The 56308-nt window shown below is 63.6% G+C and carries 55 protein-coding genes and 1 tRNA gene (1 of these 56 cut by a window edge); 40 read left to right on the top strand and 16 right to left on the bottom strand.

Annotated features, from left to right (window positions below; all coding sequences use genetic code 11):
* From HY57_RS01675 to HY57_RS01665, 3 genes are all read left to right on the top strand, one after another.
* Window positions 1-369 carry the 3' portion of a lysoplasmalogenase gene (locus tag HY57_RS01675; protein ID WP_100218239.1) on the top strand. The gene continues 342 nt to the left of window position 1, outside the view, so 369 of the gene's 711 nt are visible here — the last part of the coding sequence; its start codon lies beyond the left edge, outside the window; the stop codon is at window positions 367-369.
* Between the two features lie 6 nt (window positions 370-375).
* Window positions 376-1656, top strand: coding sequence for a sterol desaturase family protein (locus HY57_RS01670; RefSeq protein ID WP_019466042.1), 1281 nt, complete (start codon window positions 376-378; stop codon window positions 1654-1656).
* 186 nt (window positions 1657-1842) lie between these two features.
* Complete coding sequence (locus HY57_RS01665) at window positions 1843-3279, top strand: amino acid permease (protein ID WP_019466043.1); 1437 nt, start codon at window positions 1843-1845, stop codon at window positions 3277-3279.
* Between the two features lie 208 nt (window positions 3280-3487).
* On the opposite strand, the gene HY57_RS01660 is transcribed toward HY57_RS01665, so the two are convergent.
* Window positions 3488-4069: an outer membrane beta-barrel protein gene (locus HY57_RS01660; RefSeq protein ID WP_019466044.1), complete on the bottom strand. Its 582-nt coding sequence runs from the start codon at window positions 4067-4069 to the stop codon at window positions 3488-3490.
* Window positions 4070-4329: 260 nt separating this feature from the next.
* Between HY57_RS01660 and HY57_RS01655 the strand changes: the two genes are divergently transcribed.
* The 6 genes from HY57_RS01655 to HY57_RS01630 all read left to right on the top strand — a co-directional run bounded on the left by HY57_RS01655 (window position 4330) and on the right by HY57_RS01630 (window position 8851).
* A complete protein-coding gene (locus HY57_RS01655; RefSeq protein WP_026034060.1) occupies window positions 4330-6228 on the top strand; it encodes a M61 family metallopeptidase in 1899 nt (632 codons plus the stop codon).
* Window positions 6229-6497: 269 nt separating this feature from the next.
* Window positions 6498-6574 (top strand) — tRNA-Arg (locus HY57_RS01650).
* A gap of 159 nt (window positions 6575-6733) precedes the next feature.
* Window positions 6734-7159 carry a YeeE/YedE family protein gene (locus HY57_RS01645; RefSeq protein ID WP_019466046.1) on the top strand — a complete coding sequence of 142 codons (426 nt, stop codon included), beginning with the start codon at window positions 6734-6736 and terminating at the stop codon, window positions 7157-7159.
* Window positions 7156-7611, top strand: coding sequence for a DUF6691 family protein (locus HY57_RS01640; protein WP_050997942.1), 456 nt, complete (start codon window positions 7156-7158; stop codon window positions 7609-7611). The genes HY57_RS01645 and HY57_RS01640 overlap by 4 nt, the downstream gene beginning before the upstream one ends.
* Window positions 7592-8464 carry an MBL fold metallo-hydrolase gene (locus HY57_RS01635; RefSeq protein WP_019466048.1) on the top strand — a complete coding sequence of 291 codons (873 nt, stop codon included), beginning with the start codon at window positions 7592-7594 and terminating at the stop codon, window positions 8462-8464. The genes HY57_RS01640 and HY57_RS01635 overlap by 20 nt, the downstream gene beginning before the upstream one ends.
* Before the next feature lie 42 nt (window positions 8465-8506).
* Complete coding sequence (locus HY57_RS01630) at window positions 8507-8851, top strand: ArsR/SmtB family transcription factor (protein WP_200873898.1); 345 nt, start codon at window positions 8507-8509, stop codon at window positions 8849-8851.
* A gap of 66 nt (window positions 8852-8917) precedes the next feature.
* On the opposite strand, the gene HY57_RS01625 is transcribed toward HY57_RS01630, so the two are convergent.
* Complete coding sequence (locus HY57_RS01625; RefSeq protein ID WP_019466050.1) at window positions 8918-9124, bottom strand: CsbD family protein; 207 nt, start codon at window positions 9122-9124, stop codon at window positions 8918-8920.
* 298 nt (window positions 9125-9422) lie between these two features.
* Here HY57_RS01625 and HY57_RS01620 point away from each other — a divergent pair, with 298 nt between their 5' ends.
* Window positions 9423-9974 carry an HdeD family acid-resistance protein gene (locus tag HY57_RS01620; RefSeq protein WP_019466051.1) on the top strand — a complete coding sequence of 184 codons (552 nt, stop codon included), beginning with the start codon at window positions 9423-9425 and terminating at the stop codon, window positions 9972-9974.
* Between the two features lie 72 nt (window positions 9975-10046).
* On the opposite strand, the gene HY57_RS01615 is transcribed toward HY57_RS01620, so the two are convergent.
* Together HY57_RS01615 and queF are read right to left on the bottom strand one after the other, a co-directional pair.
* Window positions 10047-10637: a hypothetical protein gene (locus HY57_RS01615; RefSeq protein WP_050997943.1), complete on the bottom strand. Its 591-nt coding sequence runs from the start codon at window positions 10635-10637 to the stop codon at window positions 10047-10049.
* Between the two features lie 148 nt (window positions 10638-10785).
* Window positions 10786-11610, bottom strand: coding sequence for an NADPH-dependent 7-cyano-7-deazaguanine reductase QueF (gene queF / locus HY57_RS01610; RefSeq protein WP_019466053.1), 825 nt, complete (start codon window positions 11608-11610; stop codon window positions 10786-10788).
* 147 nt (window positions 11611-11757) lie between these two features.
* Between queF and HY57_RS01605 the strand changes: the two genes are divergently transcribed.
* From HY57_RS01605 to HY57_RS01585, 5 genes are all read left to right on the top strand, one after another.
* A complete protein-coding gene (locus HY57_RS01605) occupies window positions 11758-13725 on the top strand; it encodes a M1 family metallopeptidase (protein ID WP_019466054.1) in 1968 nt (655 codons plus the stop codon).
* Between the two features lie 257 nt (window positions 13726-13982).
* A complete protein-coding gene (locus HY57_RS01600; protein ID WP_019466055.1) occupies window positions 13983-16175 on the top strand; it encodes a penicillin acylase family protein in 2193 nt (730 codons plus the stop codon).
* Between the two features lie 450 nt (window positions 16176-16625).
* A complete protein-coding gene (locus HY57_RS01595) occupies window positions 16626-18230 on the top strand; it encodes a S8 family serine peptidase (RefSeq protein ID WP_019466056.1) in 1605 nt (534 codons plus the stop codon).
* A 171-nt stretch (window positions 18231-18401) separates the two neighbouring features.
* Entirely contained in the window at window positions 18402-18683 is a 282-nt protein-coding gene (locus HY57_RS01590; protein ID WP_019466057.1) for a hypothetical protein, read from the top strand.
* Window positions 18684-18850: 167 nt separating this feature from the next.
* Entirely contained in the window at window positions 18851-20179 is a 1329-nt protein-coding gene (locus tag HY57_RS01585; RefSeq protein ID WP_019466058.1) for a metal-dependent hydrolase family protein, read from the top strand.
* 165 nt (window positions 20180-20344) lie between these two features.
* Here HY57_RS01585 and HY57_RS01580 read toward each other — a convergent pair whose 3' ends face one another.
* Window positions 20345-20956, bottom strand: coding sequence for a LysE family translocator (locus HY57_RS01580; RefSeq protein ID WP_019466059.1), 612 nt, complete (start codon window positions 20954-20956; stop codon window positions 20345-20347).
* Between the two features lie 104 nt (window positions 20957-21060).
* Between HY57_RS01580 and HY57_RS01575 the strand changes: the two genes are divergently transcribed.
* The 3 genes from HY57_RS01575 (at window position 21061) to HY57_RS01565 (ending at window position 22573) form a co-directional block, all read left to right on the top strand.
* Window positions 21061-21528 carry an Lrp/AsnC family transcriptional regulator gene (locus HY57_RS01575; protein ID WP_019466060.1) on the top strand — a complete coding sequence of 156 codons (468 nt, stop codon included), beginning with the start codon at window positions 21061-21063 and terminating at the stop codon, window positions 21526-21528.
* A gap of 166 nt (window positions 21529-21694) precedes the next feature.
* Window positions 21695-22162 (top strand): DUF1348 family protein, encoded by a 468-nt coding sequence (locus HY57_RS01570; RefSeq protein ID WP_019466061.1) that lies wholly within the window; start codon window positions 21695-21697, stop codon window positions 22160-22162.
* A 60-nt stretch (window positions 22163-22222) separates the two neighbouring features.
* Complete coding sequence (locus HY57_RS01565) at window positions 22223-22573, top strand: UBP-type zinc finger domain-containing protein (protein WP_019466062.1); 351 nt, start codon at window positions 22223-22225, stop codon at window positions 22571-22573.
* Window positions 22574-22771: 198 nt separating this feature from the next.
* Here the strand turns inward: HY57_RS01565 and HY57_RS01560 are convergent, their stop codons facing one another.
* Both HY57_RS01560 and HY57_RS20705 read right to left on the bottom strand, forming a co-directional pair.
* Window positions 22772-23998, bottom strand: coding sequence for an MFS transporter (locus HY57_RS01560; protein ID WP_038579207.1), 1227 nt, complete (start codon window positions 23996-23998; stop codon window positions 22772-22774).
* Between the two features lie 214 nt (window positions 23999-24212).
* Window positions 24213-24770, bottom strand: a complete 558-nt coding sequence (locus HY57_RS20705; protein ID WP_019466064.1) for a methyltransferase family protein — start codon at window positions 24768-24770, stop codon at window positions 24213-24215.
* Between the two features lie 174 nt (window positions 24771-24944).
* On the opposite strand from HY57_RS20705, the gene HY57_RS01550 reads away from it, so the two are divergent.
* Complete coding sequence (locus HY57_RS01550) at window positions 24945-26699, top strand: aspartyl protease family protein (RefSeq protein WP_100218240.1); 1755 nt, start codon at window positions 24945-24947, stop codon at window positions 26697-26699.
* A gap of 213 nt (window positions 26700-26912) precedes the next feature.
* Here the strand turns inward: HY57_RS01550 and HY57_RS01545 are convergent, their stop codons facing one another.
* The gene (locus HY57_RS01545; protein WP_019466066.1) at window positions 26913-27860 is read right to left on the bottom strand and encodes a CPBP family intramembrane glutamic endopeptidase; all 948 of its coding nucleotides are present in this window, start codon (window positions 27858-27860) and stop codon (window positions 26913-26915) included.
* Window positions 27861-28101: 241 nt separating this feature from the next.
* Between HY57_RS01545 and HY57_RS01540 the strand changes: the two genes are divergently transcribed.
* The 5 genes from HY57_RS01540 (at window position 28102) to HY57_RS01520 (ending at window position 30917) form a co-directional block, all read left to right on the top strand.
* On the top strand, window positions 28102-28590 hold the full coding sequence (locus tag HY57_RS01540) for a DUF6882 domain-containing protein (protein WP_019466067.1): 489 nt from the start codon (window positions 28102-28104) through the stop codon (window positions 28588-28590).
* A 73-nt stretch (window positions 28591-28663) separates the two neighbouring features.
* The gene (locus HY57_RS01535; RefSeq protein WP_019466068.1) at window positions 28664-29434 is read left to right on the top strand and encodes a TIGR00266 family protein; all 771 of its coding nucleotides are present in this window, start codon (window positions 28664-28666) and stop codon (window positions 29432-29434) included.
* Window positions 29435-29635: 201 nt separating this feature from the next.
* The gene (locus HY57_RS01530; RefSeq protein ID WP_026034062.1) at window positions 29636-29851 is read left to right on the top strand and encodes a DUF3820 family protein; all 216 of its coding nucleotides are present in this window, start codon (window positions 29636-29638) and stop codon (window positions 29849-29851) included.
* A gap of 77 nt (window positions 29852-29928) precedes the next feature.
* On the top strand, window positions 29929-30300 hold the full coding sequence (locus HY57_RS20700) for an antibiotic biosynthesis monooxygenase family protein (RefSeq protein ID WP_019466070.1): 372 nt from the start codon (window positions 29929-29931) through the stop codon (window positions 30298-30300).
* A 62-nt stretch (window positions 30301-30362) separates the two neighbouring features.
* On the top strand, window positions 30363-30917 hold the full coding sequence (locus tag HY57_RS01520; RefSeq protein WP_019466071.1) for a sugar O-acetyltransferase: 555 nt from the start codon (window positions 30363-30365) through the stop codon (window positions 30915-30917).
* 146 nt (window positions 30918-31063) lie between these two features.
* Here HY57_RS01520 and HY57_RS01515 read toward each other — a convergent pair whose 3' ends face one another.
* Complete coding sequence (locus HY57_RS01515) at window positions 31064-32089, bottom strand: hypothetical protein (protein WP_019466072.1); 1026 nt, start codon at window positions 32087-32089, stop codon at window positions 31064-31066.
* A gap of 789 nt (window positions 32090-32878) precedes the next feature.
* Between HY57_RS01515 and HY57_RS20695 the strand changes: the two genes are divergently transcribed.
* The 6 genes from HY57_RS20695 (at window position 32879) to HY57_RS01490 (ending at window position 36711) form a co-directional block, all read left to right on the top strand.
* Complete coding sequence (locus tag HY57_RS20695; RefSeq protein WP_081500687.1) at window positions 32879-33343, top strand: SRPBCC family protein; 465 nt, start codon at window positions 32879-32881, stop codon at window positions 33341-33343.
* Between the two features lie 124 nt (window positions 33344-33467).
* Complete coding sequence (locus tag HY57_RS01505; protein ID WP_026034064.1) at window positions 33468-33851, top strand: cupin domain-containing protein; 384 nt, start codon at window positions 33468-33470, stop codon at window positions 33849-33851.
* A 44-nt stretch (window positions 33852-33895) separates the two neighbouring features.
* Complete coding sequence (locus HY57_RS21420) at window positions 33896-34102, top strand: hypothetical protein (protein ID WP_144240744.1); 207 nt, start codon at window positions 33896-33898, stop codon at window positions 34100-34102.
* 148 nt (window positions 34103-34250) lie between these two features.
* Window positions 34251-34874 (top strand): uracil-DNA glycosylase, encoded by a 624-nt coding sequence (locus HY57_RS01500; protein WP_019466075.1) that lies wholly within the window; start codon window positions 34251-34253, stop codon window positions 34872-34874.
* Window positions 34875-35091: 217 nt separating this feature from the next.
* The gene (locus HY57_RS01495) at window positions 35092-35688 is read left to right on the top strand and encodes a hypothetical protein (protein WP_026034066.1); all 597 of its coding nucleotides are present in this window, start codon (window positions 35092-35094) and stop codon (window positions 35686-35688) included.
* Window positions 35689-35922: 234 nt separating this feature from the next.
* Window positions 35923-36711, top strand: a complete 789-nt coding sequence (locus HY57_RS01490) for a hypothetical protein (protein WP_235186600.1) — start codon at window positions 35923-35925, stop codon at window positions 36709-36711.
* Between the two features lie 596 nt (window positions 36712-37307).
* Here the strand turns inward: HY57_RS01490 and HY57_RS01485 are convergent.
* Window positions 37308-37751 carry a cupin domain-containing protein gene (locus tag HY57_RS01485; RefSeq protein WP_019466078.1) on the bottom strand — a complete coding sequence of 148 codons (444 nt, stop codon included), beginning with the start codon at window positions 37749-37751 and terminating at the stop codon, window positions 37308-37310.
* Between the two features lie 642 nt (window positions 37752-38393).
* Here HY57_RS01485 and HY57_RS01480 point away from each other — a divergent pair.
* Window positions 38394-38915 carry a DUF3291 domain-containing protein gene (locus HY57_RS01480; RefSeq protein ID WP_019466080.1) on the top strand — a complete coding sequence of 174 codons (522 nt, stop codon included), beginning with the start codon at window positions 38394-38396 and terminating at the stop codon, window positions 38913-38915.
* Between the two features lie 34 nt (window positions 38916-38949).
* Here the strand turns inward: HY57_RS01480 and HY57_RS21790 are convergent, their stop codons facing one another.
* Window positions 38950-39111 carry a hypothetical protein gene (locus HY57_RS21790; RefSeq protein ID WP_157786194.1) on the bottom strand — a complete coding sequence of 54 codons (162 nt, stop codon included), beginning with the start codon at window positions 39109-39111 and terminating at the stop codon, window positions 38950-38952.
* 479 nt (window positions 39112-39590) lie between these two features.
* On the opposite strand from HY57_RS21790, the gene HY57_RS01475 reads away from it, so the two are divergent.
* Window positions 39591-42434, top strand: a complete 2844-nt coding sequence (locus HY57_RS01475; protein ID WP_019466081.1) for a TonB-dependent receptor plug domain-containing protein — start codon at window positions 39591-39593, stop codon at window positions 42432-42434.
* A gap of 847 nt (window positions 42435-43281) precedes the next feature.
* Window positions 43282-45423, top strand: a complete 2142-nt coding sequence (locus tag HY57_RS01470; protein ID WP_200873897.1) for an alpha-N-acetylglucosaminidase — start codon at window positions 43282-43284, stop codon at window positions 45421-45423.
* A 201-nt stretch (window positions 45424-45624) separates the two neighbouring features.
* Here the strand turns inward: HY57_RS01470 and HY57_RS01465 are convergent, their stop codons facing one another.
* The gene (locus HY57_RS01465; protein WP_019466083.1) at window positions 45625-46170 is read right to left on the bottom strand and encodes a lipocalin-like domain-containing protein; all 546 of its coding nucleotides are present in this window, start codon (window positions 46168-46170) and stop codon (window positions 45625-45627) included.
* 138 nt (window positions 46171-46308) lie between these two features.
* Between HY57_RS01465 and HY57_RS01460 the strand changes: the two genes are divergently transcribed.
* From HY57_RS01460 to HY57_RS01450, 3 genes are all read left to right on the top strand, one after another.
* The gene (locus tag HY57_RS01460; protein WP_019466084.1) at window positions 46309-47238 is read left to right on the top strand and encodes a LysR family transcriptional regulator; all 930 of its coding nucleotides are present in this window, start codon (window positions 46309-46311) and stop codon (window positions 47236-47238) included.
* 134 nt (window positions 47239-47372) lie between these two features.
* A complete protein-coding gene (locus HY57_RS01455) occupies window positions 47373-47633 on the top strand; it encodes a hypothetical protein (protein WP_144240743.1) in 261 nt (86 codons plus the stop codon).
* Between the two features lie 77 nt (window positions 47634-47710).
* Window positions 47711-48649 (top strand): leucine-rich repeat domain-containing protein, encoded by a 939-nt coding sequence (locus tag HY57_RS01450; protein WP_144240742.1) that lies wholly within the window; start codon window positions 47711-47713, stop codon window positions 48647-48649.
* A gap of 9 nt (window positions 48650-48658) precedes the next feature.
* On the opposite strand, the gene HY57_RS01445 is transcribed toward HY57_RS01450, so the two are convergent.
* The 3 genes from HY57_RS01445 to HY57_RS01435 form a co-directional block, all read right to left on the bottom strand.
* Window positions 48659-48895, bottom strand: a complete 237-nt coding sequence (locus HY57_RS01445; protein ID WP_019466087.1) for a hypothetical protein — start codon at window positions 48893-48895, stop codon at window positions 48659-48661.
* 81 nt (window positions 48896-48976) lie between these two features.
* Window positions 48977-50500, bottom strand: a complete 1524-nt coding sequence (locus tag HY57_RS01440; protein WP_019466088.1) for a glycosyltransferase family 39 protein — start codon at window positions 50498-50500, stop codon at window positions 48977-48979.
* A 199-nt stretch (window positions 50501-50699) separates the two neighbouring features.
* Complete coding sequence (locus HY57_RS01435; RefSeq protein WP_019466089.1) at window positions 50700-51479, bottom strand: alpha/beta hydrolase; 780 nt, start codon at window positions 51477-51479, stop codon at window positions 50700-50702.
* A 175-nt stretch (window positions 51480-51654) separates the two neighbouring features.
* On the opposite strand from HY57_RS01435, the gene HY57_RS01430 reads away from it, so the two are divergent.
* The 4 genes from HY57_RS01430 (at window position 51655) to HY57_RS01420 (ending at window position 55693) form a co-directional block, all read left to right on the top strand.
* On the top strand, window positions 51655-53133 hold the full coding sequence (locus tag HY57_RS01430) for an HD domain-containing phosphohydrolase (RefSeq protein ID WP_026034070.1): 1479 nt from the start codon (window positions 51655-51657) through the stop codon (window positions 53131-53133).
* A gap of 340 nt (window positions 53134-53473) precedes the next feature.
* Window positions 53474-53992 (top strand): GNAT family N-acetyltransferase, encoded by a 519-nt coding sequence (locus tag HY57_RS01425; protein ID WP_019466091.1) that lies wholly within the window; start codon window positions 53474-53476, stop codon window positions 53990-53992.
* A gap of 622 nt (window positions 53993-54614) precedes the next feature.
* Window positions 54615-55085, top strand: coding sequence for a hypothetical protein (locus tag HY57_RS21410; protein ID WP_039732430.1), 471 nt, complete (start codon window positions 54615-54617; stop codon window positions 55083-55085).
* A 293-nt stretch (window positions 55086-55378) separates the two neighbouring features.
* A complete protein-coding gene (locus HY57_RS01420) occupies window positions 55379-55693 on the top strand; it encodes a hypothetical protein (RefSeq protein WP_019466092.1) in 315 nt (104 codons plus the stop codon).
* Window positions 55694-55751: 58 nt separating this feature from the next.
* On the opposite strand, the gene HY57_RS01415 is transcribed toward HY57_RS01420, so the two are convergent.
* Complete coding sequence (locus tag HY57_RS01415; RefSeq protein WP_019466093.1) at window positions 55752-56306, bottom strand: YaeQ family protein; 555 nt, start codon at window positions 56304-56306, stop codon at window positions 55752-55754.
* Between the last annotated feature and the right edge of the window lie 2 nt (window positions 56307-56308).

Genomic DNA, 56308 nt, shown 5'->3' with positions numbered 1-56308 from the left:
TTGCTGGATGACAGCCGGTTCGCCGAGCGCCCCGTGGGCATGCTGGCCTGCGTCGCCTACGGCGCGTTCAACCTGTGGGCGCTGTGGCCGTCGTTGCCGGATGCGCTGCACCTGCCCGTGGTGGTCTATGTGCTGGTGCTGGCCAGCATGGGCGGGCAGGCCGTGGTGCGCGCGCGCCGGCACGCCACGGATGCGCTGGCCGCTTCCGCGCAGTGGTCCATGGCTGGCGCGCTGATCTTCATGCTCAGCGATACACTGCTGGCCTGGGACCGCTTCCGCTTCGCCATCCCGATGTCGGGGCTGTGGGTGCTGGCCACCTACTACACGGCGCTGTGGTGCCTGGCGCGTTCGGTTCGCGGGAGTCATTGAGCCACGATGAATACGCAGGAAGTCATCATCACCTGGGCCACGCCGGTGTTTTTCGCGCTGATTGCACTGGAGCTGCTGGTGGCGAAGCTGCGCGGGCGCAGCGTGTATCACAGCACCGATGCCATCAACAGCCTGGGGCTGGGCGTGATCTCGCAGATCGTCGCGGTGTTCAGCAAGCTGCTCACGCTGGGCATTTATGCGTGGTGCGTGCAGCGCTTCGCCCTCTTCGCCTTGCCGGCCAACAGCGTGTGGGTGTGGATCACCGCGCTGCTGTGCTACGACTTCTTCTACTACTGGCTGCATCGCGCGGGCCATGAGGTGAACATCCTCTGGGCCGCGCACGTGGTGCATCACCAGAGCGAGGACTACAACCTGTCCACCGCGCTGCGCCAGACCGGCAGCGGCGTACTGCTGGGCTGGCTGTTCTACCTGCCGATGGCCATCGTCGGCTTTCCGCTGGAAGTGTTCGTGGTGGTGGCGCTGATCGACCTGCTGTACCAGTTCTGGGTGCATACCGAACTGGTCGGCCGGCTGGGCTGGTTCGACCGCGTGTTCTGCTCGCCGTCCAACCATCGCGCGCACCACGCGGTGAACGACAAGTACCTGGACCGCAACTACGGCGGCATCCTGATCGTATGGGACCGCCTGTTCGGCACCTTCGTCGAAGAAGACGACACCGATCCGCCGGTGTACGGCACGCGTGCGCCGCTGCGTAGCTGGAACCCGCTGTGGGCCAATGCCGAGGTGTACTGGGCGACAGCGAAGGATGCGTGGCATGCGCGCCACTGGAGCGACAAGCTGCGGGTGTGGCTGAAGCCGCCGGGCTGGCGTCCGGCCGACGTGGCGGAGCGTTTTCCCAAGCCGGCGTTCGACATCGAACGCGAGCGTTACTTGCCGGCACTGTCGCGTGGCCTGACGATCTACAGCCTGGTGCAGTTCGCACTGCTGCTGGGCATGGCGGTGCAGTTCCTTGATCTCGCCAAGCATCTGGCAGCGGTGGAGCTGCTGGGTTACGCCGTGTTCCTGGTGCTCAGCCTCACCGCGCTGGGCGCGTTGACCGAGGGGCGCCGCATCGGTGTCGGGCTGGAACTCGCCCGCCTGCTGGCAACGGCGGCGGTGCCGCTGCTCACCGGCGGCTGGTTCGGCGTGCCACGGTTGCCGGCAGGCACCATTGGCGCGGGGGCCGCCGTCCTCGCAGTCAGCGCGGCGGTCGTGCTTTGGCTGACCGCCTCCACGACGGGCCAGATCGGTTCCGACAAAGCCGTTTCGGGTCGGCCATCGCCCTAGCTCGTCATCCCAGCGAAGGCTGGGATCCAGCGCCGTTACACCCCGCAAAAGACACGGGATTCCAGCTTCCGCTGGAATGATGGCCTGTCAACGGCGGTCTGCCCGCTCGTACAGCCGCGCAGTTGCAGCGTGGCAGCGGCGGGCCCATTCGCTATGATCGCGGCTCGTTTTCCCGGGGATGAGCTGATGGGTTTCTTCGAAAAGTTGTTGCGCCACAAGCCCGTGGAGGTGCTGCAGGCCGAGGCCGGCAAGCGTGGCGATTTCCGCCGCGTGCTGGGTCTGTGGCAGCTCACCGCCATCGGCATCGGCGGCATCATCGGCGTGGGCGTGTTCGTGCTGGCGGGCAAGCAGGCTGCCATCAACGCTGGCCCCGCCGTGGCCATTTCCTTCCTGATCGCCGGCATCGCCAGCGCGGCGGCGGCACTGTGCTACGCCGAGTTCGCCGGCATGATCCCCGTGACCGGCAGCGCCTATACCTACGGCTACGCCGTACTCGGCGAACTGGCGGCATGGCTGATAGGCTGGGACCTGCTGCTCGAGTACGCCTTGATCGTCGCGGTGGTGGCGATCGGTTGGTCCGGCTACGTGCAGTCGGCGCTCACCAGCATGGGTATCCACATACCCGTGTGGGCGCAGGGTGCCATCGGTACCGGCGAAGGGCATGTGTTCAACATCATCGCCGCGCTGGTGACGCTGGGCGTGGCGGCGCTGCTGATCTTCCGCACAGAATGGGGCGCACGCTTCAACACGCTGGTGGTGGCGATCAAGGTGGCCGCCGTGGCGCTGGTGATCGGCATTGGTGCGTTCTACGTGAAGCCGTCCAACTGGGTGCCGTTCATCCCTGCCCATGTGATCGGGCCCGATGGCGTCGGCCACTTCGGTTTCCAGGGCGTCGCCGCGGCAGCCGCGGTGGTGTTCTTCGCGGTGTTCGGCTACGACACGCTGACCACGGCGGCGGAGGAATCGAAGAACCCGCAGCGCGACCTGCCGCGCGCCGTGCTGTTGTCGCTGGGCATCTCGATGGCGATGTACCTCGCCGTATCGATGGTGCTCACCGGCATTGCCCATTACTCCACGCTCAACACCGACGCTCCCGTGGCCGATGCCTTCAAGGGCCTGGGCCTGCACTGGGTGGCGCTGACGGTGTCGGTGTCGGCGGTGTTCGGCCTGATCAGCGTGCTGTTCGCCTTCATGCTGGGCGCCACGCGCATCTGGTACGCACTGTCCCGCGACGGCCTGTTGCCAGGCTGGTTCGCCCACGTGCATCCGCGCTACGGCACGCCGCATCGCCCCACGGTGGTGCTGGGTGTGTTCACCGCGCTGGTGGCGGGCCTGCTGCCGATCGAGGAAGTGGCCAAGCTGGTGAACATCGGCGTGCTCTCGGCCTTCATCGTGATCTGCACCTCGGTGATCATCCTGCGCAAGCGCAAGCCGGACCTGCATCGTTCCTTCCGCACGCCGCTGGTGCCGCTGGTGCCGTTGATCGGCATTGCGTTCTCCATCTGGCTGCTGGCGGAGCTGCCGCTGATCACCTGGAAGGTGTTTCTGATCTGGGTGAGCATCGGCATGGTGATCTACGTGCTCTACGGCATGCATCACAGCAAGCTGGAGAAGCAGGGGTAACCCGACGCCAGTCGTGAAGCAAAAAGGCCGCGAAAGCGGCCTTTTTGTTGTGTGGCAGGCTGCCATGTCCCTGTGGGAGCGCACCCTGTGCGCGACTGCGGAGCCATGCCGATACCGCTTCGTCAGGCTGTCGCGCACAGGGTGCGCTCCCACAAAAAAAACGGCCGCTTGCGCGGCCGTTTTCCTTTTACTGCACCAAGCGTATCGCTTAGAAGCGGTATTCCACCGAAGCGGAGTAGGCAGCGATGTTGGCGTGGTCCTGCGGCTGGCTGGTGTCGCGGCCGTACTTGACGTGGTAGTTGTCGTAGTTCAGCGCCAGGCTGACGTTCTGGGTGACGTCGTAGCCCACGCCGGCACCGGCGTACCAGCCGTTGTTCCAGCTCTTCTGCGACACCGACATGTCGCCCACGGTGACGCCGGCGGTGGTGCGCGAACGCAGGTAGCCGCCGTGACCGGTGACGTACCAGTTGTTGTAGAAGTTGTACTTGGCGGTCACGCCGACCTGGGCGGCGCGTGCCTTGGCCCAGGTGCTGGTGAAGTCGGCGACGTTCTTGCCCTTGCCCAGATCGGCGTAGCCGACTTCAGCGCCGACGATGCCGTTCCAGCGCCAGCCGAAACGCAGGTTGTAGTAGCCGTCGGTCTTGTCCGAAAGGCCACCGACGCGGTAGTTGCTCTGGCCCAGGTTGCCGGCCACGAAGAAATTGTTGAGCTGGTTGTTTTCGTCAGCCTTGGCAGCGAAAGGCGCGACAGCGACGACGGCCAAAGCGGCCGCAAGGAGGGTCTTGTTCATGGAGTACTCCATCTCTTTTTTGTGATCCGCAGCGACAACAAGGGGGAATGTCGCCGGGGGCCGCGCGGGGATCGCGGTAAGAAAAGGATACGGGTTTTTAACAGGTGTAAAACCCTTGACATGAATTGTGGATAGGCGAAGTTCAGACACTCCCATGACCAATGGCAGGGGGTGCGACCTGTCAACGCCCACTAGCATCGGAGGTTCACGTTTCGTGCAGCTGACGTCTGCGCACGGAATGAAGTCCACAGGAGAACCTCTTGAAAGTTACGCGTCTCGCTTCCGCCATGTTCGCCACGGCCCTCGGCCTCGGCAGCTTCGCGGCACTCGCCGATGTTCCTGCGCCGCAGGACGTTCCGTTCAACGGCACGCTGAAGATCAACGTCGACGCGACCGACATCGCGCATCGCGTGTTCCGTGTGCACGAGACGGTGCCGGCGCAGGCGGGACCGCTGACGCTGCTGTATCCGCAGTGGCTGCCGGGCAACCATTCGCCCACCGGCTCGATCGACAAGCTGGCCGGCCTGGTGGTGAAGGCGAACGGCAAGGTGATCCCGTGGAAGCGCGATCCGCTCAACGTGTTCGCCTTCCATGTGGACGTGCCGCAGGGCGCGAGCGCCGTGGACGTGGAGTTCCAGTTCCTCTCCGCGCAGGACACCCGCCAGGGCCGCGTGGTGGTGACGCCGGAAATGCTCAACCTGCAGTGGAACTCCGTGTCGGTCTACCCGGCGGGCTATTTCGCGCGCCAGATCAAGGCGGAAACCAGCGTGACCTTCCCGGCCGGCTGGCAGTTCGGCAGTGCGCTGGAAGTGGCCTCGCGCAGCGGTGACACGGTGGCCTTCAAGCCAATCGACTACGAAAACCTGGTCGACTCGCCGATCTACGCGGGCAAGTACTTCAAGCGCGTGGACCTGGACCCGGGCGCGAAGACGCCGGTGTTCCTCAACATCGTGGCGGACGACGCGAAGTACCTGGAGATCAAGCCGGAGCAGCTGAAGGTGCACCAGAACCTGGTGCAACAGATGTACAAGCTGTACGGCGCACACCACTACGATCACTACGACTTCCTGTTCTCGCTCAGCGACAAGATGTCCGGCAACGGCCTGGAGCACCACCGTTCCAGCGAGAACGGCGTGGGCGTCGGTTACTTCACCGAGTGGGACAAGAGCGTGATCATGCGCGACCTGCTCTCGCATGAGTTCAACCACTCCTGGGACGGCAAGTACCGCCGCGGCGCGGATCTGTCCACGCCGAACTTCAACGTGCCCATGCAGGACAGCCTGCTGTGGGTGTACGAAGGCCAGACCCAGTTCTGGGGCTACGTGATGGCCGCGCGCTCGGGCCTGTGGAAGCAGGATCAGGCGCTGGACATGCTGGCCAACGTGGCCGCCACCTACGACCGTGGCCGCCCCGGCCTGCAGCAGTGGCGCAATATCCAGGACACCACCAACGACCCGATCATCGCGATGCGCCGCCCGCTGCCGTATCGCAATTACCAGATGAGCGAGGACTACTACTCCGGTGGCCAGATGATCTGGCTGGACGTGGACGGCAAGCTGCGTGACCTCACCAGCGACAAGCGTTCCATTGACGATTTCGCCAAGGCCTTCTTCGGCGTGAAGAACGGCGAGTGGGACGTCAACACCTATACCTTCGAAGACGTGGTGAAGACGCTCAACGACATCGCGCCGTACGACTGGACCACCTACCTGCGCGAGCGCCTTGACGGCCACGGCCCGCTGATCGGCGGTTTCGAGGCCAACGGCTGGAAGCTGGTCTACAACGACAAGCCGTCGGACGTGGCCAAGGCCGTGGAAACCCGCATGGGCGGCGCCAACCTGACGTACTCGCTGGGCGTGTCGATGGGCAAGGGCGGCGACATCGTCGACGTACTGTGGGACGGCCCCGCCTTCAAGGCTGGCCTGTCGCCGGGCATGAAGGTGATTGCGGTGAACGGCAAGGAGTATTCCAGCGACGCCATCAAGGACGCCGTAACCGCCGCCGCCAAGGACAAGAACCAGCCGGTGGAGCTGCTGGTGAAGAACTTCGATGAGTACAAGACGCTGCGCATCGACTACCACGACGGCCTGAAGTACCCGCACCTGGAGCGCATCGCGGGCAAGCCCGATCGCCTGTCGGAGTTGCTCAAGGCGCGTTGATGGCGTTTTGACGGTGGCCCGAAGCGGGGCTGTGGGACAGCGGATGGGGCGGGGCTTGCGGAAGCCTCGCCCTTTCTTTTTGGGAGGGGGCATCCCACGCGGCAACCGGGCGGAGCGGTGGCCTGCGAAGGGGACGGTCGCGCACAGGGAGCGCTCCCACCGGGGGAAATCCGACTCCGGGGGCGCATGGGCGCGAGGCCCCATCTCCGCTATACTGCCGGTCCGCCGTGCGCCGAACCCCATGGTTCCGCCCACGTGCCATCGCTCATGCGCCCGTAGCTCAGCCGGATAGAGTAGTGGCTTCCGAAGCCATTGGTCGGGGGTTCGAATCCCTCCGGGCGCGCCATTTTTCCGTCGAATCGTCCTGCCTGTACGATGTCTCGTGCCCCGCTCCAGAAACCGGGGACACACCTGCGACACCCGGCCATCCCACGTTGCCCTTGTGATCGGATTGGTCTCGGCTATATATTAGAAATATCGAATATATGAATATTTCGGAGTAATTATGCACCCTTGGGTACTTTCCCTGCTGGGCGGCGTCCTGATCGGCCTGGCGGCCGTGTGGCTGATGGCGACGCTGGGCCGCATCGCCGGTATCAGTGGCATCGCCAGCGGCGTGTTGACCGGTGTGCGCGACTGGCATTGGCGCGCGGCTTTCGTCGCAGGACTGGTGATCTCCCCCCTGTGCCTGTGGCTTGTCCGGGGTGACAGCGGCCTCGGCGCACCGCAAGTGGCGTGGCCGTGGATGGCGCTAGCGGGCCTGCTGGTGGGTATCGGCACCAGGCTGGGCAGCGGTTGTACCAGTGGGCACGGTGTTTGTGGCATCGCACGCCTGTCGCCGCGCTCCTTCGTCGCCACCGTGGCTTTCATGGTGCTGGGCATGGGCACGGTCGCCCTGATCCGTCACTGGATCGGAGGGCTGCCGGCATGAAATCGTTGATGGCCCTGTTCGCGGGCGTGTTGTTCGGCGTGGGACTGGGCCTTGCCGGCATGACGCAGCCGGCGGTGGTGCTCGGCTTCCTCGACGTGGGCGGCGCTTGGGATCCCCGCCTGTTGTTCGTCATGGCCGGCGCCGTGTCGACCACCGCCATCGGCTACCGGTTGGTATGGCGTGCCCGCCGGCCACGCTACGAGACGTCGTTCGATGTGCCATCCATGCAACACATCGACACGCGCCTGTTGATCGGCGCGGCGGTATTCGGCATCGGCTGGGGTATCGCCGGCTATTGCCCGGGGCCGGCGCTGGCTTCGCTGGCGGGTGGCGTGGGCTCCGTGTGGCTGCTGGTCGCCATGATGGCGCTGGGCTGGTGGCTGGCATCGCGCTGGCCGATGCGTTTCAATCAGAAATCTTCGACGCGAGGCGATGGCCGTGCAACGACCTGAGGTAAAGGCCTTCTTCGATGAGGCCACCAACACGTTCAGCTATGTCGTGTGGGATCCGGCCACGCGCAAGGCGGCCGTCATCGACAGCGTGCTGGACTACGATCCGGCGTCGGGCCGCACGCGGCGCGACTCGGCGAACGCGCTGATCGACGCGGTGAAGTCGCAGGGGCTGGAGGTGGAATGGATCATCGACACCCATGTGCACGCGGACCATCTTTCCGCCGCGCCCTACGTGCAGTCCGTGCTTGGCGGCAAGCTCGCCATCGGCGAACACATCCGCGAAGTGCAGCAGGCATTTGGCAAGGTGTTCAACGCCGGCAGCGAGTTTCCTCGCGATGGCAGCCAGTTCGATCACCTGTTCAAGGATGGCGAACGCTATCGCCTGGGCAGCATCGAGGCGTTTGCCATGCACACGCCGGGGCACACCCCGGCCTGCATGACGCATGTCATCGGCGACGCGGCCTTCGTGGGCGATACCTTGTTCATGCCTGACTACGGCACCGCGCGCTGCGATTTCCCGGGCGGTGACGCACGTACCCTTTACCGATCCATCCAGCGCATCTTCGAGCTGCCGGACGAGACCCGCGTGTTCCTGTGCCACGACTACAAGGCGCCGGGGCGCGACCGGTTCGTGCATGAAACCAGCGTGGGCGACGAGCGGCGTTCCAACATCCACGTGCACGAAGGCAGCGTGGAGGACGACTTCGTGAGCATGCGCAACACGCGCGATGCCACGCTGGCCGTGCCGCGCCTGCTGCTGCCTTCCGTGCAGGTGAACATGCGTGGCGGGAAAATGCCGCCTGTGGAAGACAACGGCACGTCCTATCTCAAGATTCCGCTCGATGTGCTGTGATGCCGGCATGCGCCGCGACGCGGACGGGATGGAGCGGCTGCCATGAGCCGTAGCAAAGCCACCAGCACAGCACGCCGGGGGAAGACCCTCAGCCCGGAGGCGATGCAGCGCCACGCCGACGAAGCCGTGAGCGTGCTCAAGGCCCTGGGTAGCAGCAATCGACTGATGCTGGTGTGCCAGCTGCTCGATGGCGAGCGAGCGGTGGGCGAACTTGCGGAAGCCCTCGGGCTGGCGCAGAGCGTGGTCTCCCAGCACCTCTCGCTGCTGCGCCGCGACGGGTTGGTCACGGGGCGGCGCGACGGACAATCCATCTACTACGCGATCAGCGACGATCGCGTGCACGCCCTGATGGCGCGTCTGTTCGAGCTGTATTGCACGGACGACTGATTCGGCCAGCCACGCATCGAAGGCGCGCCCGCTCCGGCGGAACAGGCGCGCCCTGCCGCTAAACGATCAGTGGTGACGCATCTCTTTCTCGAACGCCTTGACCTGCTTCATGGCTTCGTCGCGCGCCATGCCATAGCGTTCCTGCAGTTTGCCTGACAGATACTCGGCGTTGCCTTCGGCGACCTTCAGGTCGTCATCGGTGAGTTTGCCCCAGTGCTCTTTGATCTGGCCGCTGAGCTGTTTCCAATGCCCCTGGATGGTGTCTTGGTTCATGACTGATCCTCATGGGTTGTCGGACGAATGCAATGCGCATTGCAAGCGGCGATTCGACCAGCCTGTAAGTTAAGCGCACGTGCCCTGCGCGTCGTGGCAAGTCGGCAGGGTTCACGGGCGTATGTCCTTGATTGAGACGGCGTTCGCGTGGCCTCGACATGGAAGGTGCGTCGATGGTGTCTCGGCGTGATGCGCGACAGAGGGGCGGGCGACGCAGGCAACTCGAACCGATGGTGTCTACTCGTGGTGACCGCGGGCCGCATGGGCTCGCCTTTCAACATCAAGGAGTATCACGACAATGAGTACCCTCCTGCAGCGTAGCGTCAGCCGGTCCGGCTGGCTGCTGGTGATCTATGGCGTCATCTCCATCCTGTTCGGCATCAGCGCCATCCTGTGGCCCGGCAGCACGGCCATCGCGCTGGCTTGGGCATTCGGCGTCATGGCGCTGGCCGAGGGCATCACCAGCGTGTTCGCGCTGTTCAACCGTCACGTTGCCATGTCACGCGGCTGGCTGGCGCTCTATGCGCTCGCCTCGATCGTGTTCGGCCTGATGGCCATCTGGCATCCGCTGGCGGTGGTCAACGTGCTGCTGATCTTCCTGGCGGCATGGCTGATCGTCGCGGGCGTTTACCGCATCGTGTTCGCCATTCGCGTGCGCAAGGAGATCGAGGGTGAGTGGATGATCGCCTTGAGTGGCGTGCTGGCGATCGTGCTTGGCGCGTTGCTGGCCGCCTATCCCGTGGCCGGGGTGCTCACGGTGACTCTGTGGATCGGCGCGGCGGCGTTGGTCTACGGTGTGCTGCAGGTCGTGGCGGGCGTGCGCGTGCATCGCTGGAAACGGGTATTGTAACCGGCACGCTCTTCCGGCAAGAAAAAAAGGCGCCCGCGAGGCGCCTTTTTTCTGAGGAAGCGGCCGGCGTGATCAGCCGTGCACCTCGAAGCCTTCGGACGCTACCGCTTTGCCATTGAGCGAGATCACCACCTTGTACTTGCCCTTGGGCCATGCGTTCGGGTTCTGCACCTTGAACGTGGTGATGGCCGGGCCGTCGGTGGCAATGGACTCGGTGGTGCTGGTGAAGGTTTCATCCTGGCCGTCGATGTAGCTCCACTTCGCGTTCAGCGTGGCATGGTCGGTGGTGCCGGTGGTGGCGACGCTGGCGTAGATGTCCTTGTCCTCCGGCGCAAACTGGCGTTGCTCCTTGCTGATCGCATGGGCGGCATTCACCTGGCTGCCGATGGTGACGGCAGCGACCTTGATCTCACCACCATTGACGCTGGCGGACTTGCCCGTGGTTTGTGCCGGTGCGGGCGCCGTGCTGGTCGGCGCGGGAGCGCTGCCTGCCGGCGCTGGCGCCGTCCTGGCCGGTACCGGGGCGGCGGTGGCCGGCGCGCTGGAGGTGGGCGCGGTAGGCGTGGTGTTGGAGGCTTGCTCGTTCTTGCCGCAAGCGCTCAGCACAAGCAGTCCGGCAAGGGTCGCGCAGTACAAAGCCGTTTTATGTGCCTGGATATTCATGACTGACCCCGTGGCTGGTGGCTGACGCACACCCGGCCGGCCCTGTCGCGGTGCCGGGCGCCTCGTCTGGATGAGGCTAGCCGTGTCGATATGAAGCTGCGATTACTGCGGGCCGCTGCATCGACGCCGGTTTAACGGCCAGGTCGCGTTACTGACGCGCGCCACGCGGATTGCCGGGCCGCTCGAGGCCGGTGCTGCGGTACGGGTTGATGTCCAGCCCGCCGCGTCGCGTATAGCGCGCATACACGCTGAGCTGTTCCGGCCGGCAGCGCTGCATCACGTCGACGAAGATGCGCTCCACGCATTGCTCGTGGAATTCGTTGTGGTTGCGGAACGAAACGAGGTAGCGCAGCAGCCCGGCCGGGTCGATGGGCGCGCCGCGATAGCGGATCTGCACGCTGCCCCAGTCCGGCTGGCCGGTGACGGGACAGTTGGAACGCAGCAGGTTGGACACCAGCGTCTGCTCGACCACGGGTTTGGCGTCATCAACCGCGAGGTAGTCCGCGCGCGGCGGGCCGTAATCGTCGATATCGACCGGCAGTTCGTCGACCAGCGTACCGTCCAGGTCGATCACCGCATGCCCTTGCGCCTGCGGGTCGCTCAGCAGGACGTCCACCGGCGCCCCGGCGGCAGCGGAAAGATCCCGCGCCAGTGTGGCGACCAAGGCGCCACGGTCCGCCATGCGCTCCTGCGAAAAGCCATTCAGATACAGCTTGAACGACTTCGACTCGATGATGTTGGGCGAGGTCGCCGGCACGCGGAACTCCGCCAGCGCCACCACCGGCTTGCCACGTGCATCCAGCCAGGACAGCTCATAGGCGTTCCAGACGTCCTCGCCATGGAACGGCAGCGGGGCCGCCACCCCGATCTCATCGCGCTTGGCCTGGCGTGGAATGGGAAACAGCAGGGACGGGTCGTAGCGGTCGGCGTAGGCGGTGGTCTTGCCGAGCGGGGAGTGTTCGGGAGTGCTCATGCGGCCATTGTACCGCCTCGGGGCGCCGCGCCCGCCCGGGTTCGCATGAAGTTGCGGGGACGCCCATGACCACTGGCCCGGTTCACCCGGTCACCCGCTGCCTATAGTGTCCGGTGAAAACCCGGGGAGCCTTGAGGAAATCGCCTGATGAAGAAACTCGTCCTGGCCTGCGCGGTAGCGGCAGGCCTGCTTGCGGCTGGCGCACCGAGCGCACCGGCCTTCGCCGACGGCACGGACGCCGCTTTCGATCCCCAGGCACTGTTCGCGCCGCTTTCGCTGCCCGATGCGCCCAACGCCTTCCGCGACGGCGCCGGCAAGCCGGGCCCGCAGTTCTGGCAGAACCGCGTGGATTACGCCATCCAGGCCACCATCGACCCCGCCACGCACGCGCTGCGCGGTGACGAAACCATCACCTACACCAACCGCAGTCCGGACGCGCTCGATGTGCTGTGGGTGCAGCTGGACCAGAACATCTATCGCCGCGACTCGCGCGCCACGCTCGGCTCGCCGCGCCCGCGCAACGATGTCACCGAGGGCTACCAGATCGAGGCAGTGGAGGTGGACGGCAAGCCCGTGCACTTCCTCGTCGACGACACGCGCATGCGTGTGGACCTGCCGCAGGCGCTGGCCGGCAACGGCAAGCTGGCCAAGCTGCGCATCCGCTATCACTACACCGTGCCGGGCACCTGGGGTGGCCGCACTGCGGTGACGCCGACGAAGAACGGCGACATCTATGAGATCGCCCAGTGGTTCCCGCGCATGGCCGTGTACGACGACCTGCGGGGATGGGACACGCAGCCTTACCTCGGCTCGGAGTTCTACCTTGAATACGGCGACATCGACTACGCCGTCACCGTGCCGTGGAACTACATCGTCGCCGGCTCCGGCGCGCTCGCCAACGGCAGTGAGGTACTTACCGCCACGCAGCAGAAGCGCCTCGCGCAGGCCGCGCAGAGCGACGCCACGGTGATGATCCGCACGCCGGAGGAGGTGAACGACCCGGCCAGCCATCCCAAGCAGGGCGGCACGCAAACCTGGCACTTCCACATGGAGCACACGCGCGACGTCGCCTTCGCCGCGTCGCCCGCTTTCGTGTGGGACGCGGCGCGCATCAACCTGCCCGAGGGCAAGCACGCGCTGGCCATGTCGGTGTATCCGGTGGAAGGCGTGGGCAAGGACGCGTGGAACCGTTCCACCGAATACGTGAAGGGCGCCATCGAGCACTTCTCCGGCAAGTGGTACACCTACCCGTGGCCCGTCGCGGTGAACCTGGGCGGACACGGCGCTGGCATGGAATACCCCGGCATCGTGTTCGACGGCTACGACGACAAGGGCCCGATGCTGTTCTGGATCACCGCGCACGAACTCGGCCATGGCTGGTTCCCGATGATCGTGGGCTCCAACGAGCGCCGTCACGCGTTCATGGACGAAGGCTTCAACACCTTCATCGACGTGTATGCCTCCGACGCCTTCAACAAGGGTGAGTTCGCGCCCAAGCGCGACAGCGAATATGCGCCCAAGGGTGGCAATCCGGTGGATGAGATCCTGCCGGTGCTGGCCGACGCCAACGCCCCCACGCTGATGGCCCATGCCGATACGGTGTCGGAGAAGTACCGCCACTCCGTGAGCTACTTCAAGGGCGCGCTGGGCCTGGTGCTGCTGCGCGAACAGATCCTGGGGCCCGAGCGCTTCGATCCGGCGTTCCGCAAATACATCGCCACCTGGGCCTACCACCATCCCACGCCGTCGGACTTCTTCCGTTTCATGAGCAGTGAAGCGGGCGAGGATCTCTCGTGGTGGTGGCGCGGCTGGTACCTCAACAACTGGCAGCTCGACATGGGCGTGACCGGGGCGAGCTACGTGGACAACGATCCGTCCAAGGGCGTGCAGGTCACGCTCGCCAGCAGGCAAAAGCTGGTGATGTCGGCCACGTTGCGCATCGACTACACCGACGGCAGCCACGAGGACGTGCGCGTGCCGGTGGAGGCGTGGCGCCAGAGTGCGACGCCGAGGCTGGCGCTGCATACGGGCAAGAAGATCAGCAGGATCGAGCTGGATCCAGAGCACAAGCTGCCGGATGCGGACCGGGCGAACAACAGCTATTCGATGCCTTGACGTAAGCCTCCATCTCCCCACCCGTCATTCCGGCGTAGGCCGGAATCCAGTGTCGCCGGTGATCGGTTTTTGCGTTGGCCTTCCTAAGAGCCTGTTCAAAATCTTCTGAGCGTTCCTCGAGATGTTGAACAGGCTATAAAAACCCATCGCGAAGAGCGCCGGTCACGGCAACTGGATTCCGGCCTGCGCCGGAATGACGCTGCAGGAAGGCCTGCTGCAGTTCCCGCGGCGCCGACCATGACTCAAGAGAAGCTACCGTGACCCACTACTTCGCCAAGCATGTGCTCTGCCTCGCTGTGCTCGGCGGCTTGTCTGTCGCGTCCGTGGTGCACGCCTCGTCCGACGATGAGGCCCGCTGGAAAGCCGAAGCCGCCGCCGTCACCATCACCCGCGACGACTGGGGCATCGCCCACGTCCACGGCAAGACCGATGCCGACGCGGTGTTCGGCATGGCCTACACCCAGGCCGAGGACGACTTCAACCGCGTCGAGACGAACTACCTCAACTCACTCGGCTGGCTGGCAAAGGCCGAGGGCGAGCAGGCGATCTGGTCCGACCTGCGTCAGCAGTTGTGGATCGATCCGGTCGAACTCAAGCGCCTCTATGCGAAGAGCCCCGCGTGGTTGCGCGAGCTGATGGACGCGTGGGCCGATGGACTCAACGACTACCTCGCCACGCATCCGGACGTCCATCCGCGCGTCATCACGCATTTCGAGCCGTGGATGGCCTTGAGTTTCAGCGAGGGCAGCATCGGTGGTGACATCGAGCGTGTATCGCTGAAGGAGCTGCAGGCGTTCTACGGCAAGTCCACCGACACGGTGGCCTTTGTCGACACACCCTCGAGCTGGGTGGAGCCCACCGGCTCCAACGGCATCGCCATCGCGCCGAAGCTGGCGGCGGATGGGCACGCGCTACTGCTGATCAATCCACATACCTCGTTCTTCTTCCGTTCCGAGCTGCAGATGTCCAGCGATGCGGGGCTGGACGTGTACGGCGCGGTGACCTGGGGCCAGTTCTTCGTCTATCAGGGCTTCAACCGACATATCGGGTTCATGCATACCTCGACCACCGCCGACGTGGTGGACGAGTTCGCCGAAACCATCGTGCATGACGGCGGCAAGCCGGGTTATCGCTACGGCAAGGAAGTTCGTCCCGTCACCACCAGGGCCATCACCATCGCCTATCGCAAGGCCGATGGCTCGATGGGCGAGCGGACGTTCACCACCTACGCCACGCACCACGGTCCCGTCGTGCGTGGGGAAGGCGGCAAGTGGATCGCGACCGCGCTGATGAACAAGCCCATGGAAGCGCTGGAGCAGAGCTGGTTGCGCACCAAGGCGATCGACTTCAAGAGCTTCATGAAGATCGCGGAGCTGAAGGCCAACTCGTCGAACAACACCATCTATGCCGACGACAAGGGCAACATCGCCTATCTGCACCCGCAGTTCATCCCCAAGCGCGACAACCGCTTCGACTATACGAAGCCGGTGGATGGCAGCGACCCCGCCACCGACTGGCAGGGCCTGTTGCCGCTGGATGCCGCGCCGCATCTGCTCAATCCCGCCAACGCCTGGATCATGAATACCAACGACTGGCCGTACTCGGCGGCCGGTCCCGACAGCCCGAAACGCGAGGCCTACCCGCGCTACATGGACAGCGTCGGCGAAAATCCGCGTGGCATCCACGCCACCTTGCTGCTGAGCGACCAGCGCGACGTCACCTTGTCGTCGCTGATCACCGACGCATTCGATTCCTACCTGCCTGCCTTCGCGCGGCAGATTCCCATCCTGGTGAAGGACTACGACGCGCTGCCTGCGAACGATCCGCTGAAGAAAAAACTCGTCGGCCAGATCGCGCTGCTGCGTCACTGGGACTATCGCTGGGGCATCGCTTCCATGCCGACCTCGCTGGCGGTGTTCTGGGGTGACACGTTGTGGGACAAGGTCGACAAGTCCGACGTGTCCGAAGGGCTTTCGGTCTACGACATCATGGCCGAGCGCGCAGGCCCGCAGGCGCGCCTGGAAGCCCTGGCGGAAGCTTCGGACCGGTTGGAAAAAGATTTCGGCAGCTGGGGCGTGCCCTGGGGTGAAGTAAACCGCTACCAGCGCATCAACGGCGACATCCAGCAGCCCTTCGACGACGGCAAGCCGAGCATCCCGGTGCCGTTCACCTCGTCACGCTGGGGCTCGCTCGCGTCGTTCGGTGCGCATCGCTGGCCGGGCACGCGGCGTTACTACGGCACCAGTGGCAACAGCTTCGTTGCGGCGGTGGAATTTGGCGACAAGGTGCGCGCGCGGGCGATCACGGTGGGCGGCGAAAGCGGCCATCCCGGTTCGCCGCACTTCAACGACGAAGCCGAGCGCTACACCACGGGCAACCTGCGCGCGGTGTACTTCTGGCCGGAGGATCTGAAGGGCCACATCGAGCGCACGTATCATCCCGGGACGTAATTTCGCGCGTACGCCGGGCTTGCTACGGCGCGACTTGTGTGAGCTGGCGCACACAAGTCGCGCCTGTCGGCTTCCGTGCCGGTAATTTTTTGCGATTCCTTCACCTTCGCCATGGATCAATGACCCTCGTCGCGAATTCATGCGACGTGGCCGCGCCAGGGGTGAGGATCCGCGCGACACACCATGAATGACAGGTTCGCCGGTCGGCCTTCGGGCCCGCCGGACGGATGAGTGTTCGCGCCTGTTTTGATTTTCCAGCCTTGTCTAATCCGGTCGCTGCGTTCTGCGCGGCGAGGGCTGGTGCGTGTTCGCGGCGGGTCAGGGACGACTCCCGCGACCTTGGGGACATCAACGCCGAAGGCCCTGGGCAGCCCCGATCTGCCACGGCCTGGTCCAGACAGGAGGTCACCGGATCAATTCGGCCCAACTTCATTGGTATGGGGAGCTCGAATGGAACGTCAAACGTATAAGCGTCTGCTGGCTGTTTCCTTGCTGTTTGCCCTGTCTGCCTCCGCGTCCGCCGCGGAGTTCGGCACGTCGCCGCCACCTTCGGCGAATTTCGACGTGAGTCCGCTGCAGAGCGATCAGACTTACAGCGGCTTCATCATCACGTACAAGAACGGCAGCTCCGAGCGCGGCAATGCCGCCGCGGCGGTGCAGAACATCGGCGTGGCGGCATCACGCGCAAAGCTGACGGCCGGCACGGCGGCGTCGCCGCGCGCGCTCAACGTGCGCTACGCCCGTAAACTGGCCACCGGCGCCGACCTGGTGCACACCGATCGCGCGCTGTCGTCCACCGAAGCGGCAACGCTGATCCAGCAGATCGCGGCCGATCCTGCCGTGGCCTACGTGGAGCCGGAATACATGCTCAAGCGCGTGGACGATATCCGTCCTGCCGCCGCCGCGACGTTCACCACGCCGAACGACACCTACTACGGCGGCTACCAGTGGGACTACCTCACGCCCAGCGGCGCGAGCTTCTTCGACAACTCGCTCAACGCCAACGTCGCCAACTGGGGCGCGGCCAATATCCAGCAGGCTTGGAGCCTCGCCGATGGCGCTGGCGTCACCATTGCGAGCCTGGATACTGGCGTGACCAGCCATCCGGATCTGAACCTTGCGCTGGCCAATGCCGGCTATGACTTCATCACCAGCGCTTCGGTGTCGGGGCGTTCGACCAACGGGCGTGTCTCCGGTGGCTGGGATACCGGTGACTGGGTGACGGCCGGCCAGTGCGGTACGGGGCAGGCGGCGGAGAACAGCAGCTGGCACGGCACGCATGTGTTCGGCACCGCTGGCGGAGAGATCACCAACAACAGCGTTGGCATGGCCGGCACGGCGTACAACGCGCAGGTGCTGCCGGTGCGCGTGCTCGGCCACTGCGGTGGCTCCAATGCCGACATCGCGGATGCCATCACCTGGTCGTCGGGCGGCAGCGTGTCGGGCGTGCCCGCCAATGCCAACCCCGCCAAGGTGCTCAGCCTCAGCCTGGGTGGCTCGGGCACGTGCCCGTCCAGCAGCGTGTTGGGGCAGGCGATCACCGGTGCCATCGGTCGCGGCGCCACCGTGGTGGTGGCCGCGGGCAACAGCAATGCCAATGCGGCGAACTTCTCGCCAGCCAGTTGCTCGGGTGCGGTGGTGGTGGCGGCGACTGGCGTCACGAGTACGCGCGCCTACTACTCCAACTACGGCGCCATCGTCACCATCGCCGCGCCTGGCGGTGGCGTGTACCAGGGGGACGCCTCCACCGGCACGCAGACCACCACCGGCTTCATCTGGTCGACCATCAACGCCGGCACCACCACGCCGACCACGGCGACCTACGGCGGCATGGCGGGCACTTCGCAGGCCACGCCGCATGTGGCGGGCATCGTGGCATTGATGCAGAGCTACCGCCTGTCGCTCGGCAAGGCCTTGCTGACGCCCGCACAGGTCACCTCGCTGTTGAAGTCCACAGCCACCACGCCGCACGTGAAGCCCGGCAATACCAAGCCGATCGGCGCCGGCATCGTCAACGCCTATGCCGCCGTGCAGGCGGCGGGTACCCAGCCCTGACGAAAGCGGGGCCGGTGCGTTTGCGCCGGCCCCGCGTTTTCGCGCCGCCGCCGGAACACTTGAAGGCACGCGCGGCACGCCTCTAACATCCCGACCAGCCAGCGGTGTCCGCCACCCGCCTTGGGGAAGGCGGGCGGGCACCAACACGCACAGGTGCGCCAGGGAGGGATCATGCTGAGCAGGGAACAGGCCGACACCATTGCCGACGCCGTGATGGCGAACGGCAAGGAGCGTCAACGCGAACGCGCGCAGCGGCGCGAGGTCGAGCGTCAACAGGAGCGAATGAGGAGACGCTGGGCGGTCGCCATTCTCCTGATCATGCTGGTGGGTGCCTTCGTCGCGCGCCTGATGGGTCAGCACCTGTTGCCGGGCATCGTCACCGGCGGCATCGTCGGGCAGCTTGCGGCGCTGTCGCGCAACGCCTGGCGCGCCAGTCTCGACGACGATCGTTGAGGTTTTGAATGGCATCGCACGTTCGCGCATAGGCCACCCGTCATGGGTGAAGCACCTTCGCTTTCTGCGCTAAGGTGCCGTGGGGAGGATGTTGCATGACCGTGGCGCAATGCGCAGTGTCGGGCTGTCCGCCCGTTGCCTTTCGTCACCGCCCACGGAGTGATCCCATGCGTCTGTTGCCCCTGTTCACCGCCATTGTCCTTGGCCTCGGCTCGACGGCTGTCGCCGTGGCCGACGATGCGCCCGCGTCCACGCCCGCATCCACGCGCCTGGCCGTGCGCGCCGCCCACCTGGTCGACGTGAAGGCCGGCACCGTGCGCGACAACCCGCTGGTGATCATCGAAGGCGACCACATCACCGACGTGCGCTACGACGGGCAGGTGCCGGCCGGCGTCAACGTGATCGACCTGGGCAGCGCGACGCTGCTGCCCGGCTTGATCGACTGCCACGTGCACCTTACCGGCGACCCGAATGAGGTGAAGGGCGACTACTACGAGGCCATGCTCAAGCGCACCTCGCTCGATGCGGCCATTCTCTCGCCCACCTATGCCAAGCGCACGCTGGATGCGGGCTTCACCACCGTGCGCAACGTCGGTGCCGACGACTATGTCGACGTCGCGTTGCGCGACGCGATCAACCGTGGCGACATCGCGGGTCCGCGCATGCTGGTGTCCGGGCCGGCGCTGGGCGCGACGGGCGGCCACGCCGACGGCACCACCGGGTTCTCGCCGTGGATCGAGTTCCATGACGTCAATGGCGTGGCCGACGGCGTCGACGCGATTCGCCATCGCGTGCGCGAGAACGTCAAGCACGGTGCCGATGTCATCAAGTTCATGGCGAGCGCGGGCGTGCTGAGCGCGGAGGCCTCGGTCGGCGCACCGCAGTATTCGCAGGAAGAAATGAACGCCGTCGTCGACGAGGCGCATCGCTGGGGCAAGAAGGTGGCCGCGCACGCGCACGGCGCCGAAGCCATCAAGATGGCCATTCGCGCGGGCGTCGACTCGGTGGAGCACAGCAGCCTGATCGACGAGGAAGGCCTGAAGCTCGCCAAGCAGCACGGCACGTATCTCGACTTCGACGTCTACAACGACGACTACATCCTCAGCGAGTACGCCAAGAAGGGATTTCCGGCCAGCACCATCGACAAGGAGAAGCTGGTGGGCCGCCTGCAGCGCGAGAACTTCCAGCGCGCGGTAAAGGCCGGCGAAAAGATGAGCTTCGGCACCGATGCCGGCGTATATCCGCACGGCTGGAACGCCAAGCAGTTCGCCGTGATGACCAAGTGGGGCATGACGCCGATGCAGGCCATCCAGGCCGCCACGGTGAATGCCGCCGACCTGCTCGGCATGACGGGCACGGTCGGCCAGTTGGCGCCGGGCTACTACGCCGACCTCGTCGCGGTGAACGGTGATCCGATCAAGGATGTGTCGCAGCTTGAGCACGTCGCCTTCGTGATGAAGGCTGGCGATGTGGACAGGAACGACATCAAGCGCTGATGTCACAGGCCAGTGGCGACGACGGGTGCGTTCACCGCGTCAGCTGAGCGCCTGCTTCTGACCTTGCGTCGGCGCTGGTTTTCCTCACCGTCATTCCGGCCTGCGCCGGAATGACGGTGAGGGACGGGTGTTGGGCGATTTTTCATGAAATCACCTTAGATGATGCTAGTTGCTCGCCAGTCTTGCGGCGGCGACGATCAGCATGCCGCCGGATACGCCTTCCACGCACCGCCGGCGGCGATCACTCGGGCCGCCGGCACGGCCAGTGCGGGCGAGTGCCATGCTGAGCACGCTGTATACCAGCGCGCACAACGCGATGAAGATGGCCGAGAGCAACATCGCCTGCAGCGCGACGGCGTGCCCGGCATGCATGAACTGCGGCAGGATCGCAAAGTAGATCATCATGCCCTTGGGATTGAGCGCCGCTGTGAAAAAGCCGCGGCGCAGCGGCGATGTGGTCTGCGTCGTGGGCCATGCGACACGCCGGGGCTGGAGCGCCGAACGCAGCAGTTTCGCGGCGAGCCAGATCAGGTACAGCACGCCCATCCAGCGGAATGCATGGAACAGCACGGGCGAGGTCGCGATCACCGCCGCAAGGCCGAGCGCCACCAGCAACGAATGCAGCACGTAGCCGAGGCAGACGCCCGCCGTAGCCTGCAGCCCAGCATGGGCGTTGCCCGTCACGGCCTGCGAGGCGATGAAAAGCATGTCCGGCCCCGGCACGCAGATCAGCGGCAGAACCGTGGCGGCAAACAGCAGCAGGGTGTGGATATCCATGGCGACAGGCTACGCCAGGGTTCCTGGCATAGGGTGCCAGGTATGGCCGATCTGGAACGGATATTGGCATATCATGCCAAGGGTCAAGTCATGAGTGATGCATCATGCCAATCCGGCTGGACGACACCGACAAGCGCATCCTGCACGCCCTGCAGGAGAACGCGCGGCTGCCCAACACCGACCTTGCCCGCGAAGTGGGCCTGTCGCCCTCGCCCTGCCTGCGCCGGGTGAAGCTGCTGGAAGAGGCCGGCGTGATCGACCGCTACGTCGCCGTGCTCGACCCGGCCAAGGTCGGTGCAGGCCTTACCCTGTTCACCCGCGTGTGGCTTACCGCGCAGGACGCCGACACCATCGACCAGTTCATCCGCGCCATGCAGCGGCTGCCGCAGGTGATGGAGTGCTACATCATGCTTGGCGATTGCGACGCGTTGTTGCGCGTGGCCGTGGCGGACCTGGACGACTATCGCCATTTCCAGTCCACCCATCTCACCCGCGCCAACGGCATCCAGAACGTCAAGACCGACATGCCCAGTCAGGTGGTCAAGCGCACGTATGCGCTGCCCTTGGAGTGACAGAGAGGGGAGTGCCAGATCCACATGCGAAGACCGTTGGCCTCCCTCTCCGTCATTCCGGCCCTTGCGCCCTTTTCGGGGTGCGCTGGAATGACGGTCTTGAAACACTGGGTGGGGCCAGCCGCGCTAACCTCATTCGTCTTCAGCCCACATTGCGAGGCATCCCATGGAAAGCCGTCCCCCGGTTCCTCCCTTCACCGCCGAGACGGCCGCGCAGAAAGTGCGGCTCGCCGAGGATGGGTGGAACAGCCGCGATCCCTCCCGCGTGGTGCTGGCGTATTCACCCGATACCTACTGGCGCAACCGCGCGGAGTTCATCCACGGACGTGAGGAGGCGCAGGCCTTCCTCACGCGCAAATGGAACCGCGAGCTTGATTACCGCCTCATCAAGGAGCTGTGGACCTTCGCGGGCAACCGCATCGCCGTGCGCTTCGCCTACGAATGGCACGACGACTCGGGCCAGTGGTACCGCAGCTACGGCAACGAGAACTGGCAGTTCGACGAGCATGGCCTGATGACGCATCGCCACGCGTCGATCAACGACCTGCGCATCGCCGAGTCGGAACGCCGATACCACTGGCCGCTCGGGCGCCGCCCGGACGATCATCCGGGCTTGAGCGAGCTGGGCTTTTGACGTCAGCGGGACGTGGCAGCCGCCACCATGCCCTGGATATCGACACCAAGGAAACCACGCATGAGCAAACAAGAATCAGGCATCAACCTTGACGCCGAACCGAGCGGCAACGGCTGCGTGGAATGCCTGGCGTCGGGCGGATGGTGGTTCCACCTGCGCCGCTGCGCCGAGTGCGGCCACATCGGTTGCTGCGACAGCTCGCCGAGCCAGCACGCAACCAAGCACTTCCACGAAACCGGCCACCCGGTGGTGGCCAACTTCGAGCCGGACGAGCGCTGGTTCTTCGATTACCGCACGGGGCAGGCCTACTACGGTCCGGCGTTGCGCCCACCGCTGTTCCATCCGCTGGACCAGCCGACACCGGGGCCGAAAGGCAAGGTGCCGAAGAACTGGGAGGATTTGTTGAACTGATGCTTTGGGGCCTATTCGCGATCTTGGTGCCTGTTCAAAATCTTGCTCCAGCACCCAGCCCCCTCACCGTCATTCCCGCGAAAGCGGGAATCCAGCGCCTTTTCCCGTTTCGCGTAGAGCTGAAAGGCACTGGATTCCCGCTTTCGCGGGAATGACGGTGAGGGAACCTGGGGCTTGAAGGAGGTCGCGAACAAGACCTCAGCAGGATTCACACGCCGTCATGGCATCCACGCGCCGGTCCATCGCCATCGACACGAACCACAGCAACAAGCCACCCAGCGCGAGGCCGCTACCCACCCAGCCGGGCGAGGTCCAGCCGTAACCGTGCGCAATGGCAAGGCCGCCGAGGAAGGGGCCAAGTGCGTTGGCAGCATTGAAGGCGGAGTGGTTGAGCGAGGCGGCGAGGCCTTGCGCGTCGCCCGCCACGTCCATCAGCCGCGTCTGCAACACGGTGCCAAGCGCGCCGCCCATGCCGATCAGGAACACGGTGGCGCCCAGCGTCCATACGTGGCCGGCGGTGAACGGGAAGATGGCGAGGATCACCATGCTCCACGTCAGCAGGGCACCTGCTGTGCGCATCAGCGCACGATCGGCGAAATGGGGCACGACCAGGTTGCCCAGCGTCATGCCCACGCCGAACACGCCCATCACCCACGGCACCGCGTCCAGCGACAGTTGCGTCACCTTGAGCAGGATGTCGGCGAGATAGGTGTAGACCGCGAACAGGCCGCCGAAACCGATGGCGCCGATGCCCAGCGTCATCCACACCTGCGGGCGCTTCAGCGCGCCGAGCTCGCGCAGCGGGCTCGCGTTGCGGTCGGCGGGCGTGTCCGGCGCGAACGCATACACCGCGCTCATCGTCGCCACGCCCAGCAGGGCCACCAGCGCGAAGCTCCAGCGCCAGCCCACGGACTGCCCCAGCCAGCTCGCCAGCGGCACACCGACGATGGTGGCGCAGGTCAGGCCCAGGAACATCTGTCCCACCGCGCGCGTGCGGCGGTTGGCAGGCACCAGCGAACTGGCCACCAGCGCGCCGACGCCGAAGTACGCGCCATGCGGCAGGCCGCTCAGGAAGCGGAACACCAGCATCCAGTGATAGCTGGGCGAGAGCCCGGTGAGTCCGTTGAACACGGTGAACATCGCCATCAGCATCAGCAGCAAGGCGCGACGTGGCATGCGTGCGCCAAGCACGGTGATTACCGGCGCACCCACCACCACGCCCAGCGCATACGCACTGATCGCATGGCCTGCCGTGGGCGCATCGATGCCCAGGCCCTGCGCAAACAGCGGCAGCATGCTCATGGTGGCGAATTCCGTGGTGCCGATGGCAAAGCCACCCACGGCAAGGGCAAGGATGACCAGCCCTACATGGGGAACACGAACGGGCGGCGTGCCCGGATCAAGTGCGGGTGCGGATGCAGACATGGGGAATGCTCGGGCCTTGGGGAGAGGCGCAGTGGTGCGGTGCAGCATGCGAAGCATAGCGCCTGGGGCGCATGGAGGCCAGCCGCGCGTCCATTGCGGCGCCGGCCAGGGAATCGCAGAACCGCGCAAGTCGCATGCCCCTAGGGGCGCGCACGCTGCATCGTCCGCGTGCGCGCCGCGCCTCGCGTTCCCTATCGGGCTGGCTGCCGCGCCATCACCACACGAAGGGCAGGAAACGCTTCACCTTCAGGACGTACTGCGGGTAGTCGGGGAACGCGCGGGTGAGCGCGTCTTCCTCAATGCGGATGCGATAGAGAAATGCCGGCAAGGTGAACACCGTGAGCAGCACGATCGCCAGTCCGTTGCCCAGCGCCATCCCCAGCCCGACGAATGACAGCCAGCCGCCGAAGTAGCCGGGGTGACGCACAAAGCGATACGGCCCCGCGATCACCAGCCGGTGATCGTTCTGCACCGCCACGTTGGCCGAGAAGAACTTCCGCAACGTCCACATGCCCGACCAGCGGACGCAGAAGCCCGCCACCATCACCAGCGTACCGATGAACTTGAACATCGGCGCGACGTCCAGCCTGCCGATGCCGAGAAAGTACAGGGCAATGGAAAGCCATGGCAAAAGCATGTTGCTGGTCGCCAGCACGGCGAGCGAGCGGTGGTCCACGTTCGCGCCGCTCCGGTCGCGCGCCGTGCGGAGTATCAGACCCTCGGAAAAGAACCAGGCGGCGAAGAGCACGATCGCAACGGTCTCAATCTTCATGGCATCCCCTGCGGTACGAGTGACGGGCGCCGCCGATGTTACGCCTGACGTCGTTGCGCGGGTGGAGGCACCTTCATGGGCCGGGGCGGGCTGCCGCCGGGGGCATGGCGCAGGGCGTTGCGTTGCCGGGCCCGCCATATATGCTGCCGTCATGGCAAACAGGGGAGGACAGGGATGCTGCGCTTTTGCTGTCTTGGATTGGGCCTGCTGCTGGCGGGCCAGGCGTGGGGTGAAGGCTGCCATTTGAAGAGCTACGGCACCTTGCCGGTGGAAATGGTCGGCAACCAGGCCACCACCATGGTGAAGATCAACGGAACCAGCACACGCTTCGTCATCGATACCGGTGCGTTCTTCAACATCATGTCGGGTGCCAACGCATCATCGCTTGGACTCAAGCTGGAAGCGGCGCCCTTCGGCTACCGCATCAGCGGCGTCGGTGGCTCCGCGAACATCCAGCAAGCGCACGTCAAGGAATTGGGCATACTCGACACCACGTTGAAGAACGTGGACTTCATCGTGGGCGGCACGGATATCGGCACCGGTCTGCTCGGTGCCAACCTGCTCGATATCGCCGACCTGGAGCTCGATCTTGCCCACGGCAAGATCACGCTGTTCAAGGCGGAGCATTGCGACAAGACGATGCTGGCGTATTGGGTGCAGGACGGCAAATACAACGACGCCGAGATCGAACCGTCCGCCAACCGGTATGACCGGCGCACCTTCCTCACCGTCACCATCAACGGCAAGAAGGTGAAGGCCGTGCTCGACTCTGGCGCGGCCGCCACCGTGTTGAGCCGCAACGCCGCCGAGCGCGCCGGCATCGACCTCAAGGATGCCAGGGCCGGCAGCACCAGCATTGGCGTCGGTGCCAAGCCGGTGAAGACATGGACGGCCAAGGTGGATTCCTTCTCCGTGGGTTCGGAAACCATCCAGCACAGCCAGATGATGGTCCTTGACGATCGCATTGGCGACGACGTGGACTTGCTGCTCGGCGTGGACTTCATCCTCGCCCACCGCATGTTCATCGCCAACAGCACGAAGCGGGTGTTCTTCACCTATAACGGCGGCCGCGTGTTCACCTATGCGGATGCGCCCGCCGATGGCGCCAAGCCCGATGGAGACCATGCCACGGGTGGCAGTGGCACCGCGTCGAAAACCGCCGGTGATTACGCGTTGTCCGGCCAGGCCCACCTGTCACGCGGTGAGCCGAACGCGGCCGTGGCCGACCTGGACGAAGCCATCCGCCTGGCGCCGGATCAGGCTGCTTACTATGTGTCCCGTGCCGCGGCGCATGAGGCCAACAAACAGCCCGACGCCGCGCTCGCGGACGCCGACAAGGCCCTGGGCCTGGACCCGAAGGATTTCGATGCGTTGCTGCTGCGCGCGCGGCTCCGCTACCTGCGGAAAGACCATGATGGTGCCGCCGCCGACGTGGCCGCAGCCAGCGCGCTGGCGCCTGCCGGTTCCGCGCACGCGCGCTCGATTGCGGGCTTCTACATCCAGCTCGACCAACCCGCCGCGGCGTTGCCCCTGCTCGACGACTGGATCCGGTTGCACGGCAGCGACGCCATGCTCGGCGCCGTGCTCAACGAACGCTGCTGGGCGCGCGGCCTGAGCAACCAGATGCTCGACGACGGCCTGAAGGATTGTCGCAAGGCGATCAAGCGCGATGGCGCGAACGCGGCCTATCTCGACAGTCTTGGCCTGATCCAGTTGCGCCTGGGCAACTACGCCGATTCGATCAAGGCGTACGAACAGGCCGTGGCGGAACGGCCACATGCCGCGTGGTCGCGCTATGGCCTTGGCCTGGCGAAGATCCGCGCCGGACAAGCCGATGCGGGTCAGGCCGATCTGGCCGCCGCGCGCGGGATGGATCCGGAGATTGAAGCACACGCCACCAAGTTTGGACTGGCGGTCGCGTCGCACTAAGAGCCTGTTCAAAGTCTCGCGGTAACACCTCGCTACCCCTCACCGTCATTCCCGCGAACCCCGAAAAGGGGGCAAGAGCGGGAATCCAGTGACTTTAAGCGCCATCGAAAGCGGAAAAACTCTGGATTCCCGCTTTCGCGGGAATGACGGTGAGGAAATTTTGCGTCTGAAGGAGGTTGTGAACAGGCTCCAAGGCAGGCGCACGCGAGCGCGTTACGCTGCCGCCTGCGCGCCCTGCAACGGCGCCACGCCTTGCCTGTGCCGCACCCAACCGGGCGAGACGAAGCAACCGCGCTTCAGCGCGATGGCCAGAAGTGCCAGTGACAACAGCATGCACGTCAGCATGGCGATCACCGAAGCTTCCACACCAAAGGCACCGCCGGTGAGCCAGTCCGGCCCGGTGCGTGTGGATACCAGCCAGCCGTCCGCCGCCGTGCCCGACACCGGAATGCCGTAGACCGTGCCCTGGCAGAAATTCCATGCGGCGTGCAGGCCCATGCACAGGGGCAAGGAGCGCGTCACCATGTAGAGCAGGCCAAACAGCACGCCCGCCTCGATGGTGATGGCCGCCGAACTCCACAGCGTGGCCTCTGGATTGCTGATGTGCGCCAGGCCAAAGAACAGCGCCGAAACCACGATGGCCGCCCAGCTGCCGAAGCCTTCTTCCACGATGCGGAAAAGGGCGCCGCGGAACATGATCTCTTCGCCGATACCCGCGCCCAGGCCCACCATCAGCAGCGCTGTCACCCAATTGGCGTGCGGATTGAATCCGACGACATGGTAGCTGCCGAGCAGCCACAGCACGCCGACCACCGCACTGAACAACAGGGTGCCCGTCACCAGCCCGGCCAGTGCGCGTGAAACCATGTCGCGCGACAGCAGCTCGGCGGGCACGCGACGTTCAACCAGCCGGGTCAACACCAGATACGCCACCAGTGCCGGCACGATGCGCCCGAAGAACTGGCCAAGGCCCGCCTGCAGCGGGCTTGCATCATGCGTCCATCCCAGTGCGTGCATGGCCTTCGTAATCACCATGACACCGGGCACGAACACGGCGATGAATATCGCCAGCCGCGCGGGCGACGAATACAGCAACCAGCGCTGCCAGGGCTTTGCCCCGGCAGGCGCGGTAAAGGCAACCTGCTGGCCCGAGATAAGCATCTTTGATCCCCCTGTCAAAGTGACGTCAGTCTGGCGCTTGCCGACGATCCGTACACAGTGACGTTGGTCATTCCCTGCCGGAGGTCATTGCACTGGCTTGCGGTGGCCTGTCGCGCTTCGTCCGGATGCGTGCGACGCATTGGCCCCGTCATGGGTATCGTGGAAACTATGTCGGCACGCTCTTCAGGAACGCGGCGAACGGTAGATTCTTGGCGCGACACGGCAAGGCTCAGGGGGCGGCATGACTGACGAAGAATTCGACGTTTTCCTCGCGAAGGCCAACGACGAACTGCGGGCGAAACAGGCGCAGTTGAGCCATGCCTATGACCTGGGGGAGATGAAACGCTGGTGGTTCGAGCAGGAAGGCGCCAGGCTGCAGTTCTTCGATCGCGATGACAAGCTGGCGGTCGAAGCCGAAGTCATCGGCATCGGAAGTTTTTCCCCGAAGTCCAGCAGTTGGAAATGGGCATGGAGCAACCCGACCTTCATCGCCCCGCTGCGTGAAAAGGCGCTGCCGTTGAAGCAGCTGCAGGCCGTCACCGGGTTCGATCTGTTCGGCAAGGAAAGCGCCTTCTCCATCGGTGGCGAGGCGATGGCGTGGGATCTGGCCGCCATGGCGGTGCAGCAGCTCAAGGCGCTGGGTTGCTACCGGGCACCGGCGTCGTCGCCGGATGGCCCGCATACCTATCTGGCGATCACCGGCATCAGGCCTCTCACGCCCCCTCATTGACGCCATCCCGTTCCGGCGCGAACGCCCACGCCGACCTCATTCACGCAACCATCCATCATGGGGGAAACACCACATGCAGACACGCATCCAGGGCACGGTCATGCCCGTGCTGGAAGTACAGCTTGATCCTGACGACGGCGTCTTCGCGGAAAGCGGGGAGCTTTCATGGATGACCGCATCGATCCAGATGACCACGCACACCCAGATGGGCGGCGGTGGCGGCTTGCTGGGCGTGTTCAAGCGCGTGGTCAGCGGCGGCAGCCTGTTCATGACCGAGTACCGCGCCGTGCGCACTCCGGGCGTGGTCGCGTTTGCCACCAAGGTGCCGGGCCACATCGTGCCGGTGTCGGTGAGCCCGGGTAACGAATACCTGGTGCATCGCCACGGTTTTCTCTGCGCCACGCCGCAGGTCACCATCGGCGTGGGCTTCCAGCAGTCGCTTGGCGCCGGCATCTTCGGCGGCAACGGTTTCATCCTGCAGAAGCTGGGCGGCACGGGCACGGCCTGGCTGGAACTTTCCGGCGAACTTATCCGCAAGGATCTGGCGCCGGGTGAAACCCTGCGGGTTCATCCGGGGCACGTTGGTGCCTTCCAGTCGTCGGTCAGCTTTCAGATCACCACGGTTCCCGGCATCAAGAACGCGATCTTCGGCGGCGACGGCATCTTCCTCGCCTCGCTGACCGGCCCGGGCACCGTCTGGTTGCAAACCCTGCCCATCTCGCGGCTGGCACACCAGATTGCCGAATACCTGCCCAGCAACGAGAGTGGCGGCGGGCGGGCCACCGTGGGTGGCGCGCTCATCGGCGGCATCGTCGGCTCGCTGTTGAATGGCGACGACAACTGATTCGCCGCGTACGTGAAGGGGCGAGGCGATATCCGCCTTCGCCCCGTGGATAATCGATGGAATCAAACATCGCCCGCCGTGATGCCCGCCTGCCGTGGAGCAAGCACTCGCGCAGGCAGGTTCACGCCGGGAGGCATGCATGAAAACAAGCGCACAGCCGCAGGCCACGCCTCGCGCCGGTTGCCCGGAGCGGATGACCCGGTGAAGCCCGAAGACCTGCAGCGACTGGTCACCGTGACCATGCCCTACGGCAAGTACCAGGGCCGACTCATCGCCGATCTGCCCGGTGCTTATCTCGCGTGGTATGCACGCAAAGGCTTCCCCAAAGGCGACCTTGGAAACCTGCTCGCATTGGCGCTGGAAATCGACCACAACGGCTTGAAGCCGCTGCTCGATCCCCTGAGAAAGCGGCGCTAGGCATACGGATGCGGGACATGTCTGCGATCACGCAGGCGGGACGCCCGGCGGAATGATCACAGCTAAAGGAATGGAATATGGACAACACGGGCCCCACCTTCTGCGCTATTTATCGTTGGCGCCTCCATCCAGGCTCTGAAGAGGCCTTTGTCCGCGCCTGGTCGCGGGTCACCCAGTTGCTCCTGACCGAACGGGGCTCGCTGGGCTCGCGCCTGCATCGCGGCCCCGACGGCCTCTGGTACAGCTATACGCAGTGGCCGTCGGCAGCCGCCAAGGCGGAAGGGCTCTCGCGCCCCTCGGTCGATCCAGAAGCCTGGCAGGAACTGCGTGGCGCCATCGCCGAGAGCTTGCCGGAGTTGATCCTCGAGCCCGTGGCCGACTTCCTGGCGCCGCTTCCGCGCCATGATCTTCCCCGGACATCGGCGGACGAGCGACTGCCCGTGACATGACGGTGGCTGGGTGCTGCGGCGCCATCGGAAAGCAGTGACAAGCGTTGGCAAGGAAACACCGCATGACGAATGACAAGCACACCATCGTCCAGGGGCGCACGCCGGAATCCGCAAAGATGGTGGCCGGCGTCAGGCGCGCGGGATTGATCACGGCGGCACTCAATCGCCTGACGTTCAACGATGACGGGGAAATCCGTGCACTGTTTGGCGAGCTCATCGGCCAACCGGTCGACGAGAGCTTCATGCTGATTCCGCCGTTCTATACCGCGGGCGGTGAAGAGATTCGAGTCGGCCGTCGCGTGTTCATCAACCAGAACTGCACGTTCCACGATCTTGGCGGCCTGCATATCGGCGATGACGTGATGATCGGCCCCAACGTAAGCCTCATCACCACCAGTCATCCCCTCGACGCCGCGCAGCGTCGGTCCGTCACCATCGGAAAGCGCATCGTGATCGAACGAAACGTGTGGATCGCCACCGGTGCAACGGTCATCGGCGGGGTAACGGTGGGTGAGAACTCGGTCATTGCCGCCGGCTCCGTCGTGACCAGGGACGTGCCGCCGAACAGTCTTGTCGCCGGCAACCCGGCCCGGTTCATTCGCGCGATCGATGGTTGAGCATCTCGTTGCGTTAGCGGCTACCTTCCGATCACCGCGGTGAACCGGAGAGCACGTTCCTTCCACCGTGTCGCAGCAAAAAAAAGCCGGGGGCACTAGCCCCCGGCTTTGGATTCACCCGTGCAGCGTGTCGCTGCCTGAGGCGATCAGTTCGACTCGGTGAACTGGATATAAGGCGAGGTGCCGCCCGCCGTGCTGCACGCGCCAAGGTTCAGGTTGTTGGTCTCGCCGGTGGAGCCGGCGTTGGCCAGACAGCTCGGGGCATTCGTGCTGCCATCGTTCACCTGCAGGTTCACCGTGATCGACGAGCCGCTGTTGAAGGTGGCCGCCGAGCCGCCGCCGTTGCCGACGATGTTGAACTCGGACTGGTTCCACACATAGGCAGCATCCAGCGTGCTGTCCGGCTGGCTCACCGCATAGGCCTGGGTGCCATTGGTGAACGTCACCGTGTCGTTGCCGTTCTTGGTCACCGAGCCGGCCAGCTTCAGGTTGCCCAGCTGGCTGGCGGGCACCAGTACCGTGTTCACCGCATTGCTGTTCTTGTAGCAGCCGTTGTACGAGCTGGTCTTGTACGACGTCCAGCCGCCACTGCGCGGGCAGCGGGAGCGTGCCGGGATGAACATCCAGTCCTGCATGAACACCTGCGCCACGCCACCGACATAGCTCGAGGAATAGATGAACTGCTGCCACACCTGACAGCTCGAATAGCCATAGCTGGCGCAGGCAGGCGAGGAGTTGGCCAGGTTGGTGTTGAGCTGCAGCGTGTAGCTGTTGGCGGTGGTGCCATCGGTTTCGCTGGTCACGCCCGTCACCACCGGGAAGGTGCCCGTGGCCGAAGTGGTGATGCCAGAGGTGGCAGCGGCATAGTCATTGCCATTGCCCACGGTTTCCGCCGTGCTGAACTTCACGTGCGGTTCGGAACGATAGCTGGTCGCCTGACAGGCGGTCTTTTCCCAGATGACGCTGGGGAAGGCGGCGTGGAAACAGCCCTCCGTGGGCGGCGCCATCTGCCGCATGGTTTCGTGCCAGGTCTTGAGCGCCTGTGCCTGTGCTTCGGCGGCGATATCGGCCGTCGATGCCATGGCAGGCAGGAGTGAGGTGGCGCCGACAAGTCCGGCGACGGACACGATCTTGGCAATGCAACGAATGCCGAATGCGTTCTTGGACTGCATTACTTCCTCCCAGGAAATTCATTATTTGAAGGTCGCTGAGCAGGCGCCTTGCGGCGCGTGCTTGATCAGAAAGGCCAGGCAAAGCTGCGCCCTGGCATCTGCAGACAACGGCTCCGCCGCTGACCGGCAGCTGCCTACCTCGCAACCGCGATGGCCCTTGAGTCTCCCTTGAATTTTTCTCCCCATCCGCAGCCGGAAGACGTGCCAAGCTCACTCCCCCTGAGGAAGTCTCACGTCGGCGGATGCTTCGAGCGTATAGACAATGCGAGCAGGAAAAAAGGTCTCAGTTGAATCGTATGTTCGTGCGAAATACGTTGAAAAATACGATGGCAGGGCAGACCCGATAGCGCGGAAAAGGAGGGCCTTTTCGTTCTCGTGATTCCATGCGGACCAGGCGCACCGCGCCAAGGAGATCCACATGGGGACGAATCGAACGCCACGTGTGCTTAGGCGCTGGACTAGAGATGTGCCTGGCGACGACCTTCACGAACTCACCATTCTGAGCAGTGAGAACGTCTGTGTAGCGTCTGGCCGGTAGGCGCACAGCTCAGGTTCGGCCTGTTGTGCATGGGATGAGTTCGCGGGCGGAACTTTGAATGTACTCGCTGCCGAAAGATGGGGTAAGAAAGCCGTGGACGAGGCCCTTGCCTGCATTTCAGAGCAAAGGGCCGGCCAGGATTTCTAAGGTCCGCTTTTGACCCGAAGTGGACAGTTCAAGTCTGGGAAGCCATGGGCCCCGCGACCTGGGTTAGTCTTCGGATTTCGAATGCGTGATTGGGATGTCGAGCCATGAATCCACGATCCAGCGTTGACTGTGATACACCGGCTTACTTCCGCGAAGAAGTTGTTGTGGAGAGGCCCGTTGCTTCGGTTTGGAACCATTTGGTTAACCTTCGCAGCATGCGTGAATGGCTTGGTGGTGACGATTACTCCGTCGAGGTGGAAACGACATGGATGCCAGGAAGTGCGATTGTCATTCGCGGCGCGCACCACCTTCCGTTCGAGAACAGGGGCGTGGTCCTATCGTTCCTTCCGTGCGAAGAAGTGAGCTTCACGCATCTCAGTTCGTTATCTCGCCTGCCGGATCAGCCGTCTAGCTATACGACACTGCGCTTTGAAGTCCACGCCGATGGGCAGCGTACAGTCGTGAAGTTCGAGGCATCAGGATTTCCCACGATGTCCATCTACCGACATCTGCACTTCTATTGGGCTGGAACGCTTGATGCCTTCAGGCGATACATGGAGTTGCGATAAATCGTTAGATGGAAAATGTCCGCTTTCGACCCATAGCGGACATCAGGAAGGGGGCCGGGCATAGCTTCTCCCGTGCCGGATCACCACACGATTTGATGCAGCCAAAAGGGATGGCCAGCCGTCTATGAAAAGGTCACTTACCGACGTTCTGTCGGGTTTGAAGCACCTGCCGAATCGATCTCCAGCGATGGCCTTCGGGCAAGACGCCAGCGAGGCATTCGCCGAAGTCGTGCCGTATCGTGACGGGGCGGTGTATGCGAGTTACTACTCCGGCTCCAGCGAGTGGGAGCGCCACCCGAACGGCGACGAAGTCGTCATGGTGCTGGAAGGAACAACCACGGTTGTTTTGCTGACGAACGCCAAGGAAGAACGGTACTTCCTCGCCGGGAACGAACTCATTGTCATACCCGTGGGCGTCTGGCACCGGTTTGAAGGATCCGAACGGCTCAAGGTGATGACCATTACGCCCCAGCCCACGGAGCACGGCCTCGAAACGCCAGCTGTTTGAGATCAGCCAATGTGGGGCGGCCATCTCGGCCCAGAGGAGGGGGTATGGATCGAAAAGCACCGGGCACGACCAGTTTCAGTCCTATGGCTTTACTTGGCTTCCTGGCTGTTTGCCTGGTGCTTGGCTGGGGCATCCAGACGAAATCCGAACTCCTGCGAATCGGTTTGATACTGCTGCAGGTGATTTGGTTAGTCGCTGGTTCGGTCGTTGTGGTGTCTCGATGGATGAACCAACGACGCCAGAGGAAATAAGGAACCGGAGGTCCGCTTTCGACCCAAAGAGGACACTGGAACGAAGCGTCATCGGTGCATGAAGTCCGTATTGTCGATGACGTGTCGGATGCGACTTGGAACGTAGTCGCGATTGGTGACTATCATCAAAAGGCTAGCAATTCTTCACATGCAGACCATGACAAGCACAATCCCGGACGCGCCGCGTTCGCTCCGGAAGCCCGAGGCGATTGCGGAGCGCGAGCGAATGCTCTTCGCGCGCCATATCGAACCTCTCTCTCGGTATGTTGATGGCTTAAGGGCGAAATACCCAGATTGGGAGTTTCAGGACTTCGACCCTCTCGATGGAGGGGTGGACGCGGACATGCTCTTCCTTTTGGAAAAACCAGGCCCGAAGACTTCAGCGACCGGAAAGCAAAAGGGATCGGGGTTCATCTCACGAAACAACGACGACCCAACCGCGGAAGCCCTATTCCGTTTCATGGTGCAGGCGGGGATTTCTCGAAAGCGAACTGTACTTTGGAACGTCATCCCAGGATGGAATGAAACGATCAAGACGACGAGCGAAGAAGTCCGTCGAGGGATTGATGAATTGAAGAACCTGCTGCCGCTCCTTCCGAATGTTCAGACAGTAGTTCTGGTTGGTGGTAAGGCCAAAATGGCACTTCCCTTGATCCAGGCGATGGGCTTTCGCGTACTCACCTCTGCTCACCCTGGACCCAAAGTTCGCAGCATCAACCCTGATCTGTGGAAAGCAATACCCGTGCAATGGAAGCAAGCGAGTGAGCTGTGACGCTCCTGTAGGTCACGCAGTGCGGTCGGCGTGAGCTTGCTGGAAGCCGCCGAAGCTGAGGCCTAGGGGACCGCTGAGAAAGTCCGCTTCCGAACCAAAGCAGATCGGCTAAGGTCTGCTTCCGACCCATAGCTGACATTGGGCTGGAAATCGTCAGGCGCGCCCCTGGCGTAGGCACGGCACAGGGTCTATCCAAAACCGTAGCGACAGAGGATCTATGAAGCACAGCTTTCCTAGGTGGTTTCCTTTTCTGCTCTTGGTTGTTCTCGTTATGGCGTTTGGAGGTTTTTCGCAGGCGGTAATCGCATTAGGACCATTTTCAGGCGCGGGTGCCTATGCGGCGTTAACCCTGCTTGGAGCTGCGGTGTTTGCGTTTTTGGCGTGGAGCTTCATTTACGTGTGGCGCTACAACGTGCAGGTTGTCTCCGGCGGCCTCTCGATTACAGGCATCTTCCGTACCCATACCATCCCCCTAAGTTCAATCGCACAGGTCATTACTGCGAGTGCCCCCAGAAGTGGGACGGATTCTTGGATTCTGGGTACGAACGACGAGTGCTTGGCAAAAATCGCCGGGAGCCTAGTTGGGTTTGATGCCCTTCTCGGTGAGCTAGGGCAGGCGTTGAAGCCCTATCAGGCCCTTTTTTATCGTCGGGAAACCTGGGGACCTTGGGAAATGCAGGTCGCCGGTGATACGAAGTGGGTGCAGAGCGAAGCTCCACCGCTTGTACGAAGGAACAGTCGCCGCCTAACTAAAATCCTGGTCGTTGGCTTCCTTCTTATCGTTTTGGCTGCGGGTTTTGCGGCTTGGCGGTAGGTCCGCTTCCGACCCAAAGCGGACACTTCCTGATGGTAGTTCGAGCGGGCCGGGGCGCAGCTGGCGACATCCGCGGCAAAGTCGTCAAGTGTTTCTCACCTCGTCGGGGTAAATCAATACACGACAAGGCATAGTTGTAAGCACTGCTCCGTGCAAAGACCCTTTAGCGACGTTGGTTTCGCTGCAACAACGGCCGCTCATGGCCACCTCCGTCACCTACTGAAGGGAGTACCGATGATGAGTACGTTCCGAAAGGTCTTTGCTGCCCTGGCACTTGTGTCGCCGGTTTGCGCCTTTGCAGGTAGTGTGTTCGACGGCACCTGGAAGACCGATTTGAGCCAGACCCAGGAGTCAAAGAAACCGTACGAGTTCGTCTTGCAGAACGGCATGTTCGACTGCAAAACCTGTGTCCCGCCTTACACAATCAAGGCTGACGGGAAGGACCAGCCGGTCCAGGGCAACCCCTATTTCGACACCGTAGCCGTCGAAGTGGTGGATGCCCATACGATCAAGACCACCTACAAGAAGGCTGGCAAGGTGACCGAGACGATGTCGGCCGTATTGGCAGCCGACGGCAAGACGGGCCGGAACGAGTACATCGACAGTACCGGCAGTGGCGCGCCGGTGACGGGTTCCTACGAGTTCGTCCGGGTGGCCCCCGGGCCTGCGGGTTCCCATGCGTGGTCGGGAAAATGGCAGATTTCGAAGGCACTCCACGTGTCCGACAACGGCACGACGTGGACGTGGAAAGAGGCGGACGGCATGCTCAGTTTCAGCATGCCCAACGGTCAGTCCTACAGCGCGAAGATCGACGGCACCGAAGCTCCCTTCCAGGGTGATCCGGGCGTGACGAGTGTCAAAGTCAAAGTTGCCGGCAACACGCTCGAGGAGAGTGACCTTCGCAATGGCAAGGTCATTACCGTCATGACGGCGACGGTGTCTGCTGATGGCAAGACCCTCAAGGTGGTTACCGAGGACAAGCTGCGCAATCGCACGACGTCATGGGTGGCCAACAAGCAGTAAGGGGAACCCGCGTGGAACGTACAGTCGCGCTTTGGCCCATCTGCCGAGGCGCGACTGTAGATTTTTGACGTCCGCTTTCGACCCATGGCGGATCTCAAGAAGGGGAGATTGAAACGTGGAAAGCCGGCCTTGGCGTTGGTGCTTCTCTTCCCTTTAGGCGCGTGCTTCCGGAATTTTGATTTCGCCAATTGCATCGTGCGTAGCCGCTGGCCAGCGATGAGTGCGCTGAAGCTCGGAAACGAGGAAGCCGGCGCGGCGAACGACAGCGGGCATGGAGACCACTGTTTAATTGATATTCCCACCGGGCTTGGACATCGACCCCGGCAGGTCTGGCCATGGACTCCGCATCGTTGAAGGATCGGACTCCGCTTGCTCTGCAGAGGAGCGAGAGCCAAATGACAGTGCCTATCGGTAGGCGAACCGATATAACAAGAAGAAGTTGTAACGATGGCGACCGCCGACGTAGTGCAAGATCTTCGGAGACGTGAATGGACGATAGCCCGAACGTCCGCCATCCACACATAGTGGAGATTCGACAGGCATCGTCAAACTGGCGGGTAGCAGCGCCACGTCGAGTGCCTGCTGCGTTACTACCCTCAGCCCTTCGGTGCCCCGATCGTGGCGCCATGGCGGCCAGCGATCTCAACCAGCTTGGCTATGTCCGGTTTGTCCGGAGCGATTTCGCGGTCGAACTCGGCGAACATGGCGGCGGCGCCAGCATGTGACGTGAGCGACACCATCTCGGTGCCGTCCTCCCCAAACCGGAACCAGTGCGTTGTTCCCCCGGGTATGTGCACGAACGTCCCAGGCAGCGCCACCAATTCCTGGTCGCCCATGCCAAACGTGACCGCGCCGCGGATGACGTAGAAGGCTTCGTCCCAGGGGTGATGATGCGGTGGCGGACCACTGCCTTCCGCACCCAGTTGATGGAACACCTCGTAGCTTCCGGTCTGGTCGCCGGAGGCAAGCACCGTCAGCTTCTCGCCGACGATGTTCAACGCCCGCGACGCACCCGCATCGACGACGATGGGCCCTGGCATATCCTGATCCTCCGTTGGACAGAACGCCTGTCTACAACAGACAGATGGACTGTCTAGTGTCGATACTGCCCCATGGAACCGACCAACCTCACTTTTCAGAGACGGACCCTGGGGTCCTTGCTGCGCCGCATCGAAGAGACGGTACGTACTCGTGTCTACGGACGGTTGACCGAGGCCGGCTTTCCCGGCATTCGGCCCGCGTTCGAGCTTACTCCGCAACATAGCCGAGGGTGGATCGCGGCTCAGTGAATTGGCCTAGCGCGCGCAGATGACCACGCAGAGCATGGGCTACCTCACCGACCGCCTGGCGGCGGGCTATGTCAGGGTAGAGCCCAACGTGACTGACCGGCAGGCGAAGCCCGAAGCGGACCGGGTGGTAGGCCGAATGGCATCCATCGAACGGCCGGAAACGACGCGATAGCGCAAGCGGAGCGGCCGAAAGCAGTGTTCGAAAGGGTCGGTGGCTCTGGTAGTTGTAACGATGGGCGCCTTGCTTCTTTCGGCGGCACGGGTCGATCGGTTATGCGGCATCGACAAAAGATGTTCGCTTTCGACCCGGCGCGGGCATGGCCGTGGCAGCCATCCTCCGGCCATTCCCGCCAACGTGCTTCAGCTCGCGGTCTCACTGGGAGGTGTTGTCCTATGCACATCAATCCTCGCATTGCCTTCTTCACGTTCGGCGTCTTAAGGGCGCCCGTCGGCGATCCTCTCGTTCAAGGCTTCGTCGACCGCATCGGAGACGTCTACGCGGCCGCCGAGGGTAGCGAAGGCTTCTTTGACCGATCTGTCCGGGATGTGGAAACGTGGGAGCACTCGTGGGGGCCGGTCATTGCGCCCGCCTGCGCCCCGGATGGACTCGCGATGACTCGGCTTGCGATGACTCTTTCGTTGTGGCGTGACCTGGAATCGGTCGCAGCCTTCGCCTATCACGGCGTCCATCGCGAGGCGCTGTCACGGCGTGCGGATTGGGCCGAAAGCGGGTCATGGCCAACCTATGTGGCGTGGTGGGTCGACGGGCAGCACCAGCCAAGCTGGAGCGAAGCCGTGGAGCGGATCGATCATCTCCACATCCATGGCCCCACGCCCACGGCGTTCTCTTTTCGAAAGCCATTCGACGCCATGGGCGAACCCACCCGCATGAAGGCGCCACGCCCTGCGTCATGACGGGCGCAAGATCTCGCTGCGCGGACTGCTGGATTCAAAGCCGATCTTTTGGCACTCCTTGGCCAAGACGAAAGGGCATAGCCTTGATGCTCCCGTCGCGATGACCACCATCGCCGACCATCAGTGGCATCTTTTCAAGGAGGTGAAAGGGGCCAAGCGATCGCGAAACGATGCAGATGTCAGGGCGTTTCTTCATGGTTATTCCTCATAAGCTTAGGCTTTCTTCGGCATAAGCTGCGCCTTGCCGCCTGGACAAGAGCCGACATCCCATCTTGGTGAAACTGCTGTGAAATCAGGCAGAAGATCGACCAGAGCGCTTCCTTGAGTGATGCCAAGGCATCAGCAGGTGTGGCATGGCAAGACTGCTGATGCACCGGTCAGGGGCTGGTCGAGACGCGGCCGTTGGTTGACATGGCAGGCGACTCAAGAAGAATTAGAGGCATGGACGTCCACTCGCATCGTGCGATTACGCCCGGATGAGTCACTAGGTCATGCACGTCAACACATTCCAAGACCCGATCGAACGCAGCGGCCTCTGTTCCGCCAGGTCTTGTTGAAAGTACGTCCAGTCGTACCTGTTGTCCGCCCCTCCCCGTAGCAGTCAAACCCCACAAGGAACACCTCGTCTGGCGTCAGTCGCCGGATCGATGTGTCATATCAAGGAACAACCCCGCCATGTCACGACCCGTCTCCGTATCGGTGCCAAGCAAGAAGCGACTCCAGCGCAGTGCCATCGCCATCGCGATCGGCATCACCCTTTCGGCGTCAGCCTGGGCACAAACCAACCCGCAACCCGTGAGCGGCAATGCCAGTGAAGCGCAAACGCAGTCGTCCACGACAACGAGTGCCGACGCGGAAAAGAAGCCCGTCAAGCAGCTCGAGCAAGTGGTCGTTACCGGTTCGCGCATTCCCCGTTCTGACCTGGAAGGGCCGTCACCCGTCACGGTGATCACCGCAGCGGACATCGACGCCAGGGGTTATCGAAACGCCTACGACGCCATTTCACAGGCCACGCAGAACACGGGCATTACCACCGGCCAGGATTTCGGCAGCACCTTCACGCCAGCCGCCAGTTTCGTCAGCCTTCGCGGCCTTGGACCCAACCACACGCTGGTGCTGGTCAATGGTCATCGCCTGGCGGAGTACCCGGTGGCGTACAACGGCGAAGTCAACGCGGTCAATCTCGCCAATATCCCATCCGAATCCATCGAGCGGATCGAAATTACCGATGCGGGTGCGTCGGCCATCTATGGCTCCGATGCCATTGCCGGCGTCGTCAATATCATCCTCAAGCAACACTATGACGGCACCGACATCAACGTGCGCGCCGGTGGCACTCAGGGCGGTGGCGGCGAGAACCAGCGCCTGCAGCTGACCCAGGGCATCTCTGCCGGTAATTTGACCGGCATCGCCGGGCTTGAGCTCAATCACGTGCAGCCGCTGATGTTCGGCGACCGCAACCTGAGTGCGTCCTACACCCGCGGCGCGATCGACCCCACGACATCGGTGCCCTCGGTGGCCTCCATTCGCGACCCCATCGGCGGCGGGTATTTCTCACCACCCAATGGTGCCTGCTCTGCCCTTTCCGGCCTCATGGGCGGGAGCGTGGGCCTTGCAACCAGCAATGATCCCAACAGGCCTGGGACGTATTGCGGCAGCGATCGGTACTACAACGACGGAACCATCGGCGCTGGCAAGCGGCAGGCGTCGGCCTTTGCTTCGCTTCACTACGCGCTCAACGACCACACGTCTCTGTACGGCGACTTCCTCGCCGATGACACAAAGGTCACCAGTACCCTGATCGGTCCGCCGTCTTGGGGAACCTCCACCGTCGTGGGGCCGTTCTGGGATGCGAACACGCAGCAGCTGGAAAACTGGCAGCGAACGATCGCCCCGGATGAAGGCATCGGCCTGAGCGCCTACAACCGCATCTACCTCGAGCGGTCGTGGACGGCGTCCGTCGGCGCCAAGGGAAATTTTGGCGATAGTCGCTGGCAGTACGACGCCAACTTCACCACCTCCCATTACAGCAGCGAGCAGACGCGCTACCGCTTCCTGACCGACGCGGATTCGTTCTTCCTTGGTCCGCAGATCGGCACGCAGAACGTCCAGGGCACGCCTTTCCCGATCTACGCGCCCAACCTGTCGAGGCTCTACAGCCCGCTATCGGGCCAGGACTATGACTCCATCGCCGCACGCAGCACGAGCAAGAATACCTCGTGGACGGAAACCGCCAGCCTTGTCGTGAATGGTCCGGTGCTGGAGCTGCCCCACGGCGATCTCAACATCGCCGCCGTGGCCGAGCTGGGTGACCAGGGCTTTCGCAACACCCCCGACGCCCGGATCAACCAGGGTTACTTCTGGGGGACGTCGAGCGCGGATGACTCGCGTGGCACGCGACGCAACCAGGCCGTGGGCGTGGAATTCAATGCGCCGATACTGTCGTCGCTGATCCTGTCGGGCGCGGCGCGCTACGACCGCTTCAACTTCGCCGGCAACTCGATCGGCAAAGCCACCTACAACCTGGGCCTGGAATACCGTCCGATCGACGGGCTCCTGCTGCGCGGAAGCTATGCCACCAGCTTCCGCGCGCCTGACATGAATTACATCTTCTCCACGCAGACGCTGGGCTACGAGCCGGGCCAGACCGACTACTACCTGTGCCGTCAGAGCAACCAGCCCTACGGCAGCTGCGACCAGGTGTTCAACATCAACTACAGCCAGAGCGGCAACCGTAACCTGAAGCCGGAGCAAGCCCGTTCCTTCACCTACGGCGTGGTCTGGTCGCCCACGCGGAACATCGACTTTTCGGTCGACTACTACCACATCGCGATCACCAACGAAGTCACAGACCTGAGCGTCGACCAGCTGCTGCGCACCGACGCCGACTGCCTGGAAGGAAAGACGCTTTCCGGCACGCCTGTCGATCCGCAATCCACATTGTGCCGCGACGCCATCTCACGTGTGCATCGAAACCCGTCCAACGCCGTGGTCAATCCCGGCTACGTGTCGATGGTCGACATCAACCCCATCAATGCGGCGAACGAGCACACGAGCGGCATGGATGCCACGGCTAACATCCGCTGGGGAGAGCGCTATGGCCACTATGACTTCAAGCTGGACTACACCACTGTTTTCAACCACAAGTACGAGCAGTTCGCCGGCGATCCTATCCAGGACGACCTGAGCCTGGCCTACCAGAACGAGTGGCGAAGCAAGGTCAGCGGCACGCTCAGCTGGCGCCTGGATAGTTGGTCGGCAACGATCAACGGCATCCGCTATGGCCGCATTCCGCTGCTCGATCAGTCGGCTTACCGATCGCCGTACGTGCTGTTCAATACCAGCGTGGGCTACCAGTTCAACACGCAGACGTCGGTATCCCTGATCGTCAACAACATCGCCAATCGATTCCCGGTGGATCGCACCGGCGGCTGGCCGAACTACCCATCCAGCACGTACGACATCTATGGGCGACAGTGGTGGATCGAGCTCGACTATCACTTCGGGAAGAAGTCGTAAAAACGTAGCAAACGGCGCTTCTCGCTCACATCAACGGTCGACCGGCGGAGCATGGGGGAACCCATGCTCCGCCGGGATGTGGCAACCTTCGGTTGCCGGGAAGGATTGTCCGCTTTCGACCCAGGCCGGGCATTGCCACCCAAGTGACCACCCGCAGGGCGCCTTGAAGCCCCAGGCCGTTTGCGCACATTCACGGCGCCGCGTTCTCCGGAACAACGTCTTGTACGGCACGGCTGGCTGCAACCAGCGTCTGACGGAAGACGTCCACCAGTGGCCTCAAATTGATCTTGTGCCACGCCGCCCACAAGGGCGTTCGATAGCTGAACCACGACAGCTCACGCATGTGGCGATGAATGTGTCGTGTCGTAGCGCGGAGTCAGAGATTGGGCCCCTGTCGGCTGGGGGTTGAGTGCGCCCGACACGTCCGCGTCCGACCCATAGCGGACGCGCCCATCCTGCATCGCTGCAGGCAGCCCAATATGCCTTGTGACGAGGCTTGCTGCCTCAAGGCTCTACTACGCTGCGGTTCTCATTTGCTCGCCGGGCTGGCTTCGTCGCCTAGCTGACGGAATGCTTCAGAGCGTGAAGCGGGCCTTGAAGAAAGGCGTGCTGGATTCATTCTCCAACCGCTCCGGTCGATCAGCAAAGGCAGCCCCGATAAACGGCGCGCTCCGGCAAAGATCTTTATCTCTTCGTTTGCTCAGCAGACATGTATATGGTCTGCTTTACCACCGAGTTGTTTCCATAGCGATGGGAAATCGTCCGCATGGCATGCGAAGCTGTGGCTAGTGCAAGGCCTGGCCGATGGACGCAACGGCTGGCATGTTGGCTGATGGCGGGTGCCGGCATGAGTATTGTCCACGCTGGCACCCTGCCGGCGAAACCGGCCTTTGACGTTGCGCCTGCGCAGGCCGCGTTAATGCGCCTGCTGCCGCGCTGGCAGGCGCAATTCACCTTGGTCGCGTTGGGTGGGCAAGGCGCTGATCGCTTCCGCATCCGTGGCACACCCGGACACATCGTTATTGAAGGTAGCTCGCCGGCGGTGCTGCTCCGCGGCGTGGAGACCTATCTAGAGCAGGTGGTGCACGTCAGCATGGGCTGGCCTGGCGACAGCCTCGCGCAACTGCCGGTCACATTGCCCGCACCGGTCTCGCCGATGGAGGGTTCCGCCGTCGTGCCGGATCGCTACGCCCTGAACGATACGGACGACGGCTATTCGAATGCTTATCTGGATTGGCCGGCCTGGGAGCACAAGATTGATGTGCTCGCACTGCATGGCATCAACGAAGTGTTCATGCCGATCGGCACCGAAGAGGTGTATCGCCGCACGTTCACGTCTTTCGGCTACAGCAATGCGGAGATCTCTGCGTGGATTCCCGCTGCCGCGCACCAGCCTTGGTGGCTGCTGCAGAACATGGCTGGCTTCGGTGCACCCATGTCGTCACGGCAGTACGCACGTCGCGTCGCGCTGGCACAGAAGATTGTCGCCCGCCTGCATGCCCTGGGCATGACGCCGGTATTGCCTGGCTACTTCGGAACCGTACCGTCCCAGTTCGCACCGAAGCATCCTGGCGCTGCGTTGGTGTCGCAAGGCCGTTGGGTCGGCTTCGAGCGGCCGGATTGGCTCGATCCACGCGATCCGTTGTACACGCGCGTTGCCGCCACGTTCTACCAAGAGCAGAGCGCGCTGTTCGGCGACAGCACGATGTACAAGATGGATTTGCTGCACGAAGGTGGCCGTGCCGGGAACGTGCCGAAAGGTGAAGCCGCCCGCCTCGTGATGGCCGCGCTGCGGGCGGCGCACCCAGGCGCGCGCTGGGTGATGCTGGGCTGGCAACACAATCCACCGGCGGAGGTGATCCGTGCGTTGGATCCTGGGCAGGTGCTGGTGGTGGATGGCCTGTCCGACCGTTACAACGGGCTGGACCGCGAGACGGACTGGCATGGTGCGCCGTATACGTTTGGCAGCATCCCCAACTTCGGCGGTCATAGCACGCTGGGCGCGAATGCCGGCGTGTGGCTCGAACGCTATGCGCAGTGGCGCGGCAAGCTTGGCAGCGCGTTGCGTGGCATCGCCTGGATGCCCGAAGGCAGCGGCACTGATCCGGCTGCCTACGCGCTATTTACCGCGCTGGCGTGGGAGCCGGTGCCTCAGGATGCATCGACATGGTTCGCTGCATATGCCACCTACCGTTACGGTGGCAGCGATCCGCATGCCACGGCCGCTTGGCGCATTCTGAGCGAGACGGCTTATGCCATGCCCGCCGGCGAATGGTCGGAAGCGCAGGATAGCTTGTTCAATGCGCGACCTTCGCTGGAAGTTGATACAGCGGCAACCTGGTCGCCACCGACCATGCGCTATGACGTCGAACACTTCGACCGGGCGACCTGCGAACTGCTCAAGGTCGCGCCCGCGTTACGCGCAACCAGCGCGTACCGCTACGATGTGGTGGATATCGCGCGCCAGGCGCTTGGCAATCAGGCACGTGTATTGCTACCGCAAATCAAGGCAGCCTATGCAGCGAAGGACACGGCACACTTCCACGCGCTGACATCGACATGGCTGGACGACATGACAATGCTTGATCGCTTGCTCGCGAGCGATCCGCATTTCCTGCTCGGTACTTGGTTGGCGCCAGCCCGTGCGGCGGCCGGTGACAACGCCGAAGCGGCGCAGCTTGACTACGATCAGCGTTCGATTCTCACTGTCTGGGGCGAACGCTCCGGGGCCGACGAGGGTGGGCTGCATGATTACGCCAATCGCCAGCTGGCCGGTCTGGTCAGCGGCTTGTACGAAACGCGCTGGAAGCGCTATTTCGAAACGCTGGAACAGTCCATGGACAGCGGCAAACCGCCCGCGAAGATCGATTGGTTTGCGATGGAGCGTGCCTGGGCCGTGGCACGCAGGCCGGAGCCAACGGAGCCGCACGGTGATCCCTGGCAACTCGTATCCGACACGGTGCAGCTGCTGAAAATCTGCCGACCCTAACGGGAGGATGCGGGAGGGGGCAGGGCGGCTACCCAGCCTCCAGCGCCGCCAGCGACGGGTGGTGAACGGAAGGGGTGATGTCGACTTGCCGCAGCAAGGTCCGCATTCGAGACAAAACGGACCTTCCAGTCGCAGCCAGAGCATGCGCGCTTCGGCCAGCCCATCGCCACGCGATCGCTTCCGCTTTGCCGGTATGCGTTTCTAGGAGTGGACGCGACGCCACACGACTTCGCCATGAGCGCCTTCCGCGGCGCCGCTCGATGGCTTGGCGACGCGGTAGGTCAGCTCGTCGCCCTGGATGGTGTAACTGGAGTCGCCGCTCCGCCCGTCCCAGTTGGGGAATGACGCGTGCACGATGTCGCTGTGCATGACATGGTCGTCGGCGCTCACGTGGCCGTAGTGGGCATTGGTGTCCATGGAGGCGGCACGGTATTCCTCGGGCGTTCCCTTGGATTTGTCGTTGGCGGCAAACGGCAGGCGCTTGGCGCGCACGATCTGCATCATGTAGTCGCCCTCGGCGTCGATAAGCCACATGCCCGTGGGATGGGGGCCGTAGAGCTCCACGCGATGGCCATCGGGGTAGACGTTGTCGCAACGGACAAGCGTCCAGGCGCCAACCAATGCTTTCGGAACCTTGCCGTGGCCGGCACTTTCGCCGGGCTTCATGTCGTCCTGGGTGGCCAGGACGGGCGATGCGGCCATGGCGGCGATGAGGCAGGCAACGAGCACCCGTTGGGTGAATGACATGGCGACACCTTTTGGCGGAGGGGAGAGTGCATGCTCACTCAGGCGCCTGGTTTTGATAATGGGCCTCGATATTTATTGACCTTCAAATATCATTTGAAGATGATCCGGCTCTAGCCTTCCATCTCCGGGCCGGCACTCATGAACCGCTTCAGCGACATGCAGCTTCTTGTCGACGTGGCCGATCTCAGCAGCTTGTCGGCGGCCGGGCGTCGGGCCGGGCTTTCACCGGCGGCGGCCAGTGCCTGCGTGCAACGCGTGGAGACGATGCTTGGCGCTCGCCTGTTCGAGCGCACGACACGTCAATTGCGCCTGACGGACGAAGGACGCATCTACATCGCCTCCTGCCGAGTGGCGCTCGAAACCATGAAGGAGGCCGAACGCGCGGTGCGCAGCGGCACCGACGCGGTCAGCGGAACGCTGCGCGTATCGGCGCCGTCGGATCTGGGGCGCAACGTGCTGGTCCATGTCCTCAACGGCTTCATGGAGCTGCACCCTGACGTGCGCGTGGTACTGACGCTGTCCGATTCACTCTCGCGCTTCGTGCCGGACGACATCGACATCGCCATACGCGTGGGGCCATTGGAGAACAGCGATCTTGTCGCGCGTCACCTTGCCGACAGCTGGCGCGTAGTGTGCGCATCGCCCGCATGTATCGAAGTCCACGGCATGCCGACGCAAGCCGATGAACTCGCGGAGCTGCCCACCCTGGTATTGACCACCCAGGCGGGGCCCAGGAATGAGTGGCAACTCGGCGAGGATGTCGTACGCGTGCGGCGATACCACGAGTGCACCGACAGCGAAGTCATACGCACATGGGCGGTGCTGGGGCGTGGCTTTGCGTACCGGCAACTGTGGGCGGTCATGGCCGATGTAAGCGCTGGCAGGCTGCAGCTCGTGCATGCGCCCGCCTGGTCCGCGCCCTCTCCCATACACGCGATGTACCACCCCAACGTATTTCAGCCTCCACGCGTGCGCCGCTTTGTCGATTTTCTTCAGCAGGAGTTTGCGCGGCGGTTTGCGACCAAGGACGGGAACGCCCTGGCGTCGGCATTCAAGCGGGGGCCATGAACCAGATACCGGCCGTCGATCCCGGGCCGCCCCTTGAGGGCCCGGCGAACAGCCAACGCGCCGACGCGAAAACCTCGCGCTAAACTGCCCACCCAATGCGGCAGCGACCGCCCGCCACGAAGGCCAGGCAGCCCTTGAAGATCGCCGCCGCTCTCGTATCCGTGCTGATCCTGGTGCTTGGCCAGGTGGTCGCCAGCCGCGGTTCGCCGTTCCTGCCTCACGGACACTTCATGGTCCGCGATGCCCTTTTGCTGATGGTAGCCAACGCGATGATCTGGCTGTCGCGGCGGTCTGACTGGCCGATGCGGACACGCGCCCAGCTCCTCGGGGCAGGGTGGATATGGCTGATCGTGCAGCTTGGCTGCGCCATCTACCTGGTTCAAAGCGGTGTCTGAGCGCGCTCTGTCGTGCCGAAGGCCAGTCTTGGGCCACTCCGCAGGCACGAGGTACTGACGTGATGGATGACAACGGTATGTCCGCAGAGCGGCCCGCGCGTCACTACGCCTTCGGGTATGGCTTCGATTCGTATGAGCCACTGGGTCCGGAATGCACGCATGTCGGCGTCAGGCTGCCCATGGCGGCAGCGGACCTGGAAAAGTTGGCTCGCTTGCTCGAAGGGCGGCCTGATGTCACGGTGCACTTTCACGGTGGGCGAACCACGGACCTCGCGTTCCTCACCTACTTTCCCTTCGTGCGGCGGCTGAGCGTGCACCTGTGGGAGCTTGAAGACATCAGCGGGTTTTCGTATCTGCAAGACGGCCTGGATCTGCTCAGCTTCGGCCGCACGAAGAAGCGGCTGTCCGTGAAGTTCCTGCAGGACATGCCTGCGCTGGGCACGCTTTTTCTCGAGGGTCACACCAAGGACATCGACAGCGTCAGCCAGCTCACGCAATTGACGTCGCTGGGGATGCGATCCATCACGCTGCCGGACCTTGCCTTGCTGGCGCCGCTGCGTGAGCTGAGCATTCTTGGCCTGTCTTTTGGAGGTACGCGGAACCTTGCTGCGCTTGCGCAGTTGCCCAGCCTGAAGCGGCTGAGCCTGTTTCGGATCAACAAGCTCGATGACCTGTCCATCCTGTCGCAGCTTGCCTCGCTGGAGTTCCTCGACCTGGATTCGATGCGCAACGTGACGGCTCTGCCGAGCCTGGCCACCCTGGCGCATCTTGAAGAAGTCTCCCTGGAAACCATGAATGGCCTCACTGACCTGTCCGCAGTCGCCGCCGCTCCCAACTTGCGCCAACTCACCATCGCGGGCATGCCGCAGCTGAACCTTGACGCATTCCGCTGTCTGGTGGGCCATCGGAGTCTTCAGGAGCTGCGGCTGTGGAGCAGCCTTGACGGCGCGGTGAACCTCAAGAAGGCGGTGCGCGAAGCGGTCAGGCAGCTGTTGCCGGAGATCACCGCGGCCTGACGAGGTGCATCAATCTTGACCGTGCGCCCGAGTCTCGGCCTTGCGATGCATGTCGTGGCCTTGCATGGCCTTGACGGCATGCTCCCTCGTGGAGGGATGCTTCGCTGTCTCAAGGCGTTGCACGGTCTGGTGATGAAAGCTCAGCAGCGCGGCGCGCACCTCGGGCGGCGCGTAGGGCAGTTCGCAGTCGGCATGGGCGCTGCCCATGAGCGCGGACACGAGGAACAGGCTGGCGGTGCGTTTCATGAAAATCCCCCGGCGACGCGGCAGGATTTCATTCACACCGGATACGCGCCATCCGGATCTTGTGCTGCGCCTTGAAACGGCTCACCCAAAGTCAGGACCGTGCTTCCACAGCTCGTTCCATGGCTTGCGCGTGGGGCCGCACACGAAGATATCGGGGTGGTACTGGCTTTCCTCGTTGGCCACGCCCAGGGCGTTGGCCTTATGGCCGGCGATACGGCAATCGCGAAACAGTTCATCGGCGCGTTCGCGCGAATTTCCCAGCACGATAAGCGTGGTCGGCGGTGTATCCGGATAGCCGCGCAGCCAACCGGAGTTGACGGTGGTGATCGGCGTGGGCAGGTGATAACGCGGGCCCAGCAGCGCGAGGGAGCCATACTCGCCATAGTTGCCTACGGCAATGCCAAGATTGGCTTGTTGTTCGGCAGGCAAGCCATCGCGGATGGCCGCCACCTGTGCGACGAGTTCGTTCCAGCCGATTTCTTCGCGCAGGTCGTTGTTGTTCTGGAGCGCAAAGTCGCGCAGCGGGCCACTCGAAGCGATGGGCACGATGCGCAGCGCTGCATAGACGCCGACCGCCAGGACACCGGCCCATGCCAGGGCGGCGACTCCCGTGCCCCATGCGGCGGGAAGTTTGCGCAACCACTGCTCGCCCACCACGGCGCCCATCGCCAGAAGCATGGGGTAAGTGCCGCAGGTGTAATAGAAGCGTCCCCGTGCCACCAGAAACAGCAGCAGCGGCACCACATACATCCAGGCAAGCATGCGATAGCGCCGGTCCCTGACGCAGGCGAACAGGCCGGCAAGCCAGACCGGCGCCGCGAACAGGTTGGCGTTCAGCAGGAACTGGTCGCGCAGGAAACCTTCCGCCCGCCCCTGGTGCACATCACGCGCATGGATGCCCTGCAGGAAATGGTAGGAGACAAAATCGTGCCGCACGAGCCATGCAAGGTTCGGCGCGAAGATGAGCAGCGCGATGGCGCCACCGGCCCAGAACCAGCGGTTGGCCACGTATCGCCGTGCATCGGTGAGCAGCACGCCCGCCAGCACGCCGGCCAGCTCGAACGCGATCGAGTACTTCGTTTGCAGGCCAAGGCCGGCGAGTACGCCAATGGCCAGCCACCAGCGTGGTTCATCGTCACGCCTCAGCCGGATCACGCACCAGGCGATCAACACCCACCACAACAGGTCGAAGGACGAATACTGGAACTCCGTGGCCTCGAACATCGGCAGGGGCGACAGCGCCACCGCGAGGGCCGCGAAGATCTGGGCCTTGCGCTTGCCGCCCAGATCGCGCGCCATCATGCCGCTGGCGAAAATCACCAGGACCTGCGCGATGACGGAAAACAGCCGCAGGCCCACCAGCGACAAGCCAAACATCCTCAGGCCCAGGTGCTCCAGTGCGGCAGTCAGGGGCGGGTAGGGCACAAAGCCCCAGTCCAGATCCTGCGCATCGCTGAGGAATTGCCATTCATCCCGGTGAAAGCCGTACTGCCCGTTGGTCACCATGTGGGCGATGCCGAACAGCACGGCGATGGCGAGCACAGGCAGGATGCTGCCACGGTGGCGTGGCCGGGCGTGCTGGACGGGAACACTGATCGCGGTCATGCAGGCATCCCTGGAACAGGCCGGCGGTTCGCCCGATGCGCGTGCAACGTCGCGGGCGGCGGTTCATGTGCTTCCCTAGCATAGCCAATGTCCGCACACGCCAGGCCACCGACCCGGGCAACGCCCCTGCGTGCCGGAACGACAAAGAAAGAGCGGAGCGCCGATGGCGCCCCGCCCCTGCCTGCACTGCTTGCCGCGATTACTTCTTGTCGTGCGCCGCCTGCTCGATGAGCTTGGCGACCACCGCCGGCTTGGAGACATAGATGGCGTGGCTGCCGGCAACCTCGACCACGGTCGAGCCTGCGCGCTTGGCCATCGTCTGCTGGGCCTGCGGGGGAATCATGTGGTCGTCCAGGGTCACCAGATACCAGCTCGGCTTGGTCTTCCAGGCCGGCACCGTCACCTGGCCGGACAACGCCTGGACACCCCACGGCACCTGCGAATCGGCCATGAAGCTGGCTTCGGGGGCCGGGACGTCGCCCGCGAAGGCGGCTGCGAACTTCGCGCGATCCAGGAACAGGAAGCCATCCTGCGGCGGCAGGATCGGCGGCTGCGATGCGCCCGGGGGCGGGTTGCCGATCAGCGTCTGCACCGACTCACCCGCGTCGGGCGCAAAGGCAGCGATGTACACCAGGCGCTGCACCTTGGCCTCGGTGCCGGCTTCGGAAATCACCGCGCCGCCGTAAGAGTGGCCGACGAGGACAACGGGGCCGTTCTGCTGGGCAATGGCGCGCTTGGTGACGGCGACGTCATCGCTCAGCGACGTCGTGGGGTTCTGCACGATGGTGACGTTGTAGCCGTCCTTCTTGAGGATGTCGTAGACCTTCTGCCAGCCGGAGCCGTCGACGAACCCGCCGTGCACGAGCACGACATTCTTGATGGCATCCTGGCCCTTGGGCGCCGTGGCGCTGGCGGCGTGGGCGGCGGTGGCGAGGGTCATGGCGGTCAGGGCGGCAAGGCCAAAAGCTTTGATCTTCATCAGAATCTCCAAAAGGTTATGTGACGAAACGAAGCGGGGACATACATCGCGGGGGGAGGACGGATGCTGCGGTCGACCTTGGGACGCAGCTTGCGCGCCGGCTCCTGCACGCACCATCGGTTGAATGACCGAGGCCGCCGCGAGAACGACGGCGCTATGCTCCCTGCCCATGAACATGTCCCGACCTGACGCAGAGGTGTCCACCGTTGCCCTGCTCGACGTGATCCGGTCGATCGCGTTCGTGGGCGATCTCGCCATGGGGCAACCCACCGACCACTCCCCGCGGGTGGCGTGGATAGCCGGCCAGCTGGCGAGGGCGGCCGGCGCCGATGACGTGGCCTGTGCCGAGGCCATGACCGTCGCCTTGCTGCGCTGGTCCGGCTGCACCGCCAATGCGCCCGAGTTTGCGCGACTGGTCGGCGACGACGTCAGCGGGAGAAAGGCGCTGCTCGCCATCCAGTCCTCCAGCAGCGGCTTTCGCGTCGGCACCAAGGGTGGCGGTTCGGCGTTTCACTCGTTGTCGCGCATCCACTGCGAAGTCGCCGGGGATATCGCCAAGGAGTTGGGTTTGAGCGAGGCGGCGCAGTTCGCGCTGCGTCATCTGTTTGAAAGCCACAACGGCGCGGGCGCCCCGGATGGCCTGCAGGGCGAGCAGATTCCGTCCTCCGTCTACACGGCGTCGCTTGCCGGCGACCTTGACATCTTCCATCGCCTCTATGGCTTCGAGCAGGCCTGCCAGCTCATTGGCCAGCGCGCCGATGTGTTGTATCCCGTCGGGCTTGCATCGCTGCTCATCCAGAACGCCGCACGCTGGCTGGCCGAACTCGACAACGATCCGACCTTGTCCGGCCCGTGCTCGCTCGACGCGGCGTTCTCCGGACGCACCACGTCGCTGGAAATACTCGCCGACGTCATCGACCTGAAGCTGCCGTGGATGACCGGTCACTCGCGGCGCGTGGCGCAACTGGCCAGGCACGCTGCGATGGCCCTTGAGCTGGACGAAGCCCGCCAGCAGAAGGTGTACCGCGCTGCGCTGATCCACGGCATCGGCCGCGCCGCCGTACCCAACATGGTCTGGAACACGCCCGGCAAACTGATGGAGCCGGAGTGGGAGCGCGTGCGCCTCGTTCCCTACTGGACCGGACGGGCCGCACGACAACTCGGCTCCCTGGCCGGCGAGGCCGAAATCGCCTCGTATGCCTACGAAAGGCCGGACGGCTCCGGCTACTACCGGGAGGCCCGCACCGGAAGTATTCCCATCGAGGGGCGCATCCTTTCCGCCGCCACGGCATGGGCCGCCCTGCGTGCGGCACGTCCCTGGCGGGAGGCGCTGGAAGAAAGCGCCGCAGGCGCGTTGATGGCATCGGAGGCCGCCGCCGGTCGCCACGACGCCGATGTGGTGCGCGCACTCCTGAAGCCGCCACGATCAAGCCGAAGCAAACCGGCCCTCACGTCACTGACCAGCCTGCTCACCCAGCGCGAGCGCGACGTGCTGCGCTGGATCAGCCTGGGCGCAAGCAACAAGGAAGTCGCGCGGAAACTGGCAATCAGCCCCAGTACCGTGCGCACCCATGTCGAAAGCGTATTCCGAAAACTGGAGTGCACCACGCGCGCTGCCGCTACCCTGAAAGCGACGCAACTAGGCTTGCTGTAGATCGCCAGCGGGTTGCCCGGACATGGGTGGGCCCTGGCTTCAGGAGGCGCCATTCTCCGTACCTGGGAGGGTGTTCCCGGCCTCATTCGCAAGCGATGAGACATCGCCAGCCCAGGCTAAGGATGCGAGCATCACGCTGGCGCCGGAATGGTTCGGCGCGGTAGCCGCTCACGACCTCCCTTCCTCAAGCAGATACGGCACGGATCGAATGATGGTCAGTCCTCCTGTTGACCCTGCACTTGTTTTTGCATGGCAAGCGGCGCACTCGCTGGCACGGAAATCCCCACCACCGGTCCACGACCGTGGCGGCTTCAGGGTGGATACCCATTCGGAAAAAGAAGTGAAGCGCTGGGTTTTTCCGAAACTCTGCGATGGGCTGTACGAGGTGGCTCGCGAGATCTCCAGCCCGCGGCACTACCTGAAGCTGTGCGGCAGCGACGAAGAGCTGCGAAGCGCCTTGCCGACGGGGTGGCAAATGCAGCCGCAGAACTACCTCATGGCCGCCACGGCGGTGGTCCGCGATACCGGCTCCCTACCCGACGGCTACAGGCTGGCATGGCATCAGGATGGGCCGGTGTGCCGGGTGCATATCCTCGCGCCGAACGGCGACCTCGCCGCCAGCGGCACGGCGGCGGAAACCATGGAGGCCTTCATCTACGATCGCATCGAAACAGCATCGGATCACCAGCGAAAGGGCTTGGGCATGGCCGTGATGCATGCACTAGGGTCGGCGAGGAAGTCCTCCACCGGTCCCCAGCTGCTGGTGGCCACGGACGAAGGCCACAGCCTGTATGTGCGCCTTGGCTGGACAGTCATCGCGCCCTTCGCCACGGCGATGATTCCTGACAGGGAACCCTAGAGGCCCAACAGCAAGTAGCCCGGATGAAGCCCAGCGAGAACTCGGGGTGGCTTCACGGTGACGACCCGGTGAAGCCAAGACTATTGGCGATTGCCGTTCTGAGCATGCTTGAGGGCAACGTGCAGCGTGATCCCGGATGACGCCGCTGGCTCCATCCGGCCTACTTGATCCGGCGCGGCGTCGCGAGGTGCGCTTTCGACCCAACGCGGACATCGCTAAAGTGCAAACCATAGGCGATGGAGGGGCCTGAATGGACTACGTATCAAGTGTGCTTGACGACTCCGTCGTCGTGCATTGCGAGTCTGGCTGTCTTGACGGCAAGTTTGGATTACCCGCCAATGCAGGACCGACCCTGGCACTGCCTTATGCAGACAAAGTGGAGCTGGCCAGTGTGCTGACTGCTCTTCAGGCACTAGGCATGCCATTCGTTTCCGCCGGTCCGTTGGCGCCATCAGACGTCTTTGAGTTTCTCCGTGACGAAGGCCTGGTCACGGGACGAGTACGCGGCATCTCGTGGCGAAGCCGGGGAGATCCGGTCTTGGATGACGTTTAGACGAGTGTCCGCTTCCGACCCAAAGCGGACTCAGTGCGGGCTGGGGTTTGAGGTCAATAAGGGGGGCTGATGGGTTCCAGCATTTCGTTCTATGGCAGTGAGGCCGATTGCCGGTTGCTTGAGTCCTATGCGGAGACGCTTGGACTACACCTCATAGCCCCCGTGGCTGGAAAGACGGCGCCGGCCTTGGCCAAAGAAGGCTCCTATTGCTATCTCTCAATGCGCGCGGTCGAAGAACTTCACCCTTATGGAACGCCATTGAGATATACCGATGCAAAGGACCCATTGCTTAGATTCATGCGGCCTTACTACGCAGATCCTTACCTAGTCCTTGGGCACATCTACAGATCTACGGATGTCGCCAGCATCTCCTCGCTGACGGACCTGCCGTTTAGAGGTATCAAACGCTGGGTTAAGGCCAACTGGGCCAAGCACGGGGATCTATACATAGGTCCTGGTGCCGGCGAACTCATTGCACGAGGCGCTCAGATGGTGAATGTCTTACCCGGTACGGCCAGCTCTAAAGTGGTTGAGTACTAGATTGGGCGCGGATTGGAATTGGAAACGGTAATGTCTGCCTCCGAGCCAACGCCTACGGAAAAAGGGGTCAGAGTGCTTTTTTTTCTCACTTAGATATCCCAAAGAGCCAGAAAATCACTCTGACCCCTTTTCTTCCGATGAGGCGCACGTACCGGTATGGGCCGGGGTCATTCCCATGGAAACGTCTTTGACAGGTAGCCGCGTGGCGCCGGAGGTTCCTGAGTCCATTACGCTGCCAAGCACCTTGGGAGACTTGATCGCTTCAGGGCGACTTCGGTAGGTAACAGGGACTCATGATTTGGGTCCGCCTTCGACTCATAGCGGACGTCGCATGGGTAACGCAATTGGAGATCGCCTTGGTTCTATTCGCGCTCACGAAACACGGTTTGGCCGAAATGCTCGATCTTGCTCGGGGTGGCCGCTCGGCAATCTGGGTAAATGACGGCCTATTGGATGCTGTGAAGCTGGGTCAGTTGCGTGCAGACGGCTTAGATCTGACGAACTTCGTCAACTGGATTGATCCGGCGGACCAGGAGGCGGTTCAAGGTGCCGTGGAAACCATCCGAGAGCACCACCCCAATCAAGTCCTGTATATCGAGCGGACGTAGTTTTAAGGTCCGCTTTCGACCCGCGGCGGACGTTTCAAAACGAGGCAGGGGCACTTTCTCAAGCGACAGCGTACTCACCCTTGCGGATAGCCGGACGGATCGGCAGCGTGAGGTCGCCAGCGATGAACTGCAGTTCGCCGTCCTGGATCAGGCATTGCAGGCGCATGGTGCGCTCGCACAGGGCAGCCAGTTGCTTTATGTCGGCGTGGTCGATGGCGAGCACGCTGAGGTTGTCGTGGCGGGTGAGCGTGCTGGCGATCTTGCTCCACCAGACGTCGACGGCATGGCCGCCATACGCCAGCACCACGACGTGCCGCGACTGGTTGCAGGCTTTGCGCAAGCGTGTTTCATCAGGCAGGCCGACGTCGATCCACAGCTCGATCTCGTCGGTATAGGCCTTGCGCCACAGGGCCGGTTCGTCGGTGTCGCTGAGCCCCTTGCCGAACTCCAGCCGTTCGTCGGCATACAGCGTGAACGCGAGCAGGCGCGCCATCAATCGCTCCTCGGTTTCCGACGGATGCCGGGCGAGGGTCAATGCGTGGGTGGCGTAGTAGTGCCGGTCCATGTCGCTGATCGACAGTTCGGCCTTGTGAATGGTGGCGGTGAGGGCCATGG

This window comes from Dyella japonica A8, assembly GCF_000725385.1.
Taxonomy (GTDB): Bacteria; Pseudomonadota; Gammaproteobacteria; order Xanthomonadales; family Rhodanobacteraceae; genus Dyella; species Dyella japonica_C.
This window is presented reverse-complemented; position numbering and strand designations above follow the sequence as displayed.

Bases quoted from the DNA above. Each gene is read 5' to 3' on its own strand.
- HY57_RS01670 (WP_019466042.1), top strand. From the start codon at position 376: ATGAATACGCAGGAAGTCATCATCACCTGGGCCACGCCGGTGTTTTTC.
- HY57_RS01665 (WP_019466043.1), top strand. From the start codon at position 1,843: ATGGGTTTCTTCGAAAAGTTGTTGCGCCACAAGCCCGTGGAGGTGCTG.
- HY57_RS01660 (WP_019466044.1), bottom strand. From the start codon at position 4,069: ATGAACAAGACCCTCCTTGCGGCCGCTTTGGCCGTCGTCGCTGTCGCG.
- HY57_RS01645 (WP_019466046.1), top strand. From the start codon at position 6,734: ATGCACCCTTGGGTACTTTCCCTGCTGGGCGGCGTCCTGATCGGCCTG.
- HY57_RS01640 (WP_050997942.1), top strand. From the start codon at position 7,156: ATGAAATCGTTGATGGCCCTGTTCGCGGGCGTGTTGTTCGGCGTGGGA.
- HY57_RS01635 (WP_019466048.1), top strand. From the start codon at position 7,592: ATGGCCGTGCAACGACCTGAGGTAAAGGCCTTCTTCGATGAGGCCACC.
- HY57_RS01630 (WP_200873898.1), top strand. From the start codon at position 8,507: ATGAGCCGTAGCAAAGCCACCAGCACAGCACGCCGGGGGAAGACCCTC.
- HY57_RS01625 (WP_019466050.1), bottom strand. From the start codon at position 9,124: ATGAACCAAGACACCATCCAGGGGCATTGGAAACAGCTCAGCGGCCAG.
- HY57_RS01620 (WP_019466051.1), top strand. From the start codon at position 9,423: ATGAGTACCCTCCTGCAGCGTAGCGTCAGCCGGTCCGGCTGGCTGCTG.
- HY57_RS01615 (WP_050997943.1), bottom strand. From the start codon at position 10,637: ATGAATATCCAGGCACATAAAACGGCTTTGTACTGCGCGACCCTTGCC.
- queF (WP_019466053.1), bottom strand. From the start codon at position 11,610: ATGAGCACTCCCGAACACTCCCCGCTCGGCAAGACCACCGCCTACGCC.
- HY57_RS01605 (WP_019466054.1), top strand. From the start codon at position 11,758: ATGAAGAAACTCGTCCTGGCCTGCGCGGTAGCGGCAGGCCTGCTTGCG.
- HY57_RS01595 (WP_019466056.1), top strand. From the start codon at position 16,626: ATGGAACGTCAAACGTATAAGCGTCTGCTGGCTGTTTCCTTGCTGTTT.
- HY57_RS01590 (WP_019466057.1), top strand. From the start codon at position 18,402: ATGCTGAGCAGGGAACAGGCCGACACCATTGCCGACGCCGTGATGGCG.
- HY57_RS01585 (WP_019466058.1), top strand. From the start codon at position 18,851: ATGCGTCTGTTGCCCCTGTTCACCGCCATTGTCCTTGGCCTCGGCTCG.
- HY57_RS01580 (WP_019466059.1), bottom strand. From the start codon at position 20,956: ATGGATATCCACACCCTGCTGCTGTTTGCCGCCACGGTTCTGCCGCTG.
- HY57_RS01575 (WP_019466060.1), top strand. From the start codon at position 21,061: ATGCCAATCCGGCTGGACGACACCGACAAGCGCATCCTGCACGCCCTG.
- HY57_RS01570 (WP_019466061.1), top strand. From the start codon at position 21,695: ATGGAAAGCCGTCCCCCGGTTCCTCCCTTCACCGCCGAGACGGCCGCG.
- HY57_RS01565 (WP_019466062.1), top strand. From the start codon at position 22,223: ATGAGCAAACAAGAATCAGGCATCAACCTTGACGCCGAACCGAGCGGC.
- HY57_RS01560 (WP_038579207.1), bottom strand. From the start codon at position 23,998: ATGTCTGCATCCGCACCCGCACTTGATCCGGGCACGCCGCCCGTTCGT.
- HY57_RS20705 (WP_019466064.1), bottom strand. From the start codon at position 24,770: ATGAAGATTGAGACCGTTGCGATCGTGCTCTTCGCCGCCTGGTTCTTT.
- HY57_RS01550 (WP_100218240.1), top strand. From the start codon at position 24,945: ATGCTGCGCTTTTGCTGTCTTGGATTGGGCCTGCTGCTGGCGGGCCAG.
- HY57_RS01545 (WP_019466066.1), bottom strand. From the start codon at position 27,860: ATGCTTATCTCGGGCCAGCAGGTTGCCTTTACCGCGCCTGCCGGGGCA.
- HY57_RS01540 (WP_019466067.1), top strand. From the start codon at position 28,102: ATGACTGACGAAGAATTCGACGTTTTCCTCGCGAAGGCCAACGACGAA.
- HY57_RS01535 (WP_019466068.1), top strand. From the start codon at position 28,664: ATGCAGACACGCATCCAGGGCACGGTCATGCCCGTGCTGGAAGTACAG.
- HY57_RS20700 (WP_019466070.1), top strand. From the start codon at position 29,929: ATGGACAACACGGGCCCCACCTTCTGCGCTATTTATCGTTGGCGCCTC.
- HY57_RS01520 (WP_019466071.1), top strand. From the start codon at position 30,363: ATGACGAATGACAAGCACACCATCGTCCAGGGGCGCACGCCGGAATCC.
- HY57_RS01515 (WP_019466072.1), bottom strand. From the start codon at position 32,089: ATGCAGTCCAAGAACGCATTCGGCATTCGTTGCATTGCCAAGATCGTG.
- HY57_RS20695 (WP_081500687.1), top strand. From the start codon at position 32,879: ATGAATCCACGATCCAGCGTTGACTGTGATACACCGGCTTACTTCCGC.
- HY57_RS01505 (WP_026034064.1), top strand. From the start codon at position 33,468: ATGAAAAGGTCACTTACCGACGTTCTGTCGGGTTTGAAGCACCTGCCG.
- HY57_RS21420 (WP_144240744.1), top strand. From the start codon at position 33,896: ATGGATCGAAAAGCACCGGGCACGACCAGTTTCAGTCCTATGGCTTTA.
- HY57_RS01500 (WP_019466075.1), top strand. From the start codon at position 34,251: ATGCAGACCATGACAAGCACAATCCCGGACGCGCCGCGTTCGCTCCGG.
- HY57_RS01495 (WP_026034066.1), top strand. From the start codon at position 35,092: ATGAAGCACAGCTTTCCTAGGTGGTTTCCTTTTCTGCTCTTGGTTGTT.
- HY57_RS01490 (WP_235186600.1), top strand. From the start codon at position 35,923: ATGATGAGTACGTTCCGAAAGGTCTTTGCTGCCCTGGCACTTGTGTCG.
- HY57_RS01485 (WP_019466078.1), bottom strand. From the start codon at position 37,751: ATGCCAGGGCCCATCGTCGTCGATGCGGGTGCGTCGCGGGCGTTGAAC.
- HY57_RS01480 (WP_019466080.1), top strand. From the start codon at position 38,394: ATGCACATCAATCCTCGCATTGCCTTCTTCACGTTCGGCGTCTTAAGG.
- HY57_RS21790 (WP_157786194.1), bottom strand. From the start codon at position 39,111: ATGAAGAAACGCCCTGACATCTGCATCGTTTCGCGATCGCTTGGCCCC.
- HY57_RS01475 (WP_019466081.1), top strand. From the start codon at position 39,591: ATGTCACGACCCGTCTCCGTATCGGTGCCAAGCAAGAAGCGACTCCAG.
- HY57_RS01470 (WP_200873897.1), top strand. From the start codon at position 43,282: ATGAGTATTGTCCACGCTGGCACCCTGCCGGCGAAACCGGCCTTTGAC.
- HY57_RS01465 (WP_019466083.1), bottom strand. From the start codon at position 46,170: ATGTCATTCACCCAACGGGTGCTCGTTGCCTGCCTCATCGCCGCCATG.
- HY57_RS01460 (WP_019466084.1), top strand. From the start codon at position 46,309: ATGAACCGCTTCAGCGACATGCAGCTTCTTGTCGACGTGGCCGATCTC.
- HY57_RS01450 (WP_144240742.1), top strand. From the start codon at position 47,711: ATGTCCGCAGAGCGGCCCGCGCGTCACTACGCCTTCGGGTATGGCTTC.
- HY57_RS01445 (WP_019466087.1), bottom strand. From the start codon at position 48,895: ATGAAACGCACCGCCAGCCTGTTCCTCGTGTCCGCGCTCATGGGCAGC.
- HY57_RS01440 (WP_019466088.1), bottom strand. From the start codon at position 50,500: ATGACCGCGATCAGTGTTCCCGTCCAGCACGCCCGGCCACGCCACCGT.
- HY57_RS01435 (WP_019466089.1), bottom strand. From the start codon at position 51,479: ATGAAGATCAAAGCTTTTGGCCTTGCCGCCCTGACCGCCATGACCCTC.
- HY57_RS01430 (WP_026034070.1), top strand. From the start codon at position 51,655: ATGTCCCGACCTGACGCAGAGGTGTCCACCGTTGCCCTGCTCGACGTG.
- HY57_RS21410 (WP_039732430.1), top strand. From the start codon at position 54,615: ATGGGTTCCAGCATTTCGTTCTATGGCAGTGAGGCCGATTGCCGGTTG.
- HY57_RS01420 (WP_019466092.1), top strand. From the start codon at position 55,379: ATGATTTGGGTCCGCCTTCGACTCATAGCGGACGTCGCATGGGTAACG.
- HY57_RS01415 (WP_019466093.1), bottom strand. From the start codon at position 56,306: ATGGCCCTCACCGCCACCATTCACAAGGCCGAACTGTCGATCAGCGAC.